Source organism: Nocardia pseudovaccinii NBRC 100343, from assembly GCF_001613225.1.
Taxonomy (GTDB): Bacteria; Actinomycetota; Actinomycetes; order Mycobacteriales; family Mycobacteriaceae; genus Nocardia; species Nocardia pseudovaccinii.
In genome coordinates this window covers 1-40,972 of sequence record NZ_BDBY01000033.1, presented here as the reverse complement: position 1 = coordinate 40,972, position 40,972 = coordinate 1, and the positions used below count along the sequence as shown (strand labels likewise).

Genomic DNA, 40,972 nt, shown 5'->3' with positions numbered 1-40,972 from the left:
CCAGGCCGAATAGCCCAGTCCGAGATGATCGTTCATCACCGGGAACAGGAAGGTGATGGCGAAGGTCGAACTCCACAGCACGACACTGCCGACGCCCATGCCGACACCACGCACCCGCAGCGGGAAGATCTCCGCCATCATCACCCACACCACCGCGCCCCAACCCAATTCGTAACCCGCGAGATAGACATTGAGCAGAATCAGCGTGGTGAGGCCGGTAATGGTGTGATTGTGCACGCCGAGCACGATGGCGCCGAGCAGGAACAGGGACGAGGCCATACACACATTGCCGAGCAGCAGCAAAGGCTTTCGGCCCCAACGGTCCACGACGAAGATCACCCAGGCGGTGAATGCGACCTTGATCGCACCGAGCACAATGGACGCCAGCAGTGATGTCGAATTTCCGAAGCCGAGGTCCTTGAACATGGTCGGCGCGTACACATTCACGGCATTGACGCCCGAGAACTGTTGTCCGACAGCCAGAATAAGCGCCACCACCAAAGCGGGCCGCGCCCACGGTGCCAACAGATCGCGCAGCCGCCCCTTCTGCCGCTCATCCAATCGAATGACCGAACGAATGCTGCTGATCTCGGATTCGATCTCATCGGCGCGATGGGTACCCGCCAGCACGGCGCGCGCTTCCTCCTCACGTCCGGCATGGACAAGCCAGCGCGGCGTCTCCGGCAGCACCGACATGCCCGCCAGCAGTGCCACAGCGGGAATCGCCGCGACCGCGAACATCATGCGCCAGTTACCGCTGCCGGACAGTGCCCAGTCCACGATGTAGGCGATCAGGATGCCCGAGACGATCATCAGCTGGTTCAACGTCGACAATGCACCGCGTGCCCTGGTCGGGGCCAGTTCGGACAGGTAGGTGGGCACCGTCGCCGACGAACACCCCACCGCGATACCGGTAATGAAACGGGCGATCACCAGCGCCGTCACATTGGGCGCGAGCGCGCAGCCAAGTGCGCCGACCGCGAAAACCGCGGCCGCCGACATGATGGTTCGCCGCCGTCCCAGCCGATCGGTGATCCGTCCGGCAATGGCCGCGCCGATCACCGCACCGGCGGCCAGACAGCCACCGATCACACCCTGTGTCACCGAGGACAGATGCCAGGACTTCTTGATGAACAACAGCACACCGGAGATGACCCCGAGGTCGTAACCGAAGAGAATGCCGCCGAGAGCGCCGAAGAAATAGAGAAATTTGACATTGGACGCGAGCGCCGATTTCGGTGCCGTCGTCATTGTTTTGAATTGCATTGTGCTGCACTTCTTTCGCGGTGGAGCAAAGTGCCATCAGCGTCACATGCCGATGGTGCGAAGTTCGGAGAAAGACGATTCCGTCTGGGTATCGGGTGATGCGTTTTCGGCGGCGGTCAGAGCGGATTCGGTTTGCCGAGTGGCGTTTCCACGAACGGACCACCGATAAGCCACGGGCCGGGATCGCCGACAGCCGCAATATCGGCGGCGAACTGTTCGGCGTCATCCAGGCTGTGGTAGCCGAGTTCTGCGGCCTCGGCCAGAGATACGACCGCGCGGGTATTGCGGGAGACGCCCCAGATCACCCGGTAGCCGGGACGCTCGGCGGCCAGGCAGGCCTCGAAGAGTCGCGCGCAATCATCGGGGGACAACCACATCGACAGCCCGCGCGCATCATGGGGGCGCTCGAAACACGAGCCGATCCGGATGCAGATCACATCCATGCCGAAGCGGGAGTGGTAGAGACTGCCGAGCGCCTCGACGGCCACTTTGCTGACACCGTAATAGGTATCGGGCCGGGGTGAGGCGTCACCGGGAATCGGGTCATCGCCCACGGCGCGGAATCCCACGGCATGATTGCTCGAGGCGAGCACGACCCGCGGCACACCGGCCTGCCGCGCCGCTTCCAGAACCGTATGCGTGCCATCGATATTGACGGCGAGCACGTTGTCCCAGCTGTCTTCTCGGCTGATCCCGCCGAGATGGATGATCGCATCCACATCCCGGCAGGCCGCGGCCATGGTGGCCGGATCGGTCAGCGATCCGGTGACGAGTTCGACCCGTTCACCTGGGAAAGGCGCGGAGAGCCCGGCCAGATCCAATAGCCGCAGAACGCGATCGGGACGCCGTAGGCGGGGCCGGATGAGCGTGCCGATTCCGCCGCCAGCGCCGGTAATGAGAATTCGGTGATCATTCATGCGGCATCGGTCTCGCTCATATAGCCGGAAATGCCGACAGAAATGCTGGTTTCGCACATTTGTCCTCCTGTGTGCGAGCGGAAGTGTGGGGTAGGTCACTTCCGCTCGAACGTGTCAGAAGGGTATTGCGCTGGATTGATGCGTGTCCAAGACCGTTTCTGTATCGACCGATGCCGTAGCGGCATCGGTCGATCGCCTACTTCACCAGCGAGACGTCCCCGTCGCGCTCCAGCTTGGAATGCATCCGCGAGTACCCGAAGTACACCGCGAGGCCGATCACCAGCCACACCGCGAAGCGCAGCCACGTCTCCCACGGCAGCGACCAGATCAGGTAGATCGAGAAGCCGATGCCGACCAGCGGCACGACCGGCATGAGCGGCAACTTGAACGCGCGCGGCTGATCGGGTCGGGTGCGGCGCAGCACCATGACCGCGACGGAGACCACGATGAAGGCCATCAGAATGCCGATATTCGTCAGCTCGGCGACCACGGTGATATCGAGCAGTCCGGCCATGGTCGCGGATCCGATGCCGACGATCCAGGTCACCCGCGTCGGCACCTTGCGGACCGGATGCGTCTTGGCGAACCACTCCGGCAGCAGCCCGTCGCGGCTCATCGCGAACCACACTCGGGTCACCCCGAGCATGAAGGTGAGCACCACGGTGACAATGCCGACGATGGCGCCGATCGCGATGACATTCGCTACGCCCGGCATGCCGACCGATTCGAAAGCAGTGGAGAAACCGCTGGTCGGGCTGATTTCGGTGTACTTCTGCATCCCGGTCAGCACGAGCGTTGCCAGCACGTACAGCACCATCGCGATGGCCAGCGAGTAGATGATCGCCTTGGGCAGATGCTTCTTGCCGTCGACGGATTCCTCAGCGGCGGTACTCATCGCGTCGTAGCCGAAGACGGCGAAGAAGACCGTTGCCGCACCGGTCCACACCGCGCCAACGCCGAACGGGAAATACGGGGTGTAGTTGGAGCTGTCGATGTGGAAGACACCGAGCACGATGATCAGTACGACCAGGGCGACCTTGATGCCGACGGCAACTGTCTCGAAGCGGCCGACGCTCTTGATGCCGCGCGAGAGCAACCACGCGGTGCCCAGACAGAACAGCACCGCGAAGACGTCGATCACGTGGCCCTCGCCGGTGCCGTGCGCGCCCATCATCCAATCGGGCAGCGTGATATCGACTTGTCCCAGTAGGAATTTGAAGTATCCGGAGACCCCGATCGCGACCACCGCCGCCACCGCGATGTACTCCAGCAGCAGATCCCAGCCGATGAACCAGCCCGCGATCTCGCCGAGGGAGACATAGCCGTAGGTGTAGGCGGATCCGGCCTTCGGCACCATCCCGGCGAATTCCGCGTAGCACAGTGCCGCGCAGGCGCTGGCGACACCGGCGATCAGGAACGAGATGAGCACCGCCGGGCCCGTGACGGAATGCGCGACCGAACCGGCCAGGGCGAATATGCCCGCGCCGATGATGCCGCCGACGCCGATCGCCGTGAGCTGCCACAGTCCGAGTGAGCGCTTCAGTTGCTCGTCCGCGGGCCCGGTCTCCTCCTCGATCTGCTCGAGGGGTTTGCGGCGCAACATCTGGCTGCGCAACTCCGCGAGGGACATGGGTCTTCCTTTCGTCCTCTGCGATACCCGACAGTGCAGTAACGCAGATCACATTCTGAGCAGCACTCAGCTAATCGGACCACAAACGCGCTGTGATCGGCGAGTTGGATAAATAAACTTCGGCGGCCTTGTCCGACTGCACAGACAAGGCCGCCGAGCTGGGGATCAGCGCTGGCTGCCCGGTCGCAGCGAGCGCAGGAAGAACGCCACATTGGCCGGGCGTTCGGCGAGTCGGCGCATGAAGTAGCCGTACCACTGATCGCCGTAGGGCACATAGACCCGAACGTGCCGCTCTTCGCGGACGAGTCGGCGCTGTTCGGCGTCGCGGATGCCGTAGAGCATCTGGAACTCGAAATCGTCGGAGCCGCGGCGGGTTGCTGTGGCGAACACCTCGGCGGCCTCGATGAGTGCCGGATCGTGGGTGGCGACCATCGGATAGCCGTTACCGTTCATCAGCACCCGCAGACAGTCCAGATAGGACTGGTCGACCTCGGCTCGGCTCTGATACGCCACCGACGCCGGTTCGCGATATGCGCCCTTGCACAGGCGAATTCGCGAGCCGGGACCGGAAAAGTATCGGCAGTCGGCCTCGGTGCGCCGCAGATAGGCCTGTAGGACGGTACCGAGCGACGGGAAGTCGGCGCGCAACTCCCGCACGATCGACAGAGTCGAATCGGTGGTCGTGTGATCCTCGGCGTCGATGGTGACCAGCACGCCCGCATCCGCTGCGGCAGTGCATATCTGGTGTGCGTGCTCGTGAGCGATCGCGTGACCGTCCGCGGGCAGAGACTGTCCCAGCGCCGAGAGCTTGAGCGAAACCTCCAGCGGCCCAACGCCTCCGGAATCGCGGAGCAACGTGAGTAACGACAGCAACGACAGATAGTGCGTCACCGTATTGCGCGCCTGCTCGATATCGGTGGTGTCCTCGCCGAGATAGTCGACGGTGATGTAGCGACCCGAACTCAGCAGATTCTCCACGGCCGCAACCGCATTCGGCTCGGATTCACCGGCGACGAAGCGATCCACCAGCTTCTTGGTGGTCGACATGCGGGTGACGGTGCGCTCCATGCGCGGCGAGCGCGAGGCGGCCAGCATGGCGGGGCGAAGCAGACCGGAAATGGCCATCAGATCTCCTCGGGTGCCTGGTGCGGATAGGTGTGCTCGGTCGGCGGGACGAAGGTCTCCTTGATGGTGCGGGCGGAGGTCCAGCGCAACAGATTCTGCGGCGAGCCTGCCTTGTCATTGGTGCCCGACGCCCGAGATCCGCCGAAGGGCTGTTGACCGACGACCGCGCCGGTGGGCTTGTCGTTGATGTAGAAGTTGCCAGCGGTGAATCGCAGAGTCTCGGTCGCCTCGGCCACGGCATTGCGGTCGTCGGCGATGATCGCGCCGGTCAGGCCGTAGGCCGAACCGCCGTCGACCAGTTCGAGTGCCGCCTCGAAGGATCCGGCGATCGAATCGTCGTAGACGTGGATCGCGAGAATCGGGCCGAAGTATTCGGTACTGAATGCCTCGTCAGTGGGGTCGTCGCCGAGCAGGATGGTCGGGTCGACGAAATATCCGACGGTGTCGTCGGTATGTCCGCCCGCCGCGATGGTCAAACCCGAGGTGGCCTTGGCGCGGGCGATGGCATCGGCATTGCGATCGAAGGCACGCTGGTCGATGACCGCGCCGCCGAAGTTCGCGAAATCGGTGACATCGCCGTAGCTCAGCGCACCGACCTTATCGATGAGATCGCGGCCCATCTTTGCCCACACCGACTTCGGGACGAACGCGCGCGAGGCGGCCGAGCACTTCTGGCCCTGATAGTCGAACGCGCCGCGGATCAGCGCGGTGGTCAGTACATCCGGATCCGCCGAGCTGTGCGCCAGCACGAAATCCTTACCGCCGGTTTCACCGACCAGCCGCGGATAGGTGTTGTAGTCGGCGATATTCATCGCCACCGAACGCCACAGATGCTGGAAAGTCGCGGTCGAACCGGTGAAGTGAATGCCCGCCAGCCGTCGATCGGTCAGCGCGACATCGGAGATCTTCGGACCCGCGCCGTGCACCATATTGATGACACCGGGCGGTAGACCCGCGGCCTCCAGCAGTTTCATCGTCCAATACGCGGCCACCGCCTGGGTGGGCGACGGCTTCCACAGGACCGTATTGCCCATCAGGGCGGGCGCGGTCGGCAGATTGCCCGCGATCGCGGTGAAGTTGAACGGGGTGATCGCGTAGACGAAGCCCTCGAGTGGGCGATACTCGACCTTGTTCCATACACCCGGGGTCGAGATCGGCTGGTCGGCCAGGATCTGCCGGGCGAAATGGACATTGAAGCGCCAGAAGTCGACCAGTTCGCACGGTGCGTCGATCTCGGCCTGGTAGGCGGTCTTGGATTGCCCCAACATGGTTGCGGCGGCAATGGTTTCGCGCCACGGACCGGACAGCAGATCGGCGGCGCGCAGGAAGATCGCGGCGCGATCCTCGAAGGACAGCGCCCGCCAGCCGGGTGCGGCGGCGGAGGCGGCGGCGATCGCATCCGCGACATCGCCGGCCTCGGCGGTGGTGAGGGTGCCGAGTACGGCGGCATGATTGTGCGGCTGCACGACGTCGATGCTCTTACCCGAGGTGCGTCGGTGCTCGCCGCCGATGACATGGTGGATCTCGGTCGGCGTCGCGGCGAGTTCGCTCAGTTTCGCCCGCAGTCGTGCGCGTTCGGCGCTGCCCGGTGCGAAGGTGCCGACCGGCTCGTTGGCCGGGCGTGGCGTGGACACGATGGCGTCCATGAGTCCTCCTTGCTGGTATATGACGGTGAGCCGAAGTCAACACGGCAAAACAGCCCGCAGAATCGGACAAGCGGACAAAGATGGGATGACCGGATTGGCGAGTCGTATGAAAGTGGGCAGTGGTCGTGGCTAGCGAGGGTGAGTTGGTGGCCGCGGACCTGGACCTGTTCGGATTGGCGCAGATGGTCGCCCAGAATGCGGGCGGGATGGTGTCCATCGAGGACCCGCAATCGCATGTGCTCGCGTATTCGGCCTCGGATCAGGCGGCCGACCAGCTGCGGGTGCTTTCGATCCTCGGCCGGGAGGGGCCGCGCGATTATCTGCGGGTGCTGCGCACGTGGGGGGTGTTCGATCGGCTGCGCGGTACCGACGATGTCATCGACATACCGGCGCACGAGGAGCTGGACATCAAGCGCCGCCTCGTGGTGAGCATTCGCGAGCAGTCCGAGGGGAGTGCGCCGCGGGTGCTCGGCTCGATCTGGTTGCAGCAGGGCGACCGGCCGTTCAAACCGGATGCCGCGGAGATCCTGCGCGGTGCGTCGGCCATTGCCGCCCGGCTGATTTCGCGCAGTCTGGACGCGCCGTCCACCGAGGCGCTGCTGATTCAGCGGCTGTTCGGAACGGGTGGTGGCACCGCCGATGTGCCCGCCGTGGCGAGTGCGTTGAATCTGTCGCTGACCGGTCCGGCCGCGGTGGTCGGCTTCGCGGTCGCGCCCGGTGTGAAGTCGCCCGCCGCCTTCGGCAATATGCTTCGATTGCGCGCCAGCTCATTTCGCGGCGATTCGGTGACGACCATCCTCGGTGATCGGGTGTATGTGCTACTGCCGCAATACCGTTCGGCGCATGCCGTGACGGCGTGGACACGTCAGCTGGTCGAACAGCTCGAAGCCGAATTCGAATTGCGCGCCGCCATCGCCTGTCCCATACCGGATCTGGCCCATGTCGCGGGCGCGCGCTCCGAGGTGGACCGGGTCCTCGACAGCACGGCCGCGACCTATCCGCGCGGCCGGGTGACCACGCTGGCCGAATCGCGCACCGCGGTACTGCTCGGCGAAATCCTCGACCTCGTCGGCACACGGCCGGAACTGCACGATCCGCGCCTGCGCAAGTTGCTGGACTACGACCGCAAGCATTCCGCGAATCTGTGCGAGAGCGTCGAGACGTATCTGCGTGAACACGGCGATGTGCGCAATGCCGCGACGGCGCTGCAGGTGCATCCGAATACCCTGCGATACCGGATCCGCCGGGTCGAGGACATCCTCGGGATGGACCTGACCGATCCCGCCGATCGCCTGCTGCTCGAACTCCAACTCGCCCTGCGTCGCCGAGCGCCCGAATAGGCGCGCACGCGAGCGATGATTTTTCCGGCTTCGGTCCGTCTGATCTGGTGACACGGCATCAATAACCGACCAAGGAGATACCGATGCGGAAAATCACCGCCGGACTGTTCATCGCACTCGACGGCGTCGTCGAGAACCCCCAGGATTGGCACTTCCCGTACTTCAACGAGGAGATGGCCACGGCCGTCGACAGTCAGCTCGGCGCGGCCGATACGCTGCTGCTGGGCCGCAAGACCTACGAGGGTTTCGCCGGGGCATGGCCGGAGCGGGAGGCCGCGGGCGATGTGGACGCCGAGATGGCAAAGAAGCTCGGCGACGCGCGCAAGATCGTGGTCACGCATCAGGATCTCACCTTCACCTGGCGCAATTCCGAAGTGCTGAAAGGTGATCTGGCGGAGGCCGTCGCGGCGCTGAAGGATGAGCCCGGCGACGCACCCATCGGCATCAGCGGATCGGTATCGGTTGTCCGCCAACTGCTCGAGGTCGGGCTCTTGGACGAGCTGCACCTGCTGGTGCACCCGATCGCGGTGCGCAAGGGCCTGCGATTGTTCGAGGAGACCGGCGCTGCGCTTCCGCTGCAACTGCTTTCGTCCAATACTTTCGAAACCGGCGTCGTCCATCTGGTGTACGCCAAGGCGGCGGCCGAAGGTACCGAAGAGTACGAGTACGCGAAACAGTTCCTGCCCCAAGAGGATTAGAAAGACGTCGAGTGGCATATGCCCCTGTGGGCATATGCCACTCGGGCGTCGCAACCGCGGAACTATGGTCTTCGCTTCGATCATTCCGCGTCGAGGACCTTGCGTGCGCGGCTGTAATTCTCGTTGCGCTCTGCGCTTCCGTTGCTTCCGCCGTTGATCGTATGCGTGATCGCGTCGATGTCCGATTTATCCGCATCTTCGTTCAAATCCTTGGAATCCCAATACCATCCAGCAGTAGCGAAGGCGTACTTCGGGTCTTCGGCCAGGTCGGGGTTTTTGACGAAATCGACCTCGAGGGCGTCGCTTGCCTTCCGGTAGTTGGCACGCCCGGTCAGTTGCAGCGCGCCTCGGCCGTGAAAGATGGCGCCGTCACCCGACTGCTCGTTTCCGAGGTCTTTGCGTGTCCCGTAGTTCCTCTCGAAATAGGCCTTGTCACCGTATTCTTCGAGGGTCTTCAGATTGTCGGTCTCCACTCCGACCTGCGCAAGGAAAGCGGCCGCACGTTTGGGCGTATCGATCCCGTAGTCACGCATCGCCTGATCGAGGTAGGGGAGGTATTTTTTCAGCGTGGACTCGGGGGTGTGGGGGAAGATCTTTTCGAGTTGTGCCAAGGTCACGGGGCTCATCTGCCCGGCCCGTTCCGAGTTGGTTCCGATGATGTCGACGAAGTCCTTCTCCACATGCAGGACTCTCGTGACAATGTCGGTCAACAGCGACTTTTCCTCACTCGCTGTCAACCTGCCCGATCGTGCGGAGACCGCCAGCGAGGCCGCTTGCAGTACCAGCCCCAGCATTTGCGCCTCGTCGCGGATCTCCTTGGCCATCTTCGCGTTATCGCCCGCGACATCCCCAACTTTGCCGGAGAGCTCGGCATCCCGCTCTTTCAAACCCGCGGTCAGCTCCGACAATTCTGCAGATTTCGTGTTGTAATGCGCGGTCACCACGGATTTGTTGGCCACGTCGTAGAGGTTCGCCGCATCGAGCAACGCCGTCAGATCCGGAATATCGGAGGGGTTTCCGGTGCCGAGCTGATCGACCATCAATCGAAATGCGGTTCGAGCGAATTCGACTGCGCGTCGGACAGTCTCCGAAACACCCGGCGGCGCGGCGAGCTTGTCGATCTGCGCGCGTGCGCCCGCCACTATCGGCGATACGGTCGGCTTTTGTCCTTTCGGCGGTAGCAGTCCGTATTGCGCTCCCGCCCAAGGATCACCGGAGATGGGGTCGTACTGGGAGCCCATCCGCGGAATTCTCGCACAGTCGGTTGGGCGCTTTCGCATCTCGACTCCCCAGCGGTGGGCGTTGCACGCTGATCGCGCTACTCGGTCAGCACCTGCCGGTGCGCGGGATCGTCAGGGACCAAGCGGTTTCGGTGGGTATGGGCGTAGTGACTGTCAGGTCTGCGCCATAGCCGACAAGTGTTTCCGACAACGGTTCGGGCTCGTGCTCCGCCATCGCGAGATCGGTTGGTGTCCACGTGATTTCGTGCATGACGATGGCGAATTGGCGGTCGTCGAGGATGACGTTTACCCGGATGTCCTCGGCGACCGCACGCTGGCGCATTGTCTGCAGTACCCGTTCCACGACTTCGAGCGCAGCGGATGTGAGAGCCGGATCGAGGTCGTTGACCGGTCCGGCGAAGCCGACTTGGGACTGTGCGCCGAGCGCCTCGGCGGCCTCGCTGGCGAGTTCCATGACCTCCGTGCGGAATGGGGTCTCGATTTCGAGGTCCGAGGCGAGTTCCGCGACGGTGTCGCGGATGTGATCGATGACGGCGTCGAGTTCTTGGACCGCGTCGTCGATGCGGTCGGCGACGGCGGGCACACGGGCCAAGGGACGGATCCCGCTCAATCGCATCCCGATGCCGAACAGTTGATCGATCACCGTGCGGTGCAGTTCGTGGGCGATGCGGTCGCGTTCGTGGATGATCCGCAAGGCCCGCAGTCGTTTCTCGGCCAGCCGGAGGTCGACCAGATTGTCCACCCGTGCTCGGAGTTCGGTGACCTCGAAAGGTTTCCGCAGATAGTCGTTGGCCCCGGCACGCAGCAGATCCAGCCGCGACTGCTCGTCTGCGCGTGCGCTGACGATGAGTACCGGGGTGTTGCGCAACTCGTGGTCGGCGCGGACCTCGTGCAGAAGTTCGTCGCCGCTCATGCCCGGCATCATGAGGTCGCACACGATCAGATCCGGCTTGTGTGCTCGGGCCAGCCGCAGTCCCGTGCCACCGTTGTCGGCGGCGATGACCCGATAGGACTCGGAGAGCGCCTCCCGAATCAGTGCGTTGAGGTCGGCATTGTCCTCGACGACAATGACCGACGGTTTCGGTTCCGACTCATCCGATCCGGTATCCGCGTATGTGGTGCGTTCGCGGCTCTCGGGCGTCAGCTCGGCAATCAGCGCGTCGGCGGCGTAACCTGCGCGAGTCGGTGTGGGCTCGGTGGCCGAGCGGCGGACCGGGGTGCCCGGTGGGGCGGCTCGCGGCAGCTCGATCACGATCATCGCGCCGCCCTCCGGTGCGTCGGCGATAGTGATGTCACCACGCTGCAAGCGCACCAGGTCACGGACGATGCTGAGGCCCAAACCCGTGCCGCCCACCGCGCGGGTCGCCGCGCCATCGACCTGACGGAACCGCTCCAAGACCGCGGTGCGATACGACGCCGGTATGCCTGGGCCGCTATCGGCGATCTCGATGATCACATCGTCATCGGCAGGGCGTACGGTGCAGCGGATAATGCCGCCTTCGGGGACGAATTTGAAGGCGTTGGACAGCAGATTCAGCAGAATGCGCTGCAGGTGCTCGGGATCGAGTGCGGCGGGGACGGGCTGCGGCGCGTCGACGGCCAGGCGGATGCCGCGGTCGACCGCCATGGACTCGAAGAAGGCCGAGCCGAGCCGCACCTGCTCGGTGACATCGATCCAGGCGTAATCGGGTCGTATGGCGCCCGACTCCAGCTTCGAGGCGTCGAGCAGATCATCAATCTGACGCTGCAGTATGCGCGCATTGCGCAGGATCAGCTCGAGGTCGTCGCGGTCGGCGGGCGTGCACCGGTCGAGCAACTTCTGGGTCGGCGCCAAGATCAACATGAGCGGGGTTCGCAGCTCGTGGCTGATATTGGCGACGAACTGGCTCTTCAGTTCGTCGAGTTCCTTCGCGCGCGCGTACAACTGAGTCAGCTCGATATTGGCCTCCTTGAGCTGCCTGCTGGTTTCGGCGACATCACGGGCTCGGGCGAACACCTCCTGTTCCATCTCCTGGCTCGAAGCCCGCAGCGCGGCCGTTTCCTCTCGTTTCGCCGCGTCGGATGCTTCGAGCCGGATGAAATCGGTGACATCCTCGACGCGGTGGATGACATAGCGCAGCTCGCCGTCGGCACCGAGGACCGGGGAGTTGGTCGGACTCCAGAATCGCGGTTCGAAGGTGCCGTCGGGCTTGCGGATGTCGTAGCGCTGAACCGGCATCGCATCGATGACCCGGTTCCGCAGCACCCGTTCCAGCGATACCCGCAGGTTACGGACACCTTCTGCCGACGAATCATCCGGATTGTCCGGAAATGCCTTGAAAATGTGCTTGCCGAGGAGGTCCTGTCGTTCGGTCATCGTCGCGGTGGCATATGCGTCGGTCACCGCGACGATGCACAGGTCGGCGTCGAGTACCAGGTACAGACCTGGTGCGGACTCGAAAACGGCGCGGAAATCGATCTCCACGGACACACGTCGACTCTATCCCGAACGTGCGGCCACCGATATGAGCAGGTCAGGCCTGTACCGGCGCCTCGGACTCACCGGTCTCGACGACCGTTCGCCTGGGTCCGGTGAACCAGTGTCTGGCCGACGCGAGCCACCAGACGCCGATCGTGCCCACCACGCCGACCAGGGTGATCGGTGCGTAATTGACGGTGTTCCAAGTGAATTCGCTGTTCCACGGATAGCCGCGGTCATCGGTCGGCAGGATGAACAGCAGGCTGATCAGCACGATCCAGATCAGGGCGATGATGCCGACGGGGCGATACCAGGGGCCGAGTTGCCAAGGGCCGGTGTGGAATCGGCCGCCGTGCAGTTGGCGCAGCAGGATAGGGATGCCGTAGGCGATATAGAGGCCGATGGTGGCGACGGAGGTGGCCGCCGCGTATGCGGTCGGCGCGTTCTCCGCGGGCACCAGCATCGACGGGATCAGCAGGACGAAGGAGAAGAACGAGATGAACAGCACCGCGTGCACCGGCACCTTGCGGGCCGAAAGTCGCGACCAGTAGGCCGATCCCGGCACCGCGCCGTCACGGGAGAAGGCGAACAGCATCCGTGAGGCCGAGGTGACCGAGGCGTAGCCGCAGAACAGCTGCGCGACCGCGGCGATGATCAGCAGCAGCCCGGACCAGAACGAATTCAGCGAGTTCTCCAGGATGTAGATCACGGGGTAGCCCTTGTTTTTCGTCGGATCGAGCGCATCGTCGAGATTCGGAATCGCGAAGGTCACCGCCATGATGAGCAGATAACCGGCGACGGCCGAGACGACAATGGTGTTGATGATGCCCTTGGCCGCTGTGCGCGCGGCATCGTGGGTCTCCTCCGACATGTGTGCCGATGCGTCGTAGCCGGTGAATGTGTACTGCGCGTGCAGCAGCCCGAGTAGAAAGCTGAACGCCACCCCGCCGAAGCCGACCGCGCTGTTGTCGACGGTTTCGGTGAAGACGAAGCCGACGCTCTGATGGTGGCTCGCGCCGAACCCGAGTACCACGACGAAGATCGCCACCCCGCCGACATGCCACCAGGCCGAGATATTGTTGATGACCGCGGACAGATGCGGGCCGATCGCATTCAGTACGGCGTGCAGGATCAGGATCGCCGTGAAGACCAAAAAGATTGCGGTGCGGTCGGTTCCGATATCGATGCCGATCACATTGAGCACCGCGGTGGTGAAGATGGCCGCGCCGTAGTCGATGGCGGCGGTCACCGCGATCTGGCCGATCAGGTTGAACCACCGGTGAACCAGCCCCAGACCGGCCCGCCCAATTCGGATGCCCACCAGTACAGACCGCCGGAAGTCGGGTAGGCCGAGGCCAATTCGGCCATCGCCAGGCCCACGAACAACACCATGACCGAGACCAGCGGCCAGCCCCACGCCATGGTGATCGGGCCGCCGTTGGCCAGACCGATGCCATAACTGGCCAATCCGCCGGTCAGGATGGACACGATGGTGAAGCTGATGGCGAAGTTGGAGAACCCGGACCAGGATCTCGCCAATTCCTGTTTGTAGCCGAGTTCGGCCAGGCGCCGTTCGTCATCGGATGGTGTGGTGGCTTCGGTCATGATCGCTCCCGGGTGAAAACGCCGCCCTCATACAGCGTTTGCCAGAAGCTAAGTGTGAAGTGAGTGCTGGTCAATCGCAGGGAAATATGGAAACCGGGCCGTAATCTCTCGGCAATCGCACATTCGGAGATTGGCTCCGCGGAATCCGTGGTAGGCAGGACGGATGCGACCGATGCGCTCCTCCTATGACGTGGTGGTGGTCGGTGGTGGTCACAATGGGCTGGTGGCCGCCGCATACCTGGCGCGAGCCGGGCGGTCGGTGCTGGTGCTGGAGCGGCAGGAGCACACCGGTGGGGCCGCGGTTTCGGCGCGGGTGTTCCCGGGCGTCGATGCGCGATTGTCGCGGTATTCGTATCTGGTGAGCCTGCTGCCGCGGCAGATCGTCGAGGAACTCGGGCTGCGGTTCGCGACGCGGCGTCGGCGGATCTCGTCGTATACGCCGGTCGGGGACGGTGGACTGCTGGTCGATACCGGTTCCGAGGCCAGGACCAGGGACAGCTTCGTGCGGCTCACCGGATCGGACCGGGATTTCCGGGCGTGGCAGGAGTTCTACGGCGCGACCGGGCGGCTCGCGCAGCGGGTGTTTCCGACGCTGACGCAACCGTTGCCGACGCGGTCGGAGCTCGAGCGGGTTGTCGACGATCCCGCCATCTGGTCGGCGCTGTTCGAGCGGCCGCTGGGGGAGACGGTCGAGTCCACCTTTGCCGACGACACCGTGCGCGGGGTCGTGCTCACCGACGCGCTCATCGGGACCTTCACCCATGCGCACGATCCTGAACTGCGGCAGAACCGGTGCTTCCTCTACCACGTGATCGGTGGCGGCACCGGCGACTGGGATGTACCGATCGGCGGTATGGGCGCGCTGACTGACGCACTCGCCGACGCGGTTCGCACCGCCGGTGCCGAGCTGATCACCGGCTGTGCCGTGACCGAGGTCGAATCCGACGATTTCACCGCCGAAGTGCGCTATGCGGACGGTGTGATCCGCGCCCGGCATGTGCTCGTCAATGCGGCACCGCATGAGCTCGCGCAGCTGCTCGGCATACCGGAGGAGCCGAAACCCGAAGGCGCCCAACTGAAAGTGAATATGGTGCTGCGGCGGTTACCTCGGTTGCGCGACGTTTCGACAGATCCGCGCGAGGCATTCGCCGGGACTTTTCATATCGCCGAATCATATTCGCAACTGGAGCAGGCATATCGCGAGGCGTCCGGCGGACGGATCCCGTCGGCCGTGCCGTCGGAGATCTACTGTCACACCCTGACCGATCCCTCGATTCTCGCGCCCGGCTCCGATCTGCACACCCTCACGCTGTTCGGATTACACACTCCGGCAAGGCTTTTCGAGTCCGATCCGGAGGCGGCGAAGGCGATGGCGGTGAAAGCCGCACTGGCCCAACTGGATGCGGTACTCGCCGAACCGCTTATCGGTTGTCTCGCACTCGACGAAGATGGTGCACCCTGTATCGAGGCCAAGTCGCCGGTAGACCTGGAACGTGAGGTGGCCCTCCCCGGCGGGCATATCTTCCACCGAGACCTGGCCTTCCCCTATCGCTCCGGCGCAGCCGATACTCCGGCGGCTCGCTGGGGTGTGGCTACGGACGTGCCCAACGTCTTCATCTGCGGTGCGGGCGCGATTCGCGGCGGCGGTGTCAGCGGCATCCCCGGCCACAATGCCGCCATGGCAGTTCTCGAAACGCGCTGACTACGCGTTGGTCGCCAATATGGGGGGCGTCACGTTTGGGATTGTGTCATCCCGATATCGCATTACTGTTTTGTGCGGGGCGTCCGAAGCTGGATGTGTTGTTGCGGATTTCGCTGGCTGATTTGTGTCGGCGCATGATGGAATCCGATTGCGGCGTTCGGGTTTCCCGCATCGGGTGTCCGTTGGATGGCGATGGGGTAAATGAATCCGGTCGATGTGGTGTAGGTCTCATCGTGATCGACTTCGGCATTATTTGGTGGCAATCGATGAGCAAACATTAACGATTAGGTCACGAACCGTTTGCATGCAGCGGTTTTTATTGGGCTGCTTCCGCAGTCCACCCCGTTAGGAACCAAAGCATGTTGATGAGGAAATTCGCCGCGACCTCGGCCCTGGTGATCGCGGCGCTCGGTGTCACGGCCGGGACCGTCAATGCCGCTCCCGAAACCGATAGCGGCGTCGTGAACTACACGGCCACCACGACCCCGTCCTCGACCATCATCAAGACCGATGCCGGTTCGCTGGTCGACGAGAACGGCGTCTTCAAGATCAAGGCCGTCGACGGCACCACCCTCGCGGGCACCGATCTGTCCTTCCGGGTGGACGATTACGTCTTCCCGATCGCGGCCGATATCCAGGATCACACCGCGACGCTGACGCCGCAGTTCGATATGGCCCACGCCGTGTACAAGCCGGTCGCGCTGCCGTACGAGGACAAGGCGCCGTGGAAGTCCGAATACGACCGTGAGCAAGCCGCGTTCAACCGTATGAAGGACACCATCGCCATGGGCGCCACCATCGGCACCCTGGTCGGCGGTCTCGGCGGCGGCGCCGTCGGCTGCGTCCTGGGTGGCATCGCGGGCGCCACTGTCGCCGCGGCCACCATTGTCGGCCTGTTCGGTCCCTTCCTCCCCGCCGCCGCGGTCGGCTGCATCGGCGGCATCATCGCCGTCGGCGCGCTCGGCACCCTGGCCGGACAGATCTTCGTCACGGCCCCGGTCGCCATCGCCGCCGCGATCCAGTACTTCACTACGATCAACCAGCCCTTCACGGCACCGAAGTAAACCCGGCACACCGATCGGCGGGCGCTCGCACCGAGCGCCCGCCGATTTTTTCTGTCGGTTCCGAAGTTGGTTTCATGGATCGACAACGACCGCTACCTAGCGGGGCCCGCGCCATGGAGCTGCGCCAATTGCGCTATTTCGTCACCGTGGCCGAGGAACTGCACTTCGGGCGCGCGGCCGAATGACTGCATATCGCGCAACCAGCGGTGAGTCAGCAGATGCAGCGGCTCGAGCGGGAATTGAAGGTTCAGCTGCTGGATCGGTCGCCGCGGCGAGTGCGGCTGACGGAGGCTGGGCAACGGTTTCTGCCCGCGGCGCGCGGTGTGCTGATCGCGGCCGATCAGGCGCGGGCATCGGTGGCCGATGTGGCGGGGGCGCGGGCCGAGGTCTTCCGGCTCGGCACGGTCACCGGTCTCGGCGCGCGGCTGGATGCCATCCTGGATGCCTTTGCCGAGCGTCTTCCGCAGGTGCGGATCGAGTTGGTCACGCTGCCGGTGCGCGAGCGGTTGGCGCAGGTGGCCGACGGACGATTGGACGCGGCCTTCGTGCGTGCACCGACCGCCGACGACACTCCAGAGCTGGAGTATCTGCGCGCCTGGGACGACCGGCTCGTCGCGGTGCTCCCGGCCCGGCATCCGCTGGCCGCACACGAGACAGTGCGATTGGCCGATCTGGCCTCGGTGCCACTGCGGATGACCGAGCGGCGCAATCGTCCGGCGCTGGTGGATCTGGTGCTGATGTCTTGTCAACGTGCGGGTTTCGAGCCTGTTCCGGCCCCGACCGCCACCACGCTGCAGGACAATTTGGCCGCGATCGGCACCGGTGCCGCGATGTGGACGGTGATCTACGCGGCCAATGCCGACCAGGTGCACAATCCGCGAGTGGCCTTCCGTCCGTCCGGCGACGGCGGGCTGAGCCTGCCGATTGCCGTAGCCCTGCGAGCCGGACCGATTCGCCGAGCTCGACGCTGTTGCGCGACCTTCTGGCGAGTAACCGCGAACAATGAGCATTCGTTATCGCTGTGCGAACGAACTGGCCCTTGGTCGATGCTGTTCCTTCGGGTGAACTGATAACAGGCCGCCAGACAAGCCGGAATCCCCCCGGATATGGCCTGTCCCACCCCTTTTCATTCAGGAGATCAGTCATGCCCATCGTCACCGTCCAGCAGGGTCCGCGCACCGTCGAACTCGAGCGGGATCTGGTCCGCCGGATCACCGACGCCTTCGTCGACGCGTACCAGATTTCGGCCGAAACCGTACAGGTGTGGATCCACGAGACCCCCGCCGACAGCTGGGGCGCGGCCGGACAGCTGACCGCCGACAAGAAATAGCCGACCGCAGGATGCCGAAGCCCGACCGATACCGTCGCGGTCATGCCGATCACGCATGACTTGCGCTGGCTACCGGTCGGGCCGGTGGTCCTGGTGTTGCTATCCGCGGGTGCGGGCGCAACCGACGCCCTGGTCTTCACCGAACTCGGCAAGGTATTCGCCAGCATCCTGACCGGCAATCTGGTGCTGCTGGGCGCCGCCGTCGGGTTATCCGGCATCGAACTGACACCGCCGCTCACTGTGCTCGTTGCCTATCTCATCGGTGTGGCGGTGGCCGCGCGCTGGTGTCGCGCAATACCGGGGATGCAGCGCACCGCACGCATCCGCCACTGCCTCGCGGGTGAGGCGGCGTTGGTGGTCGTTGTTGCCGTATTCGCCGATGCGCTCGGTGCCATCCGTATCGTCCTGCTGGCCGTGGCGGCACTGGCCATGGGCGTCCAGTCCGCCGCAGTTCTCGTTATTGATCGCGGATCGCCGACCACCTACATGACAAGCACGTTCACCGGCCTGGTCAGCGACCTCGCCGCGAACCGCCGGGTCGACCCGCTGGCCATTGCCCGAATCGCCGCCGTCATTCTCGGCGCCGCCGCCGCTGTCGCACTCTATTCCATAAGTGTCCATTGGGGTTTCGTCATCCCCGCCGCCCTGATCGCATCGGCGGCGAGTCTCGCGTACACCCGCTCGTGGCATGATGACGCTCAACCGATGCTGGACGAATAGCCATCTGTCGCGTCGACGGCGGAATTCGGCGACGGCAGGCTGATCAGTCGTTCGAATCCGGCTCGGGCGAACCCCGATCCAGCATCTAGGGAACGGCGACGGTTTCGTCGCAGCTGTCGGGTGGGTCGACCAAGCCGCATTCGGCCGGTGGGCGGGTCGGGCGGTAGCTGGTGGGGACGCCGCCGGATTGGATGATGCCGCGGTAGGCGTCGACTGCGTCGGTGGGTTTGCGGGCCAGGGTGGGGTCGGTGCGGACGTCGACGGTGTAGAGGCCGAAACGTGGTGTGTAGCTGCCCCATTCGTAGTTGTCGGTCAGGCTCCAGTAGTTGTAGCCGACGACATTCATGCCGTCGGACTTGGCGCGCTGGAGCCAGTAGACGGTGTCGCGGAGGTGGTCGGAGCGGGTGTAGCCGTCGGCGCGCGGTTTGCCGTCCTCGGTAGGCATGCCGTTCTCCACGACATACAGTGGGCGGTCGGGAAACAACTGCGTGTAATGGCGCAGTGCGTAGTAGATGCCCTCGGTGTGAATCGGGAGTTCCCAGATCGCCGGACCCTCGTTCGCACCACCCTGGACCGCTTTGTTCGTTTCCGGCAGGGGCGCGAAATAGTAGTCGACGCCGATGAAGTCGAGCTTATCGGCGATCCGGTCCACAATCGGCTGATTCACCTCGGTCTCGGCGCCTGCGACATAGCCGAGATTGCTGGTGACCTGTGCGTCGGGCAGGTTCTGATGGATGGTGTCATAGATTGCGTTGTGCGCCTCGGCGATTCGATCCAGCATCGCGGGCGCCTCGTCCGGTGTGATCGCACCTATGCGCAGTTCGGTGCCGATGTAGGCGGCGGGCTCGTTGAAGGTGACCCACAGTGGGTTGCGAGAGGCATAGCGTTTCACCACTTTTCGCATATTGGCCAGCCAATCCTCGACCATGCCCGGATTGCGCCAGCCGCCGCGATCGGCGGCCCAGCCGGGATACACCCAATGATCCAGGGTGAGCATCGGCCGCATACCGGCGGCGAGGATGCGCGCGATCACGTTGTCGTAGAAGCCGAATGCCGCGTCGTCCCAGGTATCGGGTTGCGGCTGTACCCGCGCCCATTCGATCCCGATCCGATACACCCGGACCCCGAGATGTGCGGCCAGGTTGATATCGGAGATGTAGCGCTTGTAGAAGTCGACCGAATTCTCGTAGTCGTCCCCGGCCTTGCCGGTTTCGATATAGCGGGTCCAATTGCTGTCCGGCGCACGGCCTTCGGATTGGAAGCCCGATGATGCGACGCCCCAGAGGAATTCCCGGCCGAACGGTGCGACGGTGGCCTGTGCGGTCGGCATGGCGAGGCTCGGCAGCAGTAGCGTGCTCGCGATGATCGCGAGCCCGGCCAGGGCGCGGCGGCGCATCGGTGTTCGCATCGTGCTCCTGTCCCCATCCGGCACTGTTGGTCGTGCGTCACCCCGGCGGGGCAATGCCCGGTAAGTGATCCGTCAGCGTAACTGTGTGATTGCTGACATCTGAGCAGCCCGTCGGTGTGTCGCGAATGGAATCGGAACACCTGGGAGTTCGGCGCGATTGCTATCTGTTCGCTTCGTCAGCTCACCCGTCCGCCGATGCGGCGAGTGAGATCGTCCGCGGTGGACCGCACCTGAGCGGCGAGACCGGACCAATCGGCGGCACAGGGGATCTGCTCGCAGTGGTGCCGCAGCGTCACGCTGATCGCCGCGATCGGCCGATGGTCGTGATCGAACGCCGGATAGGCGACCGAGGCGAATCCGGCGGTGACATGTCCGTCCTCGCTCGCCCAGCCGCGCCGACGCTCGGCGGGAAGGATGGTGCGCAGCGCCGCGAGGCTGGTCGGCCCGCGATCGGTGCGGCGTACGAAGGCTGCCGCCGACGGGAACAGCGCACGCACATGGGCGGCGGGTAGGTGCGCCAGGATCGCCCGCCCCGACGCGGTCAGCTGTGCGGGCAGGCGGACGCCGACATCGGTCACCAGCGTTTCGGGACGCGCTGGGCGTTCTTTGATCAGATACAGCAGTTCATTGCCGTGCAGGACCCCGAGGTGCGCGTTGTGCCCGACCCGTCCGGCCAACTCGCGCAGCAATGGTCCGGCCACCCGCTCCAGCGGATCGTGACGCAGATAGGCCGAGCCGAGTTCGAAGGCGGCGATACCGAGGCCGTAGCGCCGTTCGGCGGGCAGCCGGGTGACGAAGCGGGCCTGCTCCAACTCCGCCAGTAGGTGATAGGTGGTCGAGCGGGGGATGTCGAGCTCGCGCGCGATCGTGGATGCGGAGACCGGTCCGGCCCGGGTCGCCATCAGCTGCAGCACGGCCAAGCCGCGCCGCAGCGCCGGGATGTCGCTGCTCGTTCCCATGCCACTTCCTCGGATTGTCTCGGATACCAGACAGAACCTGGCCCAGCCTCATTCTCCACCCGCCTCCGTGGCGGTGGAATGGGCCTATGCCGGAAACCACGCAGTTACCGCCCGTGGAGCTGGACGGGCCGCTGACCGTCGAACGCATCGTCGCCGTTGCCCGCGACGGCGCGGAAGTTCGATTCAGCGAGGCCGCCGAGAAGCGGCTGACCTACGCGCGTCAGCATGTCGACGCGCTGGCGGCGGGCACGGTCCCGACCTACGGCGTCTCCACCGGCTTCGGTGCACTGGCCACCCGGCACATTCCGCCGGAGAGCCGGGCGGCGCTGCAGCGGTCGCTGATCCGCTCGCATGCCGCGGGCGCGGGTGCCGCGGTCGAGACCGAGGTGGTGCGCGCCATGATGTTGCTGCGGCTGCGCACGCTGGCCACCGGACATACCGGTGTGCGGCCGGAGACGGCGCTCACTTTGGCTGCCTTGATCAATGCGGGCATGACGCCGGTGGTGCACGAGTTCGGATCGCTCGGCTGCTCCGGCGATCTCGCGCCACTGGCCGCGGTCGCATTGGCTCTGATGGGGGAGGGCGAGGTCACGGACTCCGCTGGAAACGTGGTTCTGGCGGCAGAAGCCCTGCACGCCAAGGGAATCAAGCCGGTGACCCTTGCCGAGAAGGAAGGGCTCGCGCTCACCAACGGCACCGACGGCATGCTCGGCATGCTCGCGCTCGCGATCAATGACCTGCGCCAACTGCTCGACGTCGCCGATATCACCGCCGCCATGAGCGTGGAGGCATTGCTCGGCACCGACCGGGTCTTCGCCGATGATCTACAGGCGCTGCGACCGCATCCGGGACAAGCCCTCTCGGCACGGCGTATGGCGGACGCGCTCGCGGGATCGGAAATCGTTGCCAGCCACCGGGGGCCGGACTGCAACCGGGTGCAGGACGCGTATTCGTTGCGTTGCGCACCGCAGGTGCACGGAGCCGCCCGCGACACCCTCGCGCACGCCGAACTGGTCGCCGAGCGCGAAATGGCCTCGGCGATCGACAATCCCGTCGTGCTCGCCGATGGCAGGCTGGAATCCAACGGCAACTTCCATGGTGCTCCGGTGGCGTATGTCCTGGACTTCTTGGCCATTCCGGTCGCCGATGTCGCGAGCATGGCCGAGCGGCGCACCGACCGGATGCTGGACGTCGCACGCTCGCACGGTCTTCCGGCCTTCCTCGCGGCCGATCCGGGGGTCGATTCCGGTCACATGATCGCGCAGTACACCCAGGCGGGAATCGTCAGTGAGCTGAAGCGCCTCGCGATGCCCGCGTCGGTGGATTCGATTCCGAGCAGCGCGATGCAGGAAGACCATGTGTCGATGGGCTGGTCGGCCGCGCGCAAACTGCGCAGGGCGGTCGACGGTCTGGCTACCGTGCTCGCCATCGAATATCTCACGGCCGCAAGGGCATTGGACTTGCGAGCACCGCTGTGTCCGGGCCCGGCAACCGCGGCGGCCCGCGCGCTGCTTCGCACGAAGGTCGACGGCCCGGGACCGGACCGACACCTCGCCCCGGAAATCGCTGCCGCAACGGAACTTATCCGCTCCGGCGAACTGCTGGGCGCGGTCACACCCCACCTCGGCACCTCAGGAAAGTGAGCTCCCTTGACAACACCCGAAGCAATCCGGCTCCCGCATAGCGAATCAGGCTCGCGCACATGGTCATACGAGGTAACCGGTCGCTATCCGGTCTGCGGGGTGGACGGGAAATTCGTCGATATGGAGGCAATCCGATGACACGGACAGTGCGCGCGGCACGTGGCACGCAACTGACGGCCAAGAACTGGCAGACCGAGGGCGCACTCCGGATGCTGCAGAACAATCTCGATCCCGAGGTTGCGGAGCGCCCGCACGACCTGGTCGTGTACGGCGGTACCGGTAAGGCGGCGCGGAACTGGGCAAGCTTCGATGCGATCACCCGCACACTGACCACACTCGAGGCCGACGAGACCCTGCTGGTCCAGTCGGGTAAGCCCGTCGGCGTATTCCGGACGCACGAATGGGCGCCGCGGGTGCTGATCGCCAATTCGAATCTGGTGGGGGACTGGGCGACCTGGCCCGAGTTCCGCAGACTGGAATCGCTCGGCCTCACCATGTACGGGCAGATGACCGCGGGTTCGTGGATCTATATCGGCACCCAAGGCATTCTGCAGGGCACCTACGAGACCTTCGCCGCTGTGGCGGATAAGCGTTTCGGCGGCACGCTCGCCGGAACCCTCACGCTAACAGCGGGTTTGGGTGGCATGGGCGGCGCGCAGCCGCTGGCCGTCACCATGAACGGCGGTGTTGCCCTGGTCGTCGAATGCGATCCGGCGCGTGCCGAGCGCCGGGTGCACGACCGCTATCTCGACGAGATCGCCACCGATTTCGATGATGCGGTGCGGCGGGTGTCGAAGGCGCGCAAGGAGCGAAAGGCATTGTCGGTCGGGCTGATCGGCAACGCGTCCGAGGTGCTGCCGAGGCTGCTGGCGGCCGGTGTCGAGATCGATATCGTCACCGACCAGACCTCGGCGCACGACCCACTCGCGTACCTGCCGCGCGGTATCGCACTCGAAGACTGGGCCGATTACGCCGCGAAGAAGCCCGACGAATTCACCGATCGCTCCCGCGAATCCATGGCCGAACACGTCGATGCGATGCTCGGCTTTCTCGACCGCGGTGCCGAGGTCTTCGACTACGGCAATTCACTGCGCGGCGAGGCGAAACTCGGTGGTTGCGAACGGGCCTTCGACTTCCCGGGATTCGTGCCCGCCTACATCCGGCCGCTGTTCTGTGAGGGTAAGGGGCCGTTCCGTTGGGCCGCGCTCTCCGGTGATCCGGCGGATATCGCCGCGACCGATCGCGCCATGCTGGAACTGTTCCCGGAGCACGAATCCCTGCGCCGCTGGATCACCATGGCCGGAGAACGCGTCGCCTACCAGGGACTTCCGGCCCGCATCTGCTGGCTCGGCTACGGTGAACGGCACCTGGCCGGACTCCGCTTCAACGAGATGGTCGCCAACGGCGAGTTGCGGGCCCCGGTGGTGATCGGCCGTGACCACCTCGACTCCGGCAGTGTCGCCTCGCCGTATCGCGAAACCGAGGCCATGGCCGATGGATCCGATGCCATTGCCGACTGGCCGCTGCTCAACGCACTGGTCAACACCGCTTCGGGCGCGAGCTGGGTGTCGATCCATCACGGTGGTGGCGTCGGCATGGGCCGGTCCATCCACGCCGGACAGGTCTGTGTCGCCGACGGAACGGCGCTGGCCGGACAGAAGATCGAGCGCGTGCTCACCAATGATCCCGGTATGGGCGTCATTCGGCATGTCGATGCCGGGTACGAGCGGGCGGGTGCGGTTGCCGAGCAGCGTGGCGTGCGAATCCCGATGCAGGAGAACAAATGACAGCGAACGGACTGCTCGCCGAAATCGCCGATGTGGGCCGGGATACGCGGCGCGGCGGATACTCCCGACACGCCTTCGACGGTGCCGAACTGGAATTGCGTGACTGGTTCATCGAGCAGGCGGCCCGGCGCGGTCTGGATGTGACGACCGACCGCAACGGGAACATCTGGGCGTGGTGGGGCGGGCCCGGTTCCGGCGCGGTGGTCACTGGGAGTCATCTGGACTCGGTGCCCGGCGGCGGCGCGTTCGACGGCCCGCTCGGGGTGACGAGCGCACTCGCCGCGGTGGATATCTTGCGCGCCGAGGGTTTCACTCCCGCGAAGCCGCTTGCGCTATTGGTGTTCGCGGAGGAGGAGGGCGGACGTTTCGGGGTGCCGTGTCTGGGATCCAGACTGCTCACCGGTGCCATCGATGCCGACCGCGCTCGCGGACTGCGCGACGCCGCCGGGATCACCTTCGCCGAGGCCGCGGCCAAAGCAGGGCAGGACCCGGAGCGCTTCGGCGCTGATCCCGAAGCGCTCGCCAGAATCGGCTGTTTCGTCGAATTGCATGTCGAACAAGGACGCGGGCTGATCGACCTCGACAGCGCGGTCGCCACCGGTAGCAGCATCATCGCGCATGGCCGCTACCGGTTCTCCTTCATCGGACAGGGCAACCACGCGGGCGCGACCCGCATGCCCGACCGCCACGATCCGATGTTGCCCGCGGCCGCGGTGATCGCGGCTGCCCGCCGGGTAGCCGCGGCCACCGACGATGCCAGAGCCACCGTCGGCAAGCTGATACCCACACCGGGCGGCACGAATGTCATTGCCTCGACGGTGGATCTGTGGCTGGATGCGCGCGTCGCCGGAGAAGGACGCACCGCCGCATTGGTGGAGGATATCGCCGGATTCGCTCGCGAGGCGGCGGCAGCCGAGGGTTGCGAGGTCAGCGTGGCCGAGGAGTCCTATTCGGACGATGTCGTTTTCGACGAGACTTTGCGGGGCCGAATGGATGCGGTGCTCGGCGGGGTGCCCGCCCTACCGACCGGCGCGGGGCACGATGCGGGCATTCTGGCCGCGCACGTGCCGTCCGGCATGCTCTATGTCCGCAATCCGACCGGTATCAGCCATGCGCCGCAGGAATATTCGGAACCCGCGGACGTGGATTTCGGTGCGGAGAGCCTGGCTCGCGTGCTCGAGGACTTGGCGAAATGAGCGCGCAGCGCTGGGTGCAGGTTCGGATGCCGGATCGGCGCGACCGGAATCCGATGTGCGAGAGCTCGTCCGAATGAGCGTCTATTGGGCCGAATATGCCTGGCTACCGGACGGGTTGGCCGAAGGGGTGACGATCGATGTCGCCGGATCGACGATCCGATCGGTGGCCCGCGGAACCGAACCGAATGGAAACGTGCTGCGCGGCTTGACCATTCCTGGTTTCGCCAATGCGCACTCACATGCCTTCCATCGCGCCCTGCGCGGGCGTACCCACCATGGCCGGGGCTCGTTCTGGACGTGGCGGGAACGGATGTACGCGGTTGCGGATCGACTGGATCCCGACTCCTACTACCGGCTCGCACGCGGGGTATATGCGGAGATGGTGCTCGCCGGATATACCAGCGTCGGTGAATTCCACTACCTGCATCACGCACCCGGCGGCGTGGCTTACGGTGATCCGAATGCGATGAGCGCGGCTCTGGCCGCGGCGGCACAGGACGCTGGAATACGGCTCACTCTGCTCGATACCTGTTACCTCAGTGGCGGTTTCGGTCAGCAGCCCGACGAACACCAGCGTCGCTTCAGCGACGGCGATGCGGCTGCCTGGGCCGAGCGCGCGGCCGCGTTCAAACCGGAGTCGGAACTGGTGCGCACCGGTGTGGCCGCACATTCGGTGCGCGCGGTGCCCCCGCGAGCACTGGCCGTTGTCGCCCGACAGGCCGGTGGTCGGCCGGTGCACGTCCATCTGTCCGAACAACCCGCCGAGAATCGTGATTGCCTTGCCGCACACGGGCTTACGCCGACCGCGCTGTTGGCGGACAACGGGTTGCTCGGGCCGGATACGGTGGCCGTGCATGCCACACATATGAGCACCGCCGATATCAAGATGCTGGCCGAGGCAAGGGCGCGGGCATGCTTCTGCCCGACCACCGAACGCGATCTCGGCGACGGCATCGGTCCCGCCCGCGAACTTCTCGACGCCGGAGTCCGGCTGTGCCTCGGCACCGACAGTCACGCGGTCGTGGACGGCTTCGAGGAGTGGCGTGCGCTGGAGTTGAACGAACGTCTCGCCTCCCACACGCGCGGACGATTCGAGATTGCGGAGTTGTTCGGTGCGGCAACAGATCACGCATCCATCGGCTGGCCCGAGGTAGGCCACATCGAAGCGGGTGCGGCGGCCGATCTGGTCACCGTCGAGCTCGACTCGATCCGGACCGCGGGCACCGAACCCGCGGCCGCACTGTTCGCCGCTTCGGCCACCGATATCCGCGAGGTGCTGATCGCCGGTCGGCAGGTGGTCTCCGAAGGCCGTCACGTAGTAGTGGAAAGTCCCGAAATTGTTCTACGAGAAGAGATTCGGTTCTTGTACCCACCGTGATCGCCTGCCGCGACGACCATATCCGCACCCACAGAAGGGGCACCGTGTCGACTCTGATCACAGGAATCGGTGAGCTGACGACCAACGCGCCGGACGGCCCGCTGCGCGATGCCGCAGTGGTGCTCGAGGATCAACGCTTCGCCTGGATCGGCCCGGCGAGGTCCGCACCCCCCGCCGATGATCGGGTCGATATCGGCGGCCGCGCGGCGTTGCCCGGGTGGGTCGACAGCCACACCCACCTGGTCTTCGCCGGTGACCGCACCGCCGAATTCGAGGCCAGAATGGCCGGACAGCCCTACCGTGCCGGAGGTATCGCGACAACGGTCGCCGCCACCAGAAGCGCTTCGGACGAAGAACTTTCGACCAACCTGCGTCGCCACGTCACCGAGGCCTACCGCCAGGGCACAACATGCCTGGAGACCAAAACCGGATACGGACTCAGCGTGCCCGACGAGGCACGCTCTGCGCGCATCGCCGCCGCCATCGCCGACGAGGTGACCTACCTCGGCGCACACCTGGTGCCGCCCGGTGCCGATGCCGAAACCTACGTGGACCTGGTCTGCGGCGATATGCTCGACGCCGTCGCACCGCACGTGCGCTGGGCCGATGTCTTCTGCGAGACAGGCGCTTTCGACGAGGATCAGTCCGATCGCGTCCTGCGCGCCGCCGCCGCACGCGGCCTCGGTCTACGCGTACACGGCAACCAATTGGGCCCCGGCCCCGGCGTGCAACTGGCCGTCCGCCACGGCGCGGCCAGCGTGGATCACTGCACCTACCTCACCGACGCCGATATCGAGGCCCTCGCCGCCTCGGACACCGTCGCCACCGTCCTGCCCGCCTGTGACCTGTCCACCCGCCAACCCCTCGCTCCCGCACGCGCACTGCTCGACGCGGGTGCGACCGTCGCCCTGGCCACCAATGCCAATCCGGGAAGTTCATACACCACATCGATGGCCTTTTGCGTCGCAACGGCCGTGCTCCAGATGGGCCTCTCGATCGCCGAAGCGGTGTACGCGGCCACCGCGGCGGGCGCGAAAGCGTTGCGCCGCAACGATGTCGGGGTCATCGAGGTCGGTGCCCGAGCCGACCTTCAGGTGCTCGACGCCCCTTCGGTCACCCATATTGCCTACCGGCCGGGCGTCCCACTGACGCTGGCCGTCTGGCGTTCGGGCCAACGCATACCGATGGCCGAATGGCCGGGTGCCGCAGGATGACTCGGTGCCACCTATGAGTTTTCGAGCGAGCGTAGGGCGGCATCCACGAGAGTCGTCGCGGTGCTGGCGCATACCTCGACGGCCGCATCGGGCTCGAGCCCGCGCACATCGATCAGCACGATGAACGCCTCCCAGCCCACCACGAGCGCGATACTCGACACGAGATCGTCGAACGGCCGCTGGGACATGCGGTCACGCAATGGTTCGAGCGCCCATTCGATCCAGCGCACCCGGCGATGCCCACGTCGTGGTGCGTCCTCTGTGGGCGGGTCGACGGTGAGCTTCACCAACCGCCGTCCCATCGGCAGCAGCTCGGTGATCTCCGCGCCCATCGCCCGCACCAGTTCGGCGATACGCACGCGCGGGTCCGCGGAATCGATATTCGTCAGCGCCTCATCGGTATTCGCGCTGAGCAGGCCGATGGTGGCATCGAGCATCAACTGGTCGAGAGTGGGGAAATGCAGGTAGACAGTGCGTCTGGACACGTCCGCGGCGGCGGCGATGTCGTTGACCGAGGGCTCGATGCCGCGGTTCAGCAGCGTCATGGAGGCGTCGACGATGGCTTTGCGGGTGCGTCGGCGCTGGGCGACGCGTCCCGAAGTGAGCTGGGCGGTTTCCTCGACCTGGGTGGTCTCGCTGACCCGGGCGCGGTGCTCGGTCATTCGCTGCGTGTCCTCCGAGTGACATCTTGACAGTGTTACCTCGGCCAAAACTATACTAAGTTGCACTTATTGCACAGGAGTGCATTTAGTATCGGGAGGAACTAAATGACTATCGGGGATCTTCTGTCTGCGCTGGAGCAGGTGTTATGAGCCGCCGGGCGGCCGAGTCGCCGGGATGTGATACCCACGACATGGTGCTGGTGCACCGGGTGTTTCGACGCGAATTCGGTTTGCTGGCAGACATTGTCGAGGCGACCTCGCCCATGGATGGCGAACAGGTAGCGCGGGTGAGCGCGCATGCGCGCGAGATGCTCGCCGCCCTGCATCATCACCACAGCAATGAGGACGAGCTGGTGTGGCCGAAACTGCGTTGGGCGGAGCTGGATTCGACGCTGATCGATCTCATGCGGACCCAGCACGAAGAGGTCGATGCGCTCATGCGCCGCGTCGATTCCGAACTGTCCGAGTGGGAACATCAGGGCGGTGCGGAAACGGCGGATCTGCTGGTGGAGGGGCTGCGTCGACTACATGAGGCGCTCACCGAACATCTTCGCCTGGAGGAAGATTCGGTCCTGCCGATGGTGGCCGAGACCTTGACCGAGTCGGAGTGGGCCGAACTCGGCAAGCGCGGTATGGCGTCGTTTTCGAAGGGGCGGGCCCTGGTATTCCTCGGTCATATCGCCGAGGAGGCCGATGAGCGCGAGTGGTCGGAATTCGCCGGGCACATCCCGGCTCCCGTCCGGCTGTTGTATCGGGTGTTCGGTCGCCGTGGCTACGCCAGGGAGACCGCACTGCTGCGCCGCGATCTGCGCTCAGTCGGAAAGGTTGTCAAATAAGGGAACTCAGCGCGCCGGGAAGCGGATGATCCGATCGTCACCGGCACGGACGTCACCGCGGCCGTCCGTGTTGGAGGTGGTCAGCCACAGTGCACCGTCCGGGGCAATTGCCACCGTGCGCAGGCGGCCCAGGTCGGGCAACTGGGCCTGTGGTGTGCCCAGCGTGCCGTCGTGTAGCGGAACCGTCCACAAGCGTTCGCCGCGTAGCGCCGCGGCATAGAGGGTGTCGCCGGAGATGGCAATGCCCGACGGCGATGCCTCCGAAGGTTTCCAAATGACTTGGGGGTCGGTGAATCCCCGATCGGCGCCGCCTTTGCCTTCGACGATCGGCCAGCCGTAATTGCGACCGGGCTCGATCAGATTGATCTCGTCGAAGGCGTTCTGGCCGAACTCGGCCGCGAAGAGTCTGCCTGCCCGATCCCAAGCCAGACCTTGCACATTGCGGTGCCCCAGGCTGTAAACCGGCGAACCAGACGTCGGATTGCCCGGTGCCGGAGCGCCATCGGGTGTCAGCCGGAGGATCTTGCCGTTGGGGCTCGCCGGATCCTGAGAACTGGCGCCCTGCCCCGCATCTCCGGTTCCGGCATACAGCATGCCGTCGGGTCCGAACGCGATCCGGCCGCCATTGTGGTTCCCCGCCTTGGCAATACCGGCGAAGATGACCTCCGGTTGCCCATCGAGCCGGAACCGGACGATCCGATTGTCGTCGGCAGCGGTGAAATACGCGTAGACATACCGTGTTTCGGCATAATCCGCCGCGACGGCAAGCCCGAGCAGACCACCCTCGCCGCGCGCGACCACACCTGGAACCTCGTACACCTGCTCGGGCTCGCGTCCAGGCGCCACCCGCATAATTCGGCCGGTATCCCGCTCCGCGATCAGGGCACCACCGTCAGGTAGGAAGGCCAGTCCCCACGGCACATTGATACCGTGCACGATTTCCTCCCCAGCAGCCAGATCCGGCACACCCGATGGCGTGCTGGGGGCGGTGCTCGTGACAATGTCCGGCCCGGCGCCGGAATCGCTGCCGCATCCGGCCACCGTGCCGATCATCAGCGCGGCGATCGCGATCCCGATGAATCTCCGCATGCGTATCCCTCCGATTGATCATTCGGCGGTGCTGTCTCGATCGTGCCCGCTCTTGCGTCGGCCCGCCATCCCCCACGACGTCACGGGCTACTGTCGAGGGCGGGATCCACCATGGGAGGGAAGATCAATGCAGATCGCCATCGTCGTCTATCCGGGTATGACCGCGCTCGATGTGATCGGGCCGTACGAGGTGCTGCGGATGCTGCCGGGTGCACGGCTGCGTTTCGTCTGGCACGAGCCGGGACCGATCACCACCGACAGCGGCGTGCTGTTACTCGGCGCGACGCACTCACTCGACGAGACGCCATCGCCCGATATTGTGCTCATCGGCGGCTCGGGGCCCGCGACTGCGGCCACGGCGGCCGACGAAAAGCTGCTCGTCTGGCTGCGTAAGGTGCACGAGACCTCGACCTGGACTACTTCGGTGTGCACCGGATCGGTCATCCTCGCCGCCGCCGGGATTCTGAAGGGCAAGCCCGCGACATCGCATTGGGCCGGTTTGCCGATGCTGAAGGCGCTCGGTGCCGAACCACGCGCCGAGGAGCGCGTCGTGCGCGACGGCAAGATCGTGACCGCTGCGGGCGTGTCCGCTGGAATCGATCTCGGGCTGTGGCTGGCGGGTGAGATCGCGGGCAAGGACCAGGCCGAGGCGATCCAGCTGATGATCGAATACGATCCCCAGCCACCTTTCGACAGCGGCCATATGAGCAAGGCGAGTTCGGCGACGCGGCGCAAGGTGACCGGGCTCGTCGGTCGGGAGGGTGCCGATCTGCTCACCGCCGATCCGCGTGCCGTGGTGCGGGAGGCGAGTGCCATCGCGAAGTTGTCCTGGGCGGCGGCCATCGAGCGAGCTCGCGCGCGTCGACGGTTCGGCAAGCGTTAGTTGCTGCCCGCGATCAGCACCGCGACAAGGGCGATCGCTCCGGGCAGCGCTTGGACGAACAGGATCCGACGGTTCGCGGTCGCGGCACCGTAGATCCCGGCGACGACAACGCATGCGGTGAAGAAGATCATCGCGGCGAATCCGACCGGGTCCGAGGCGATGATGCCCCAGATCAGACCGGCCGCCAGGAAGCCGTTGTAGAGGCCCTGGTTGGCAGCCAGAACCTTGGTCTGCTCGGCGAATTCGGCGGTGCTGCCGAAGGACGCGCGCACTCGCGGCGTGGTCCACAGGAACATCTCCATGACCAGGATGTAGATGTGCAGCAACGCCACCAGGCCGACCAGCACCTCGGCTACTACGCGCATTCGATTGATCCCTTCACGCGGATACGGCTCGTTGTCGGTCCACAGGATGGACGATCGGTATCGGAAGCGTCGGAAGGCGCGCCCGCTGAAGCACTCCCGTTAGTTCTTGTGCAGATTGCCGGTGACATCGCCGAGCACACCGCTGAAACCCCCGCTGAAGCTGTAGGTGACCGAACCGTCCGGTTGCAGGATGACCTTCGAGGTCGACCCTTCGTCCATACACCCGCTCGCACCGCCGCTGAGCCGTGCCACGAAGGTGAGCTGGGTGTCGGTGGCATTGGTCAGACGTTCGGCGCGTTCGCACCGGCTGCGCGACGCCTGGCCGGTATTGGCCGAGGTGGCGATCTCTTCGCCGACTTTCCCGTCGTGGATGGTCAGCTCGATATCGAAAGTGGCGAGCGCATCCCGTGCGGTGCCGGTCCACTTGCCGACGAGCGCTTCGGATACCGCCGAGTCCGTCGCCGCTGCCGAAGTGCTCGTCACGGAGGCCCGCGTCGTCGCGGTGGTCGTGGGAGCGACGGAGGTGACCACCGCCGAAGTGCTGGCCGTCGCGGCGGAATCGGAGGACTTGTCGGTCAGCTGCGTCCCGATGAGGAATGCGCCGCCCGCGACGATGAGACCGACCACTACGGCCGCGACGATCCATGCGGTCCGACGTGAACGACTTTTCGGCGCAGGCGGCGGGTAATAGTAGGCGGGTTGCGGCTCCGACTGGTCCTGCGCGGGCGGATACGGCGCGTACACGCGGCTCGAATTGGCTTGCGGCCCAGGGGGTCCGGATTGCCATGCGGTATTTCCGGATTGCCAAGCCACCGTATCGGCCGCAGGCCGGGGCAGCGTATGGAATGGTGTGTGCGGCCCTGAATTCGATTGCGGCAACGGCCGTGAAATCGTCGCCGCCGACCGCGCCGGATCCGGTCCGACGGCCTCGACCGGCCCGGATTCCAGATCGAGCAGCGCAACCGCCCGCCTGCTCACCTCTTCGAGCACCGGCGCGGGCAGCCAGCCGCCGCGTTCCGGAACCCCGAGTTCGGCAAGCTGATCGAGCAACTGCTGCGGTGTCGGGCGCGCCGCCACATCCTTGTTCAGGCACGCCGCGATGAGCGGGCGCAGCCGGTCCGGCACGGCCGTCAGCCGCGGCTCCTCGTACACCACCCGATACAGCATCTGCACGGTCTCACCGGCGCCGAACGGCCCCTGCCCGGTCGCCGCGTAGACGAGCACGCCGCCGAGTGCGAATACATCACCTTCGGGTCCCATGGTCGGTCCGACCACCTGCTCCGGACACATGAATCCCGGTGAGCCGATGACATTTCCGGTGGTCGTCAATGCGCTGTCCTCGGCGCCGCGCGCGATGCCGAAGTCGATCACCTTCGGACCGTCCACGGCCAGCAGCACATTGGACGGTTTCAGATCGCGATGCACGATCCCGGTACCGTGCACGGCGATCAATGCTTCGGCCAAACCGTGCGCGAGCACCAGCAGCGTGTTCTCGCTGAACGTGCCGAACTGCTCGACCGCATCGGTCAACGAGAATCCGGCCACATAGCCGGTGGCCAGCCACGGCGGCGTCGAATCCACATCCGCGTCGAGCACCGGCGCGGTGAACTTCCCGCCGACCCGCCGCGCCGCGGTGACCTCGCGCCGGAACCGCTCCCGAAACTCGTTGCCGATCAGATCCGGCCGGATCACCTTCACCGCGACGGTGCGGCCGCCCGCGCTGCGCCCGAGGTACACCCGGCCCATACCGCCCGCACCGAGCAGGCCGAGTAGCCGGTAGTCCCCGATCCGCGTGGGATCGTCTGTGCCGAGCGGTCGCATCGCGAACTGGGGTCCTCTCACCTGACGTCGAACACGCAAAGGCTACCCAGGCCGCGCTCGGTTGCCCTAGCCGGTGGCGGCCGGAATCGGTGTGGGAGCCGCGCGGCGCAGCTGCCGCGCCAACAAGTATGCGGCGATGGCGGCGGGAACATTCATCAGTACCCCGTAGACCGCGGGCGGCACCGCCATCTGCGAATTGTGCAGCACACTGGAGGCGACCGCGATGGCCAACGCGCCGTTGTGGATGCCGATCTCCATCGCCGAGGCGATCGCCTGATCGGTGTGCACCCGGAACAACCGCGGCACGATGTACCCGATGACGAAGCTCAGCGTCGACAACAGCAGGCTGAGGGTGGCGAGCTTGCCGATGTTCTCGGTCAGCGTGTCGAACTCGCGCCCCACCGCCGCCACCACGACCAGCAGCAGCACCACCGCCGAGACGATCTTGACGTTCTTGCGCATCCGCTCGGCCCAATCGGTGAACCGGCGATGCACCCACATCCCCACCGCGACCGGGACCAGCACGATCGCGAACACCTGGGCGAACTTATCCGGCCGCAGCCCGATCGCGGCGTCGTCGTCCATGAACAGCGTGAACGACAGAGTGACCACCAGCGGCAGGGTGAACACGGCGAGAATCGAATTGATCGCCGTCAGCGTGATATTCAGGGCCACATTGCCACCGGCGATATGGCTGAACAGATTCGCCGACGGCCCGCCCGGTGAGGCGACGAGCAACATCACCCCGACGGCCAGCGCACCCTCGAGCCGGAACAGGTAGACCAGACCCAGGCAGATCGCGGGCAGCACGATCATCTGGCACACCAGCGCGACCACCGCCGCCTTGGGATACCGCAGCACCCTGGCGAAATCGTCGACGGTCAAGGTCAACCCGAGCCCGAACATCACCAGCGCCAGGGCCAGCGGTAGGAACACGGCGAAAATCGTTGAACCCATTCAGATCTCCTCATCAGGACTCGGACGGATGTCGACGTTATCGACTCACCGTCCGGGCGGCGACCCCACCCGTGGGAGCCCGATCCGGCGATCGCCCGACGCGGCGATGCTCGGCCTGATGCCCGGAGCGCGATCAGGAGATAGCTGTGCGGTGGGGCCCGGTTTCAGCTGTGGGACTGAGCATGTCGAATTCGAGTTGTTGACCGCTGAGACACGGACGGGGTGGTTGTTCCGATGTTCGGCAACCTGTGGTTGTCTTCTGTTGTCGGTGGTGGGTGCTACGTTGCTGAAGAACTCAGATGACGCGTTTCGTTGTGCGTTCCAATCCGATGTCCGAAGTGTCGGCGGAAGCCGATCGGGGGTTCCGGGCAGCAGGCGGCTCGAGCCGGTGATCGCCGAGGCGGTCGAGAAGAAGGGGGCGTGGCTGGTGGAGCTGACATCGCTGCTGCCGTCACTGTGGGCAAACTCGTATCACGTCGCGACCGTATTGTGCGAGGGCTTCGTTGTCGGTGATCAAGCACGATATCGAGCAGCAGGAATAGCGGTGATCGTGTCGTGTTGACCGGTCGCGGGTATCGCCTCAACCTGAGCGACGAACAGGCCGCTCGGTGTGAGGAGTTCGGGCGGGTGTGTCGAGCAGTTCGGAACACCGGACTCGAGCAGCGGCGCGCCTACCGACGTCGGGGTGCGTGGGTCAATTACCGGCAGCAAGCTGCGGAACTTGCGGAGTCGGAATCCGAGCATGAGTGGCTGAATGCTGCACCCGGGCATTGCCTGCAGCAGATCCTGATGGACCTGGACAAAGCATGCCGAACCCATGGGACTCGGAAGGTCAGGTGGCGGTCTGCGCGGCGCTGGGAGCCGTCGTTCCGGTTCCCAGAAGGCAACAAGATGCTCATCGAGCGGCTGAACCGCCGATGGGGTCGGGTGCGGTTGCCGAAACTCGGGTGGGTCACCTTCCGGATATCGCATCCGCTCGGCGGTGTCGTGCGGAGTGCGACGGTCTCGCGGGACGGTAATCACTGGTACGTGTCGTTTGTCGTCGACGACGGGAAGACCACCCCCAAGGAGCATGCGTGGCCCGATCCCGGTGTGGACAGGGGTGTCGTAGTTGCAGTGGCATGTTCGGACGGTTGGATGCGTGACCGCAGGTTCACCACCCGCGGTGAGATCAAGCGCCACCGGCGACTGCAGCAGAAACTCGCTCGCCAGAAGAAGGGCTCGGCCAGCCGTCGTCAAACGCTGGCAGCGATGCGCAGTATCCGTGGCAGAGAGCGAGACCGGCGCGCCGACTTCTGCGCTTGGACCGCGCACCGGCTCACGGAGCGGAATGCGCTGGTGGTGCTCGAGGATCTGCGCACCCGAAACATGACACGCAACGCGAAAGGCACGGTGGAGCAGCCCGGCTCGAATGTGAAAGCCAAAGCCGGGTTGAACCGGAGCATCCTGGGAAGGGGGTGGTGGCAGCTCGCGACCGCCTTGAAGGGCCGTGCCCATTATTCGGGGACAACAGTTGTTGAAGTGCCAGCCCGGTTCACGTCGCAGACGTGTTCGGCGTGCGCGGCGGTGGACCCGGGATCGCGTGAGGGCCAAGCGCGGTTTCGGTGCACCCACTGTGGCCACACAATGAACGCGGACGTGAATGCGGCTCGAAACATCCTGGCCGCAGGGCTTGCGGTCACAGCCTGTGGAGACCTCGACGCTGGTCGGTCCGTGAAGCAGGAACCAGCAGGAAACCGCGAGGAATTACTGCTCCAACCCACGTAATAGCAGTTGGAATCCCCGGATCAATCCGTGGAGAGGACGTCATGCAGATCTATCGGCTCGTTTTGCTCACCCTCGGTATCGGACTCACCTGTGTGACCGGATGCGGCTCGGGCGATAACAGCGGCCGGATAACCGATTACGGACCGACCCCGACGGCGGCGACCACGCCGAGTGCCGCGCCTACGGCGAAATGCGGCGTCGACCTGACCGCGCCGGTGATCGGTGCCGCCATCGCCACGCTGCCCGTCGATCCGATCACCAAGGTGCCGTGGTCCACTGATCCGGCCGGATTCGAGGGCACCTTCGATCCGTGCGTCACGCTGTCGGCCGTGATCATTACGGTCGAAGGCGCGACCGGTAGTTCGCCGAATCAAGTGCTGTTGTTCCACAAGGGCGATTTCGTCGGCACCGGCACACGGGAGAGTCTCGGGTTCACTTCGCTGGATCCGGGCCATACGACCGATGACACCGTCGGCGTGGTCTATAAGACGCCCGGCAGCTGCAATGCCTGCCCGGACGGTACGCCCACGCCGGTCCAATTCCATTGGGATGGAAAGCAAGTCCAGACGATCGGGACTCCGCCGAGATAACGTCATCGCATTATGCGATCCAGGGCGGCGTGCAGCTCGGCGGCCGGATCGCTCGGCAGGCTCGGCATGCGCCAGGCAATGATCTGATCGGGGCGTACGAGCAGTGCGCCGGTGGGGGAGAGGCCGACGGTGTCGGGCCAATCCTGGTCCAGCTCATGGATTTCCAGCGGTAGCCGGGTCTTCCATGCGGTGCCCGCCGGGCCGACCAGGAGAGCACAGGACGTTCCGATGAGGTCGAGTGTGGAGCGACCGTCGGGCAGGCGGCGATGCGGCAGTCGAGTGCCGGGTTGGCCGGTGAGATCGAGATGCGCCATGGTATGCGTGCTGCCGTCGTCGACGAGCGCCCCCGCGTGGTAGCGATTGCCCAGGATCAGGGCGATCGGATCGGCGAGTGGTGTGGCGTCGGTGGCTTCGCGATTCATGGTGCGCAGGTCGGCGGTTCGGATGCTCGACTGGTCGGCGATGTACCAGCCTGCCGGTCGGCGTTCGGTGTGATAGGTGTCCAGCAATGCCGGATCGGCCTCGTCGCGCAGGACGGCCGCCAGCTTCCAGGCGAGGTTATGCACGTCCTCGATGCCGGTATTCGCGCCCGCGGCGGCGAAGGGCGGCATGACATGAGCGGCGTCACCGGCCAGGAAGACGCGGCCCGCACGGTATTGCTCGGCGACGAACATCCCCGGCTCCCAAGGCAATACACTGAGCAGCTGAATCGGAATTTCGGAAACACCGATGGCCGTTCGCAATACGCTCGGCCATTCGTCCAGGGGCCGGTCGACACCTTCGGTGGTGGTGAATATCCAACGCTGTGAGCCGTCGATCGAGGCGAAAGCTCCCGGCGCATCGGCATTCTCGATCTGGCAGAGGTTGAATTCGCGGCCGCGCACCAGCTCGGCCAGTTCGGCGCGGAAGTAGACATTGACGGCTCGGCCGAGCGTGCCACGACCATCGCGCGGAATACCGAGCCGCTCGCGGATCGGACTCGAGGCGCCGTCCGCGGCAATCAGATAGTCCGCGCACAACCGCTCGACCGTGCCGTCGGCGGCACGAATCGTGGCGGTGACGCCCTCGGGCTCGTCGACGAAGTCCGTGAGCTCGACGCCGAACCGCGCATCGCAGCCGCGTGCCACGGCGATGCGCCGCAGCACCGGCTCCAGCAGATCCTGGGCACACAGGCAGGCGGTGGCCGGGGTGATGGTCGGCCAGTCCGGCACCCCACCGGGCAACGTGAAGGGAATCCGTTCGGCCTGCGCGAGCGTCGGACCGGCCGCGAAGTGCTGGTACGCCGCGAGGTCGCGGGCCGCATCCAGCACCTCCTCGGCAATGCCGAGCTGGCCGAACAGTTCCATGGTCCGGATATTGATGCGCCGGGCCTTGGGCTGTGGCGAGGTGGTCGGCCTGCGTTCGACCAGCGCCGTTGCCACGCCGTGGTGACGCAGGAACAGCGCGGCCGACAGTCCGACCAATCCGCCGCCGACTATGAGAACACGAGGTTCGTGTACGTTGTACATCATATGTACTTTGTACACGAATGGTTGAATGCCCGGCAAGGAGGTGGAAATGAGTGAGGATCCGTCGCCGCCCGGACCGTTGATCTGGTCGCTACCCGAACCGCCGGGTCGACCGACCACGACGCTGAGCCGGGCGAGCATCCTGCGTGCGGCACTGACCGTGGCCGATGCCGAGGGCGCGCGGGCGCTGACCATGCGGCGGATCGCCACGGCGGTCGGTGCGTCCACGCCGATGTCGCTGTATCGCTATGTCGGCAGCAAGGACGGGCTGGTCGACTTGATGATCGACGCCGTTTACGGCGAGATTCCGCTACCCGCAACACCTTCGGGCCATTGGCGCGCCGCGCTCGAAGAGCTTTCGCTGGCTACCTGGTCGGTGATCCAGCGCCACCTCTGGTTCGGTGAACTCGTGCACACGCGCCCGCCCCTCGGGCCGAATGCGCTGCGCTACTTCGACTTCCGCTTCGCCCTCTTGGAGCCCCTCGATATCGCCGCCGACGATATGACGCTGATCACCGCCGCCGTCGACGGTCATCTCATCGGCGCCGCACTGCAACTCGCCGAGGAGAACCGCATGCGGGCCCGTTCCGGACTGCGCACCGACGACGAGTTGGCCGCCGCCGCGCAACCGATGCTGGCGCCGATCCTCGCCGACGGTCGCTATCCGGCCTTCGCCCGCTGGCTCGCCGCGCGCACCACCACTGGCGGCGTAGACCCCGTCGAGTGGACGCTGACCAGCCTGCTCGACGGCATCACGGATCGCCTCGAACTGCCGAATTAGATGACCTTGCCGCCCGGGCGTTCGAAGTGGTGGCGTGTCCTCGTGGGGCGGAGCGCGGATCGGTCGTTCGACGTAGATCGGTCACGGTTCGGTCACACAGTGTCGTGGGTCCAGCGAGTCTGCGGGGAAATTCGACGAACCGAACGCACCGTACCTAGCGGAACATTCGCCAACAGGTTGCTAAGGTCGTCGGGCGTCGAATCGGTCGATCTTGTCTGCATGCTGCGTACCAGTCGAGAGGGGATCACGAGTTGTCGGGGCATGGAGTGGCACCTGCGTTTATGTGTTTGATTCGACTGGCGACCGTGGTCGCGGCCGTGGTGGCACTGGCTTCGAGCGGCGGCGGCTCCGCGACCGCCGAGCAAAGCATCGACAGCACCCTCGGCGAGCGATGGACCGCTATGCACGACGGCCCGCAGCAGTATCCCGATGTCCATATCGACTGGGACGTCCCGATTCGCATGAGCGATGGGGTCGTACTCAAGGCCAATGTGTATCGGCCCGTCGATGCGGCGAACAAGGTGGTCGGCCAGCCGTTGCCGACGATCGTGAATCTCACACCGTACACCAAACTCATGAGCAATCTGGTCGATTCGGCGTTCGCCGCGCCCGGACTGCGGCCGTTCACCATGGATATGGTCCGGCGGCTCAATCTGTCCGGCACACCGATCAGCGGATTCGGCGACCTGATGCAAGCACTGGACGGCGGCATGATCCAGACCGTGCTCGGCATCGACCGCAATCTCATCCGCAGTGGGTACACGCTGGTCGTCACGGACGTCCGCGGCACCGGCTTCTCCCAGGGCAACTGGAACACGCTCGGCAAGCGTGAACAATTGGACACCCGCGAGGTGATCGATTGGGCGGCGAAGCAGCCGTGGTCCAACGGCGCCGTCGGTATGAGCGGCGGCTCCTACGCGGGCATCAATCAACTGCGTGCGGCCGAAAACGCCCCTGCCGCACTGAAAGCCATCTTCCCGGTGGAGGCGGGTAGCGATCTGATGCGCGATGTCGTCGCACCGGGCGGCGGTATCGGCACGACCTTCCTGCCACTGTGGTTGAACAATGTGAACCAGACGAAGTTGATTCCCGACGTGCAGTCCATGCTCAACGGCACCTTCGACTGGAAATGGCTCCAGGCCAGGATGGCCGACCCGGCAACCAATTCCGACCTGCTGGCCCAGGCGCTGCTGACCCCGTCGCTGGACCGGGTACCGACGACACTGGCCGCCGCACTCGACGACGACAGTGAATTCCGGCAGGGGATTCTCGGACATCCCGACCGAATCACGGTGCCCACCTTCATGTATGGCGGCTGGCACGACATCTTCGCCAATAGTGCGGCCAAACTCTACAACGTGATCCCACTGCCACAGGCGAAAAAGC

General features: G+C 65.2%; 32 protein-coding genes and 2 pseudogenes. 18 read left to right on the top strand and 16 right to left on the bottom strand.

What is annotated here, in order from left to right; genetic code table 11:
• The 5 genes from NP3_RS03920 to pruA all read right to left on the bottom strand — a co-directional run.
• Positions 1-1,251, bottom strand: a 1,251-nt coding sequence (locus NP3_RS03920) for a sugar porter family MFS transporter (protein ID WP_063037832.1), incomplete at its 3' end; no start/stop codon positions are given.
• Between the two features lie 131 nt (positions 1,252-1,382).
• A complete protein-coding gene (locus NP3_RS03915) occupies positions 1,383-2,183 on the bottom strand; it encodes an NAD-dependent epimerase/dehydratase family protein (protein WP_063037830.1) in 801 nt (266 codons plus the stop codon).
• A gap of 196 nt (positions 2,184-2,379) precedes the next feature.
• Positions 2,380-3,813, bottom strand: a complete 1,434-nt coding sequence (locus NP3_RS03910; protein WP_063037828.1) for an amino acid permease — start codon at positions 3,811-3,813, stop codon at positions 2,380-2,382.
• A gap of 165 nt (positions 3,814-3,978) precedes the next feature.
• The gene (locus tag NP3_RS03905) at positions 3,979-4,938 is read right to left on the bottom strand and encodes a proline dehydrogenase family protein (RefSeq protein ID WP_063037826.1); all 960 of its coding nucleotides are present in this window, start codon (positions 4,936-4,938) and stop codon (positions 3,979-3,981) included.
• On the bottom strand, positions 4,938-6,584 hold the full coding sequence (gene pruA, locus NP3_RS03900) for an L-glutamate gamma-semialdehyde dehydrogenase (RefSeq protein WP_063037824.1): 1,647 nt from the start codon (positions 6,582-6,584) through the stop codon (positions 4,938-4,940). Before pruA ends, NP3_RS03905 begins: the two co-directional genes overlap by 1 nt.
• A gap of 143 nt (positions 6,585-6,727) precedes the next feature.
• Between pruA and NP3_RS03895 the strand changes: the two are divergent.
• Together NP3_RS03895 and NP3_RS03890 are read left to right on the top strand one after the other, a co-directional pair.
• Positions 6,728-7,924: pseudogene (locus NP3_RS03895) on the top strand (PucR family transcriptional regulator); the annotation flags it as partial.
• Between the two features lie 83 nt (positions 7,925-8,007).
• Complete coding sequence (locus NP3_RS03890; RefSeq protein ID WP_063037822.1) at positions 8,008-8,622, top strand: dihydrofolate reductase family protein; 615 nt, start codon at positions 8,008-8,010, stop codon at positions 8,620-8,622.
• An 80-nt stretch (positions 8,623-8,702) separates the two neighbouring features.
• On the opposite strand, the gene NP3_RS46430 is transcribed toward NP3_RS03890, so the two are convergent.
• The 3 genes and pseudogenes from NP3_RS46430 to NP3_RS03875 all read right to left on the bottom strand — a co-directional run bounded on the left by NP3_RS46430 (position 8,703) and on the right by NP3_RS03875 (position 13,926).
• Positions 8,703-9,863: a glycoside hydrolase family 19 protein gene (locus tag NP3_RS46430; protein WP_063037820.1), complete on the bottom strand. Its 1,161-nt coding sequence runs from the start codon at positions 9,861-9,863 to the stop codon at positions 8,703-8,705.
• A gap of 85 nt (positions 9,864-9,948) precedes the next feature.
• Entirely contained in the window at positions 9,949-12,333 is a 2,385-nt protein-coding gene (locus NP3_RS03880) for a response regulator (protein ID WP_063037818.1), read from the bottom strand.
• Positions 12,334-12,376: 43 nt separating this feature from the next.
• A pseudogene (locus NP3_RS03875) lies at positions 12,377-13,926 on the bottom strand (amino acid permease).
• Between the two features lie 172 nt (positions 13,927-14,098).
• Here NP3_RS03875 and NP3_RS03870 point away from each other — a divergent pair.
• The 5 genes from NP3_RS03870 (at position 14,099) to NP3_RS03845 (ending at position 18,742) form a co-directional block, all read left to right on the top strand.
• Positions 14,099-15,628, top strand: a complete 1,530-nt coding sequence (locus NP3_RS03870; protein ID WP_245720799.1) for a phytoene desaturase family protein — start codon at positions 14,099-14,101, stop codon at positions 15,626-15,628.
• Between the two features lie 359 nt (positions 15,629-15,987).
• Positions 15,988-16,692 carry a DUF8020 domain-containing protein gene (locus NP3_RS03860; RefSeq protein ID WP_063037812.1) on the top strand — a complete coding sequence of 235 codons (705 nt, stop codon included), beginning with the start codon at positions 15,988-15,990 and terminating at the stop codon, positions 16,690-16,692.
• A 185-nt stretch (positions 16,693-16,877) separates the two neighbouring features.
• A complete protein-coding gene (locus tag NP3_RS03855; protein WP_307676527.1) occupies positions 16,878-17,762 on the top strand; it encodes a LysR family transcriptional regulator in 885 nt (294 codons plus the stop codon).
• A gap of 74 nt (positions 17,763-17,836) precedes the next feature.
• Positions 17,837-18,022 (top strand): 4-oxalocrotonate tautomerase DmpI, encoded by a 186-nt coding sequence (gene dmpI, locus NP3_RS03850; protein ID WP_063037810.1) that lies wholly within the window; start codon positions 17,837-17,839, stop codon positions 18,020-18,022.
• A gap of 42 nt (positions 18,023-18,064) precedes the next feature.
• A complete protein-coding gene (locus tag NP3_RS03845; RefSeq protein WP_063037808.1) occupies positions 18,065-18,742 on the top strand; it encodes a YoaK family protein in 678 nt (225 codons plus the stop codon).
• 85 nt (positions 18,743-18,827) lie between these two features.
• Here the strand turns inward: NP3_RS03845 and NP3_RS03840 are convergent, their stop codons facing one another.
• Complete coding sequence (locus NP3_RS03840; protein ID WP_063037806.1) at positions 18,828-20,150, bottom strand: family 1 glycosylhydrolase; 1,323 nt, start codon at positions 20,148-20,150, stop codon at positions 18,828-18,830.
• Positions 20,151-20,326: 176 nt separating this feature from the next.
• Positions 20,327-21,109: an IclR family transcriptional regulator gene (locus NP3_RS03835; protein WP_063037804.1), complete on the bottom strand. Its 783-nt coding sequence runs from the start codon at positions 21,107-21,109 to the stop codon at positions 20,327-20,329.
• Between the two features lie 86 nt (positions 21,110-21,195).
• On the opposite strand from NP3_RS03835, the gene hutH reads away from it, so the two are divergent.
• From hutH to hutI, 5 genes are all read left to right on the top strand, one after another.
• Positions 21,196-22,752 carry a histidine ammonia-lyase gene (hutH, locus tag NP3_RS03830; RefSeq protein ID WP_063037802.1) on the top strand — a complete coding sequence of 519 codons (1,557 nt, stop codon included), beginning with the start codon at positions 21,196-21,198 and terminating at the stop codon, positions 22,750-22,752.
• Between the two features lie 134 nt (positions 22,753-22,886).
• Positions 22,887-24,539 carry a urocanate hydratase gene (gene hutU / locus NP3_RS03825; RefSeq protein WP_063037800.1) on the top strand — a complete coding sequence of 551 codons (1,653 nt, stop codon included), beginning with the start codon at positions 22,887-22,889 and terminating at the stop codon, positions 24,537-24,539.
• Positions 24,536-25,735: an allantoate amidohydrolase gene (locus NP3_RS03820; RefSeq protein WP_063037798.1), complete on the top strand. Its 1,200-nt coding sequence runs from the start codon at positions 24,536-24,538 to the stop codon at positions 25,733-25,735. Before hutU ends, NP3_RS03820 begins: the two co-directional genes overlap by 4 nt.
• A gap of 55 nt (positions 25,736-25,790) precedes the next feature.
• Positions 25,791-27,113, top strand: coding sequence for a formimidoylglutamate deiminase (locus NP3_RS03815; RefSeq protein WP_245720798.1), 1,323 nt, complete (start codon positions 25,791-25,793; stop codon positions 27,111-27,113).
• A gap of 44 nt (positions 27,114-27,157) precedes the next feature.
• Positions 27,158-28,327, top strand: a complete 1,170-nt coding sequence (gene hutI, locus NP3_RS03810) for an imidazolonepropionase (protein ID WP_063037838.1) — start codon at positions 27,158-27,160, stop codon at positions 28,325-28,327.
• 11 nt (positions 28,328-28,338) lie between these two features.
• On the opposite strand, the gene NP3_RS03805 is transcribed toward hutI, so the two are convergent.
• On the bottom strand, positions 28,339-28,989 hold the full coding sequence (locus NP3_RS03805) for a TetR/AcrR family transcriptional regulator (protein ID WP_063037794.1): 651 nt from the start codon (positions 28,987-28,989) through the stop codon (positions 28,339-28,341).
• 146 nt (positions 28,990-29,135) lie between these two features.
• On the opposite strand from NP3_RS03805, the gene NP3_RS03800 reads away from it, so the two are divergent.
• Positions 29,136-29,825, top strand: a complete 690-nt coding sequence (locus NP3_RS03800; protein WP_063037792.1) for a hemerythrin domain-containing protein — start codon at positions 29,136-29,138, stop codon at positions 29,823-29,825.
• Positions 29,826-29,831: 6 nt separating this feature from the next.
• On the opposite strand, the gene NP3_RS03795 is transcribed toward NP3_RS03800, so the two are convergent.
• Positions 29,832-30,914, bottom strand: coding sequence for a PQQ-dependent sugar dehydrogenase (locus NP3_RS03795; protein WP_084508108.1), 1,083 nt, complete (start codon positions 30,912-30,914; stop codon positions 29,832-29,834).
• 127 nt (positions 30,915-31,041) lie between these two features.
• On the opposite strand from NP3_RS03795, the gene NP3_RS03790 reads away from it, so the two are divergent.
• Positions 31,042-31,797, top strand: coding sequence for a DJ-1/PfpI family protein (locus tag NP3_RS03790; protein ID WP_063037790.1), 756 nt, complete (start codon positions 31,042-31,044; stop codon positions 31,795-31,797).
• Here NP3_RS03790 and NP3_RS03785 read toward each other — a convergent pair.
• The 3 genes from NP3_RS03785 to NP3_RS03775 all read right to left on the bottom strand — a co-directional run bounded on the left by NP3_RS03785 (position 31,794) and on the right by NP3_RS03775 (position 34,940).
• A complete protein-coding gene (locus NP3_RS03785; protein WP_040689657.1) occupies positions 31,794-32,162 on the bottom strand; it encodes a DUF1304 domain-containing protein in 369 nt (122 codons plus the stop codon). The genes NP3_RS03790 and NP3_RS03785 overlap by 4 nt on opposite strands.
• A 99-nt stretch (positions 32,163-32,261) precedes the next feature.
• Positions 32,262-33,983, bottom strand: coding sequence for a serine/threonine-protein kinase (locus NP3_RS03780; RefSeq protein WP_063037788.1), 1,722 nt, complete (start codon positions 33,981-33,983; stop codon positions 32,262-32,264).
• 66 nt (positions 33,984-34,049) lie between these two features.
• The gene (locus tag NP3_RS03775; protein WP_063037786.1) at positions 34,050-34,940 is read right to left on the bottom strand and encodes a bile acid:sodium symporter family protein; all 891 of its coding nucleotides are present in this window, start codon (positions 34,938-34,940) and stop codon (positions 34,050-34,052) included.
• Between the two features lie 555 nt (positions 34,941-35,495).
• Here NP3_RS03775 and NP3_RS03770 point away from each other — a divergent pair.
• Both NP3_RS03770 and NP3_RS03765 read left to right on the top strand, forming a co-directional pair.
• On the top strand, positions 35,496-36,707 hold the full coding sequence (locus tag NP3_RS03770; protein ID WP_063037784.1) for an RNA-guided endonuclease InsQ/TnpB family protein: 1,212 nt from the start codon (positions 35,496-35,498) through the stop codon (positions 36,705-36,707).
• A 41-nt stretch (positions 36,708-36,748) separates the two neighbouring features.
• Positions 36,749-37,297, top strand: coding sequence for an LppP/LprE family lipoprotein (locus NP3_RS03765; protein WP_063037782.1), 549 nt, complete (start codon positions 36,749-36,751; stop codon positions 37,295-37,297).
• A gap of 2 nt (positions 37,298-37,299) precedes the next feature.
• Here NP3_RS03765 and NP3_RS03760 read toward each other — a convergent pair whose 3' ends face one another.
• On the bottom strand, positions 37,300-38,808 hold the full coding sequence (locus NP3_RS03760) for an FAD-dependent monooxygenase (RefSeq protein WP_063037780.1): 1,509 nt from the start codon (positions 38,806-38,808) through the stop codon (positions 37,300-37,302).
• Between the two features lie 46 nt (positions 38,809-38,854).
• On the opposite strand from NP3_RS03760, the gene NP3_RS03755 reads away from it, so the two are divergent.
• Both NP3_RS03755 and NP3_RS03750 read left to right on the top strand, forming a co-directional pair.
• Positions 38,855-39,586, top strand: coding sequence for a TetR/AcrR family transcriptional regulator (locus NP3_RS03755; protein ID WP_063037834.1), 732 nt, complete (start codon positions 38,855-38,857; stop codon positions 39,584-39,586).
• A 287-nt stretch (positions 39,587-39,873) separates the two neighbouring features.
• A partial coding sequence (locus NP3_RS03750) for a CocE/NonD family hydrolase (protein WP_245720796.1) occupies positions 39,874-40,972 on the top strand: 1,099 nt, incomplete at its 3' end.

Excerpts from the sequence above, each read along its gene's own strand:
- NP3_RS03915 (WP_063037830.1), bottom strand. The coding sequence starts at position 2,183 with ATGAATGATCACCGAATTCTCATTACCGGCGCTGGCGGCGGAATCGGC.
- NP3_RS03910 (WP_063037828.1), bottom strand. The coding sequence starts at position 3,813 with ATGTCCCTCGCGGAGTTGCGCAGCCAGATGTTGCGCCGCAAACCCCTC.
- NP3_RS03905 (WP_063037826.1), bottom strand. The coding sequence starts at position 4,938 with ATGGCCATTTCCGGTCTGCTTCGCCCCGCCATGCTGGCCGCCTCGCGC.
- pruA (WP_063037824.1), bottom strand. The coding sequence starts at position 6,584 with ATGGACGCCATCGTGTCCACGCCACGCCCGGCCAACGAGCCGGTCGGC.
- NP3_RS03890 (WP_063037822.1), top strand. The coding sequence starts at position 8,008 with ATGCGGAAAATCACCGCCGGACTGTTCATCGCACTCGACGGCGTCGTC.
- NP3_RS46430 (WP_063037820.1), bottom strand. The coding sequence starts at position 9,863 with ATGGGCTCCCAGTACGACCCCATCTCCGGTGATCCTTGGGCGGGAGCG.
- NP3_RS03870 (WP_245720799.1), top strand. The coding sequence starts at position 14,099 with ATGCGCTCCTCCTATGACGTGGTGGTGGTCGGTGGTGGTCACAATGGG.
- NP3_RS03860 (WP_063037812.1), top strand. The coding sequence starts at position 15,988 with ATGTTGATGAGGAAATTCGCCGCGACCTCGGCCCTGGTGATCGCGGCG.
- dmpI (WP_063037810.1), top strand. The coding sequence starts at position 17,837 with ATGCCCATCGTCACCGTCCAGCAGGGTCCGCGCACCGTCGAACTCGAG.
- NP3_RS03845 (WP_063037808.1), top strand. The coding sequence starts at position 18,065 with ATGCCGATCACGCATGACTTGCGCTGGCTACCGGTCGGGCCGGTGGTC.
- NP3_RS03840 (WP_063037806.1), bottom strand. The coding sequence starts at position 20,150 with ATGCGAACACCGATGCGCCGCCGCGCCCTGGCCGGGCTCGCGATCATC.
- NP3_RS03835 (WP_063037804.1), bottom strand. The coding sequence starts at position 21,109 with ATGGGAACGAGCAGCGACATCCCGGCGCTGCGGCGCGGCTTGGCCGTG.
- hutH (WP_063037802.1), top strand. The coding sequence starts at position 21,196 with ATGCCGGAAACCACGCAGTTACCGCCCGTGGAGCTGGACGGGCCGCTG.
- hutU (WP_063037800.1), top strand. The coding sequence starts at position 22,887 with ATGACACGGACAGTGCGCGCGGCACGTGGCACGCAACTGACGGCCAAG.
- NP3_RS03820 (WP_063037798.1), top strand. The coding sequence starts at position 24,536 with ATGACAGCGAACGGACTGCTCGCCGAAATCGCCGATGTGGGCCGGGAT.
- NP3_RS03805 (WP_063037794.1), bottom strand. The coding sequence starts at position 28,989 with ATGACCGAGCACCGCGCCCGGGTCAGCGAGACCACCCAGGTCGAGGAA.
- NP3_RS03800 (WP_063037792.1), top strand. The coding sequence starts at position 29,136 with ATGAGCCGCCGGGCGGCCGAGTCGCCGGGATGTGATACCCACGACATG.
- NP3_RS03795 (WP_084508108.1), bottom strand. The coding sequence starts at position 30,914 with ATGCGGAGATTCATCGGGATCGCGATCGCCGCGCTGATGATCGGCACG.
- NP3_RS03790 (WP_063037790.1), top strand. The coding sequence starts at position 31,042 with ATGCAGATCGCCATCGTCGTCTATCCGGGTATGACCGCGCTCGATGTG.
- NP3_RS03785 (WP_040689657.1), bottom strand. The coding sequence starts at position 32,162 with ATGCGCGTAGTAGCCGAGGTGCTGGTCGGCCTGGTGGCGTTGCTGCAC.
- NP3_RS03780 (WP_063037788.1), bottom strand. The coding sequence starts at position 33,983 with ATGCGACCGCTCGGCACAGACGATCCCACGCGGATCGGGGACTACCGG.
- NP3_RS03775 (WP_063037786.1), bottom strand. The coding sequence starts at position 34,940 with ATGGGTTCAACGATTTTCGCCGTGTTCCTACCGCTGGCCCTGGCGCTG.
- NP3_RS03765 (WP_063037782.1), top strand. The coding sequence starts at position 36,749 with ATGCAGATCTATCGGCTCGTTTTGCTCACCCTCGGTATCGGACTCACC.
- NP3_RS03760 (WP_063037780.1), bottom strand. The coding sequence starts at position 38,808 with ATGATGTACAACGTACACGAACCTCGTGTTCTCATAGTCGGCGGCGGA.
- NP3_RS03755 (WP_063037834.1), top strand. The coding sequence starts at position 38,855 with ATGAGTGAGGATCCGTCGCCGCCCGGACCGTTGATCTGGTCGCTACCC.